This window comes from Cryobacterium sp. (assembly GCF_026786305.1).
Classification (GTDB): domain Bacteria; phylum Actinomycetota; class Actinomycetes; order Actinomycetales; family Microbacteriaceae; genus Cryobacterium.
The window spans coordinates 1-42,269 of the sequence record NZ_JAJAYI010000015.1 but is presented as its reverse complement, the minus strand read 5'-3'; the positions used below and the strand labels follow the sequence as shown (position 1 = coordinate 42,269).

Below are 42,269 nucleotides of genomic sequence, written 5' to 3'. Positions count from 1 at the left end.
CTGCTCTGCTGGTACCACCACCACACCATCAACAGCAACGGCTGGAAAATCCGCATAACCAACGGCCGACCCCAACTCCTCGGCCCCCTCCTCTGGGACCCCACCCAAACCTGGCGCCCCGCCCACAGCCACCGCGCGAATACGCCCAGCCCAAAACCCCACTGGCGCACCTAGACCTTGATGCCGTGGTGACCAGCTGGCTCGGCCGAGCGAATGAAAATCCGCTTGGCTGGGAGAGCTGAAAAGAAACTACTCGGCGCGCGCGGGCTCGAGCAGCTGGGCCACGTTGGAGTTGGCCTGGTTCGCCTGAGCCGACACGGCGATGCCGGGCTCGGCCAGAATCTTGGTGCTGGTCTGCTCGACCATCTTGGCGGCCAGGTCGCTGTCGCGCAGCGTCGAGGCGGCCGCAACGCGGTTCTCGGTGGCGACGGCTGCAGCCCTACCGTTGGACTCGACCGTGTCGAGCAGGGCGGTCGGCTCCGGTGTACTGCTGCGAGTGCCGCTGGAGCGTGCAACCGTCGGCTGAGCCGGGCCGCCTTGAACTGCGGCCAGCTTGCGCAGCGCGTCGGAGGCTCCGGTGCTGGAGGTATTGATTTGCATGCCCATTATGGTTTCTTCCATGAGGTGGTGCGGGTGCCCTGGTCCTTCCCTGGGCCGAAGATGTGACTGATTGTGGCGCCGTTGCAGTGAGAAGACCGGGAACGATTGAGAGACTCCCTCAGAGGCGTCAGGAGGCGACGAGTTCTTCTGCGAGGAGCGGAACCCGCGCAGCGTGAGACATGCCCACGGTTGCGAGGTCGGCCAGGCGGGCGAGGTAGGCGCTGCGGCGGGCCGGCGCAATGCGCGACTCCGGCTCGTGTGCGGCCTCGGCGTCATCGGAGTAGTGAGTGCTGAGCCCGTCACGCAACAAGCGGATGGCTTCTGCCCGGGTCTGCGACACGGCCGAGTGCGTAATGCCGAGGTCGGCCGCGATCTCTTTGACCGGGCGATCGTCGAAGTAGATCTGTTCGACGATCTCGCGCATCTTCTCGGGCAGCGCCGCAATTGCGGCGTGCAGGTAGGTGAGACGCTCGGCCGAGAGTAGCGACTCTTCGGGCATTGCGGTGTCAGCGATGAGAAACTCAGCCGTGGTGTCATCGAGCGTCGACAGCGTGCGTTGGGCGTCTGACATGCCAGCGGATGCGCTCTCGCGGTCAACACCGAGCGCCGCCGCGATCTCGTCGACGTTGGGGGTGCGCCCCAGTGCCGCCGACAACGTCTCCTGCACGGCCATGGTCTCTTTGATACGACGGCGTGCGGTGCGCGTTGCCCAGTCGTTGGAGCGCATTTCATCGGCGAAGGCACCGATTATTCGACGACGGGCGAAGGCGCCGAAGGGAACGCCGAGGTCGGGTTTGAAGGCATCCGCTGAAGTAATCAGAGCCACGGCGCCGGCTGAGGCCAGATCATCACGCGAGAGGTGGCGGGCCTTGGCCCAGACCTCGGAGACGAGGTAGCCGACGAGTGGGAGATTTTCAACCACGAGGGCATTGCGGTCACTGCGATTCACAAGCCGTCCCCCAAGAGAAATAAATCACGATTGTTCGTGAAACAGGAGGACCCTTACGCCCCCGTAGGAGCCCTCAATGCCTGTTTTTTTTAAAAAGTACCGCACTCAGGGGTAAGTGGGTAGAGCGTTTGTGTCTATATTAGAGAATGGGAACCCCCCTTTATGGGGCTTATCGTGCTGCGAGGCACCCGTTTTGGGGCCTTCTCGGGCTTCTCTTATGGGCCAGGCCTCCAATAAATTGAACAGATATTCAGTCGGGGCCACTTACCTTGCTCGCATTCGGACCGATAGTGACTGATAACGAGACACTGCACACGCGACGGCCTGTGCTCCACGATACGAAAAAGTGATTGGAGGACTCATGGGCGCCAATGAACTTTCTGCTCTGCTCTGGCGCGAACGTGAGCTTCTTGAGCTACTCGTCTTCAAGCTCGAAGAAGAACAGCTGTTACTGCAGGGCGGCAAATCACGCTGGTTGCAGCACGCCACCCGCGAGGTCGAACAGGTGCTCAACCTCGTGCGTGAAGCCGGACTCGGCCGCTCGGTCGAGGTTGCGGCCCTGGCCACCCAGTGGGGCACCGCGGAGGATGCCACGCTGCGCGAGCTCGTTGCCAACGCCCCGGAGGGCCCGTGGAGCGAGATCTTCTCTGCTCACCTCACGGCGATGGGCGACCTGACCGCGCAGATCAAAGAGCTGCGCGACACCAACGAGCGATTCATTCGCGCTGCGGCTCGCTCCCTGCAGGAAACCATGGCCATGGCCACCTCCCACCCGAAGACCTACGATGCCAGCGGATTCACCGGCGCCACGATCGCCGACGCCCGGATCTTCGACCGGAACCTGTAGCCGTGAGCACCTTCAGCGGATTGAACACCGCGTATACCGGTCTGGTCGCGGCCCGCCAAGGCCTCGACGTGGTCGGGCAGAACATCGCCAACGCCAACACGGTCGGCTACACCCGGCAGCGCGTCACGACGTCAGCCATCGGCGGTGTCGCCTCGACCGGCATTCTCTCGAACGGTCAGCGCATCGGCCAGGGCGTCTCGGTGGACGGCATCGCACGCCTCGGCAGCGCCCAGCTCGACGCTCAGGTTCGCGGGGCTGCCGCCGCCGCCGGCTACACCGCCGTTCGCGCCAATTCACTCAGCTCTATAGAGACGTCGCTACACGAGCCGGGCGAAGACGGCATTTCAGCCAAACTGGATGCCTTTTGGGCCAGCTGGCAGGGCCTCGCCAACAGTTCAGACACGACAACTCCCGCCGCCCTCGTGCTCTCCACCGCCGGCGAGCTCGTGACGCAGATCGCCCAGGGCTATCAGGCCGTTACCGATGAATGGGCGTCGGTGCGCAGCGACCTCGGACACATGGTCACCGAGCTCAATGGCGCCGCCCAGCAGGTCGCCGATCTCAACGTGCAGATTCGCCAGACCGTGGCCGGTGGCGGTAACGCCAACGAACTTCTCGACCAGCGCAGTGTTTTGACGACGACGATTTCGGCGTTGACCGGGGCATCCGTTGTGGCGAAGAGTGACGGCACGGTTGACGTGTTGGTCAGCGGCAATGCGCTGGTAACGGGTGGGACCGCGAACGCAATGGCGGTTTCGGTCGGTGCGGCGGGCGGTGCAGCAGTCGGCGCGACGGTGACCCTGAAGTGGACGGATACCACGAAGTCCGCTGTCTCGATTGAGGGCGGCGAGATGGCGGGGGCGTTGTCGCTGCTGGGTAGCGACGGCGAACTCAACAAAGCGGCCAAGGCATACGACTCCTTTGCGATAGATCTCGCCGACAAGGTCAACGCGATCTATGCGACGGGCACGAATGTGGTCGGTGGCCAATCCGGGCCGTTCTTCTCGTTTGTTCTTGGAAACGCCGCGCAGACACTCGGAGTGGTGCCGACAGCAGGCTCCGACGTTGTTGCCGGCAACAGTGGATTGGGCGCGTTCGACGGCTCGATCGCCGATCGCCTCGCCCAGCTCGGTGCCGGCAAGGCAACGAATACGGCCGGCGCGATCGCAACCCCCAACACCGTTTGGTCGGACTTCGTTTCGACCATTGCCGTGGCTACGCAGTCACACCTGCAGCAGGCGAACCTGGCCAGCTCGACGGCCACGTTTGCGGTGAGCCAGCAGCTGGCGAACGCATCCGTCGACCTGGATGAAGAGAACGTCAACCTGCTCATGTTTCAAACCGCGTATCAGGGCGCGGCTCGCGTGATGACGGCCGTCGATGAGATGCTCGACACCCTCATCAACCGCACCGGCCTGGTAGGAAGGTAAGTCATGATCTCCCGAGTGACCGGCCAGACCCAGATGCGCACGGCCCAGCGCAACCTTCAAGAGAATATGGCGCAGCTGTCGAAGCTGCAGGAGCAGGCGAGCACGCTCAAGGGGCTCAACCGTCCGTCGGACGACCCGACCGCCACTACCGCCGCCATGTCGGTGCGGGCCGAGCAGGCCGCCACCGCGCAGTACGCCCGCAATGCCGACGACGGTAACAATTGGCTGACCACACTGGATTCGGCGATGTCGGCCACGAGTGACATCATGAACCGGGTGCGCTACCTCACCGTGCAGGGCTCCAACGGCACGGTCAGCCCGACCGCCAAAGAAGCCATCGCCGTCGAGCTCGAGGGGCTCAAGGCCGAACTGCTCGGCCAGGCCAACACGAAGTATCTCGGCCGCAGTGTGTTCGCGGGTAACTCTGATGCGGCGGCTGCGTACACGATGGATGGTTCAGGCGCCTATGTTTACAACGCCAGCGCGGGCTCGGTTGAGCGGCGGATCAGCGCGGATGCGACGGTTCGGGTTGATGCCGACGGGGCCGCCGTGTTCGGTGGTAGCACTGCGAAACCGCAGACCGTCTTCGCGGAGCTCGACGGCCTCATCGCGAGCCTGCGCGACACCAGCGGAACGGCGCCCGCGGTTTCTTCTCACCTCAGCGCGATTGATACGAGGATGAACGCCATGACGAACCAGTGGGCGACGATCGGTTCGCGCCAGGTGCAGGTCGAACGTGCCCAAGACAATCTGCTCTCCAAGACCGGGGCGCTCGAGAACCAGCGCGCCGGACTCGAAGATCTCAACCTCACCGAGGTCGTTCTGCAGCTCAAGCTGCAGGAGATCTCGTACCAGTCCGCCCTCGCCGTAACCGCCAAGGTGTTACAGCCCACACTGATGGATTTCCTTAGATGAGCCCGTTGTCCAGCCCGACTCTGACCTTTGTCACTCCCCCACCCGGGTTGGCGCCGCTGACGGTTTTCACGCTCAACACGATCGACGGAGCCGACGGGCTGTACTCGCTTCAGGCCGACGAGACGTCGAAAACCCGCCTGTTCGTACTCGACGCCGGGGTTCACCTGCCCGACTATAAGCCGGTCCTCTCGAATGACCAATCCGCCGCGATCGAGATCACCACGCCCGTCGACGCCCTCGTTCTCGTGGTCGTCAACCCCGGCGAAACCACGACGACGGTCAACCTCATGGCTCCCATCGTGGTCAACGCCGGCACGGGCGCCTGCGCTCAGTTCATTCTGGACGACCAGGACTGGCCGCTGCACGCCGAACTCGGCACCGGCGGCAGATAGTTCCCTCCGCCGCTGGGGTTCAGAGGCTGCGGGCAACTAGTGCGATTCGGCCTCGATCAGGGCTACCTCGAAGGCGACCCAGGACAGCATGGCGCACTTGACCCGAGCGGGGTAGCGCGAGACCCCCCCGAAGGCGGCGGCGTCGCCAAGAATCTCTTCGTCGGGTTCAATTCTTCCGCGGGAACGCAGCATCTCGCGAAAGTTGTCGAGCAGGGCGCGTGCCTCGGTCGTGCTGAGGCCGCGCAGGGTGTCGGTGAGAATCGAAGCGGATGCCTGCGAGATCGAGCAGCCCACGCCGGTCCAGACCAGGTCGGTCACGGCGGCATCCGCTCTTTCACGGGCGCTGAGCGAGACGCGCAGGGTGACCTCGTCGCCGCAGGTGGTGTTGATCTGATGCGATTCAGCCACCCGCAGACCGCTCGCGGCGCCAAGCGTTGCGGCCTCGGCCAGCGGGGTGAGGGCGACTGCTCCGTGCCGGGCTTTCGAGTGCTCCAGAATGATCGTCTGGTACAGGCTCTGCAGGTCGCTCATCGACGCACTCCGAAGAAGGGGGCGATCTCGGCCAGGGTGGCCAGAAACAGGTCGACCTCGTCGGTGGTGTTGTAGAGGTAGGTGCTCGCCCGAGTGGAGGCGGTCACGCCGAGCCGGCGGTGCAGCGGCTGGGCACAGTGATGTCCCACCCGCACGGCGATGCCGGCGTCGTCGAGAAACTGGCCAACGTCGTGCGCGTGCACACCAGCGACATCAACGGCGGCGAGGCCGAGCCGTTCCACCCCGAGGCCGGGGCCGAGGAGCCGCACGCCGGGAATTTCGGCGAGCCCCGCGACCAGACGCTGGCCGAGCTGGGCCTCCCAGGCTGCTACCCGATCCATGCCGGTTTCGCGCAGGTAGTCGACGGCTGCGGCCAGCGCGATGGCCTGCGAGATGCGTTGGGTGCCGGCTTCGAAGCGCTGCGGCGGCGCCAAGAACTCAGCTTTCTCCATGTCAACGGTCGTAATCATCGACCCACCGGTGAGAAATGGCGGCATGTCGGCGAGCAGTTCGGCCCGGCCGTAGAGCGCGCCGATACCCGTCGGGCCGAGCATCTTGTGGCCGGAGAAGACGGCAAAGTCCACATCGAGCGCCGCGACGTCGACCGGCAGGTGCGGCACGGTCTGGCACGCGTCCAGCACTGTGAGGGCATCGACTCTGCGAGCGAGGGCCACGAGTTCGGCGACCGGAGCAATGGTTCCGGTGACGTTCGAACCGTGCGTGAAGGCGAGCAGTCTCGTGTGCTGGCCGACAACATCCGCTGCCGCGTCGAGGTCGAGGGTGCCGTCATCGAGTACGGGAATGAAGCGCAGGGTGGCGCCGGTGCGCAGCGCGAGCTGCTGCCACGGAATGAGGTTGGCGTGGTGTTCCATCTCGGTGACCACGATCTCGTCGCCGGTGCCGAGGCTGAACCGGCGTGCGGCCGGGCCGCCGAGGCCGAGCGAGGCGTTGGAGAAGCTGTAGGCGAGAAGGTTGATGGCCTCGGTGGCGTTGGAGGTCCAGACGATCTCGTCGGTCTGGGCGCCGACGAACGCTGCGACTTTCTCGCGGGCGGCTTCGAACACCTCGGTCGCTTCGACGGCGAGCGTGTGTGCGCCGCGGTGCACGGCAGCGTTGCGCTGCTCGTAGTATTCCTGCTCGGCTTCCATCACGCTGATCGGGTTCTGCGAGGTCGCGCCCGAGTCGAGATAGGTGAGCGGATGCCCGTTCACCAGCTGGTGCAGCACAGGAAAGTCGTTGCGAATGCGTTCAACGTCGATGTTGGTCAGCGGGGCCGACTCAGTGCGCTGGGAACCGCGTGCGATGGTTCGAGATGGGGTAACGGCGGACGATGATGCAAAAGACGTCATACTCAAGGATATTCCCTCCCCCCGAACGCGAGCACCGAACGGGGAAGTCTGCGCGGGGAAGTCTGAGAGGGCGGTGGAAAACCCGGCGGCAGCGTGTGAGGCTTGAGGGGTGACCAAGACTGCCGAACACACCGAGCTCCGCGAGGAGGTGTCACTCGACCGACCGTGGGTGACGCTGGTCTGGGACGACCCGGTCAATCTCATGTCCTACGTCGCCTACGTTTTTCGCAGCTACTTCGGGGTCACCCCGAAGCAAGCCGAACGGCTGATGCTGCAGGTGCACAACAACGGCCGGGCCGTCGTGGCCACCGGTAATCGCGAATCGATGGAACGCCACGTCGAAGCCATGCACGGCTACGGTCTCTGGGCAACCCTCGCCAAGGCCGACGAGTGAGCGGCCTGCGACGGTTCACGCTGCACGAGTCCGGTGCCCTGCTCGGCCGGTTCGAACCGATCGAGGTTGACCTACTGCGCCTGGCCACCAGCCAGCTCGTGGACATGCTCGACGCCGGCGCCGCCGACCCGCAGCTCGCCGCGAGCGACGGCGTCTTCGGCCGCCTGCTGCCCGTCGCCTACCCTGACGACGCCGCCGCGGCGGCGGATTTTCGTCGCTTCACGGCGACCGACCTGCTCAAACGCAAGGCGCAGAACGCCCAGATCGTGCTGGGCTCTCTGGGAACGGACCCTGCCAGCGCAGCAGACGCAGCCAGCGAGGGGGATACGGCCGGCCTCGACACCGAGGATCGCCAGCCGGTCACCATCAGTCTCGACGCCGACGCCGTGCAAGCCTGGCTGCGCAGCCTCACCGACCTGCGGCTGACGCTCGCCGACCGGTTGCAGATCTCTCCCGACGGAGTCGTGCACCTCGTCGGTGACGACGCGCGTTTTCTGGGCGAACTCTACGACTGGCTCGGCATGCTGCAGGAGGAACTCGTCTACACGATCGACGTGTGACCGCGGCGACGAGCTGACCCATCGGCGTACTCGGCCAGCAGACCTCGGGCAGCAACACCGATCACGGCGCTGTAGGTGGGGTAGGCGAAGCGCACGTTGGCCAGCGTGGCCACGTCGATGCCGGCGGCCATCGCCGTAGTGACCGACTGAATGACCTCCACGGCGTTCTCACCGACCGCGTGGGCTCCGAGAATGAGCTCACGCCGGCGATCGGTGATGAGTTTGAAAAATCCTCGTTGGCGATCGTCGATCACCGCACGATCCAGCCGCGAGAACGGCACCACCTCCACCACGCAGAGCTCGTCGCGACGCCGGGCCTCAACCTCGGTCAGGCCAACGCCGGCGTAGTCGGGATCCGTGAAGCCACCCGCCGGAAGCAAGTGGTGCGGGGTTCGCCGGTTGGCATCCAGAACGGCGTTCTCGGCTGCGGCCTCTCCCTCGAACTGTGCCGCTTGCACCAGCATGTCCCGGCCGTTGGCATCACCGACGGCGAAGATGTGCGGCACCGAACTGCGAAAATACGCATCGACAGGAATAGAGGAACGACTCGTGACCACGCCGGCTGAGTCGAGACCGAGGTCGTCGACGTCCGCTGGCCAGCCGGTTGCCATGATCACGGCGTCGAAGCTGCCTGACACGTCCTGCCCGTCCTCGCGCCAGGTCAGGGTGATCGAGCCGTCGGTGGCACGGTCTAGTCCGGCGACACCCTGAATACCGAGGCGGAGGGCGACGCCCTGTTCGACGAAGGCCTCGGCGACGGCGTGCGAGACGGACTCATCGGATGTGGCGAGCACCCGGTCGGCCACGTCGAGCAGGGTCACGGCTGAACCGAAAGAATTGAACACGGTGACCAGTTGCGCGCCGGTGTTCCCGCCGCCGATAACAGCCAGCCGCCCGGGAACCCGAGGCAGGTCGAGCACGTGTTCGGGCACCACCGCCAGCTCAGCTCCCGGCACCGGCAGGCGGCGGGAATGACCGCCCACGCAGACCAGGATTGCGCCGGCCGAAATCGTGCGCCCCGTCTCGAGCATGAGTGTGAAGGCATCCACAAAGCGGGCGCGCCCCTCAAGGATGAGGTGAACGCCGGCATCGGCAAATCGGGTGGCCTCGTTTTTCATGGAACGCACCCGGTCCACGGTCTCCCGAACCCGGGCAACAGTGGCAGGCCAGTCGATGGGGCGCTCCGTCACCGAGATGCCATACGTGTCGGCCGTTCGAATCTCTCGCATGAGTCTCGCTGTTTTGGCCAGCACGCGGGTGGGCACGCATCCGGTGTTCACGCACGTGCCGCCAAGGCGATCAGCCTCGCAGACGGCGACGGATGCGCCGAGTTCGGCGGCGCGCAGGGCTGCAGCGGCTCCAGCCGGGCCGGCACCGATCACGACCACGTCGAAATGGTCGCGAACGAGACCGCTCGAATCGTGTGCCGAATTGGCGGCTGGCATCGCGTGCGCGACGATTGGGGCAGTGGTCATCTCGGTCTCCCACCGTCGACAGGTACCCAGATCCTGACAGCGTCGGCTGTGAATATGCCGGTGCCCGAGTGGCTGCAGATCTCCCCGTTGGCCTCAGGCCAGAGATGACGACACTCCGTTTCTACGCGAACTCTCGCCGTCACCGGTGCGAAAACTTCTCATCATCGTGCTGTCAGTTTGGTGGGCAGCGTGTGCGGTACCCTACTCTGTGGAACCACAACCACCGTGTGCTCAAGGTCGCACGCACGGCTCGACTTGGCCCGCGATGGAGACCCATGGACCTCAGCACTGTGACACACGTCACCGCCGCTCGACAGCGGAGCGACCTCGCCGCGCTCGGGCCGACCGTGGTACCGCTGGCCGGAGGATCCGAGCTGTTCGCGTACCCGCGGGCCCACCTCACCGGTCTTGTCGATCTGCACAGCTTTGGCTGGCCCGCCCTGACCGTAACCGGGGACGGCCTCTCAATTGCCGCGACCTGCACCATCGCTGAACTATCCCGGCTGCCGATGCGGGCGGGCTGGGCGGCGCATCCGCTGTTCTATCACTGCTGCACGGCCCTGTTTGGCTCGTTCAAGGTGTGGAACGTCGCGACCGTCGGTGGCAACCTCGCCACCTCGCTGCCGGCCGGTCCCATGATCACCCTCGCCGTCGCACTCGACGCCGAGCTGCTGGTCTGGCGCGGCGACGGCAGCGACGAGGTCGTACCGGCCCGCGAGTTCGTCACGGGAGACATGACCAACGTGCTCGCGCCGAATGATGTGCTGCGCTCCATCCACGTGCCGCTGGCCTCGCTGCAGGCGCGCACGGCGTATCGCAAGATTGCCCTGTCGCCGCTCGGGCGCTCGGGCGCGGTACTCGCCGGGCTGCTTTTGATCGATGGCACCTTCGTGCTCACGGTGACGGCGGCGACGCTGCACCCGGTGCAGTTGCGCTACCCGGCACTACCCGCCGCCGAGGTTCTCGCCCGCGATATCAGCGCGATCGACTGCTGGTTCACGGATGCCCATGGCGCGGCCGACTGGCGACGCGCAATGGGCCTGCTCCTGGGCGAAGAGATTCGCGCCGAACTCGCCGGCACCGCGACCGAGGCCGGAAGGCACTCGTGACGATCGAGCAGATGCGGGTGACCACGGAAACCATGAACTTCGACATCAACGGATGCCCGGTCGAGGCGACGCCGGCACCCGGCCAGTGCCTGCGCACCCTGCTGCGTGAGCACGAGCACTTCGACGTCAAAAAGGGCTGCGATACCGGCGATTGCGGCGCCTGCACGGTGCAGGTCGATGGCACGCCCGTGCACTCCTGCATCTATCCGGCGTTTCGCGCCGCCGGAAAGCAGATCACAACGGCGGCCGGCCTCGGTCAGCCGGGCAACCTCGCCCCGGTGCAGCAGCGCTTCGTCGACGCCGCAGGCTTTCAGTGCGGTTTCTGCACACCCGGAATGGTCGTCACCGCCGCAGCGATTACCTCAGCTGACAGTGCGTCGGATGCCGCCACCAATCTCGATGATTTACCGCGACTGCTCACGGGAAACCTGTGCCGCTGTACCGGCTACCGCTCGATCAGCGACGCGATTCACGGCCAGCACACTCCGCCGGAAGGCTCCTGCCACAGCGCGCCGGAGCTCGAACGCTCAACAGCATCGCGTCTCGGACCGGTGCGGGCGACCGGTCGGCCTGTGACCGGGCCCCCCGCCGGGCCGGTCGGCACCTCCCCCGGCGCCATCGCGGGCGAACGGGTCGTGAGCGGGATGGAACCCTACACCCTCGACGTGACCATCCCCGGGTTGCTGCACCTCGCCGTGCTGGGGAGTCCGCACGCGCACGCACGCATCCGCTCTCTCAATGCGGCACGAGCGGCCGCGTTGCCCGGCGTGCACCGCGTGCTCACCCACGCCGATTCCCCCACGACCCTGTTTTCGACGGCGCGGCACGAGAGCCGGTTCGACGACCCCGACGACACCCTGGTCTTCGACGAGACCCTGCGCTTTCGCGGGCAGCGCGTCGCGGCGGTCGTGGCCGACTCCGTGGCGATCGCCGAGGCGGCCTGCCGACTCATCCATGTCGAGTACGACCTGCTCGACGCCGTGTTCGACCCGCAGCTGTCGGGGCAGCCCGGCGCTCCACTCGTGCACGGCGATAAGGACCCGGTCGTCTCGCGCCTGGCCGACCCTGGGCGCAACCTCGTCGCCGAGCTGCACGGCGAATTCGGCTCCGTCGAGGCCGGCCTCGCGCAGGCGACCACCATCGTTTCCGGTCGCTGGCAGACCCAGCGTATCTCCCATACCCACATCGAAACCCACGCCACGATCGGCTGGCGTGACAAAGACCGGCTGGTGCTCCGCACGAGCTCGCAGGTTCCATTCTTGGTGCAGAAAGAGATCTGCCGTCTGTTCGACCTCGACCCGGCCGACGTGCGGGTCTTCACCAAACGCGTCGGCGGCGGTTTCGGCGGCAAGCAGGAGCTGCTCACCGAAGACCTCGTCACCCTCGCCGTGCTCGAAACCGGGCGCCCGGTGCAGTACGAATTCACCCGCACCGACGAGCTCACCATCGCCCCGGTACGTCACCCGATGACGATCGACGTCACCCTCGGCGCGCACGGCGACGGCCGCCTCACCGCGCTGAAACTCGGCGTGCTCGCCGACACCGGCGCCTACGGCAACCACGCTCCCGGCGTGATGTTCCATGGCACGAGTGAATCCGTCGCGCTTTACAACGTGCCCAACAAGAGAGTGGATGCCCAGAGCGTTTACACCAATAATCCTCCGTCGGGCGCTTTTCGCGGTTACGGCCTCGGCCAGATCATCTTCGCGATTGAGTGCGCGCTCGACGAGCTGGCCCGCGAACTCGGCGTGGATCCGTTTGAACTGCGCCGGCTGAACTCGGTGCAGCCCGGCGACCCGCTCGTCGTCACGCACGAGGAGGGCCCCGACCTCGTGTTCGGCAGCTACGGCCTCGACCAGTGCCTCGACCTCGCCGAGGCGGCGCTGAAACGGGGCAATCGGTCCGTCGTTCCGACCGGGGCCGAGTGGCGGGTCGGCACCGGCATGGCATCGTCGATGATCGCGACCACGCCGCCGCGCGGGCACCGCTCGGAGGCATCCGTTGCGCTCACGACGGGCGGCCGGTATCTGGTGCGGGTGGGCACGACCGAGTTCGGCAACGGCACCACGACCGTGCACGCGCAGATCGCCGCGACGGCGCTGCAGACGACCGTGGACCGCATCGATCTGGTGCACTCCGACACGGACGCGGCCGGTTACGATTCCGGCGCGTTCGGCTCGTCCGGTGTCGTTGTGGCGGGCAAGGCGGTACTCGCCGCGGCGACCGCGCTGGCCGAGACCCTCGTCGAAGCGGCGGTGTCGTGCAGCGGGTCGGCTGCCGACGCCGACGCGACCTGGCAGTTGGAGCGCGACGGGCTGCGCACGGCAGGAATGGTCGTATCGCTCGCCTCCCTGGCGCGCTGGGCCGCAGCCAATGACGTCGATCTGACCGCTACGCGCAAAGAAGACGGGGCGCTCCGCTCACTCGCCTTCAACGTGCACGCGTTTCGGGTCGCCGTGAACACCGCCACCGGTGAGGTGCGCATTTTGCAGTCCATTCAGGCTGCGGATGCCGGCTTCGTCATGAATCCCGAACAGTGCCGCGGACAGATCGAGGGCGGCGTCGCGCAGGCGCTCGGCACCGCCCTGTTCGAGGAGGTCGTGCTCGACGGCGCCGGGGCCGTGACGACGCGGGTGCTGCGTAACTACCACGTGCCCCAGCTCGTGGATCTGCCGGTCACCGAGGTCTATTTTGCACGGAGCCACGACGTGCTCGGGCCCTACGGCGCAAAGTCGATGAGTGAGTCGACCTACAACCCGGTCGCACCGGCGCTGGCCAATGCGGTGCGCGACGCGATCGGTATCCGTCCGACGGAGTTGCCGATGTCGCGCGACCGAATCTGGCGTCTGCTGCACGGTTGAGCGGGTGTGCGAACCCCCGGCGCAGGTCTGGTGGCCGTTCGGTACCCAGCTGCGCAGATTCTCGGCCAGACGGAGCCGCAATGCCGAGTGTGAGGCGAGGAGCCGGTAATCTGCGTTGATGTGAACAGGACCGTTTTTCACGAAGTCTTTCGCGGCCATATTTTTCACGTTGCCGGCGCTCCGACTGTCGCCGCGGCCCGCGAACACCTCGTGTCGGTGCCCGACGGCGCCCTCGTCACCGCCGCCGACGGCACGATTGTCTGGGTCGGCCCGTTCGCCGACCTCCCGGCGGCGTTCGCGGGGCTGCCGGTGACCCGAACCGGGTTCATCGTGCCGGGGTTTGTCGACACCCACCTGCATTTTCCCCAGACCTACACGACGGATGCCTACGGCGGCGGCCAGCTACTCGAATGGCTCGACGAGTGTGTCTTTCCGGCTGAGTCCAGGCTGGTGGACCCGGGGTTTGCACGGCAGATCGCGCGTGATTTCACCCGAAGACGGGCATCCGTCGGCACGACCAGCGCGATCGTGTTCGGGTCGGCGTTTGCGCCCGCGCAGGACGCCCTGTTCGAAGAAACGCAAGCGTCCGGCCTGCGGTTGGTGAGCGGACGCGGCATTCAGACCGTCGGCACCGACTCAGCCCGGGCACTGCTCACGAGCGAGCAGGCGGCGATCGAGCTCACGGCCGCCGAGATCGACCGCTGGCACGCCGTCGACACCGGCGACGCCCGGACCGCGCTGCTGCAGGTCGCTATCGTGCCGCGGTTCAGCCTCTCGGTGACGCCGACGACCCTGGCCGGGCTCGGCGAGCTCTACGACGCGGTGCGCGACCGCGGCGTGTACTTTCACAGCCACCTCAACGAGAATGACCGGCCGGGAACCGGCGAGATCGACGTGGTGCGTTCGGTATTCGGTACCAAGACCTACCTTGATACCTATGATGGATGCTTTCTGCCTGGCTCGGTTCAAGGTGGCTCGAGCCTGCTCGGCCCCCGCAGCATCCTCGCCCACGCCGTGCACTGCCAGGACAGCGAGCTGGCCCGCCTCGCCGACACCGGCACGTCGATCGCGCACTGCCCGACGTCGCAGGCGTTTCTCGGCTCGGGTACCATGCCGTGGCGGCGCACGACCGCGTTCGGCGTGAACGTCGCGATCGGAACGGATATCGGCGGCGGCGACGAATGGCTCGTCGCACGGGTGCTCAACGACTGCTACAAGGGGCACCTGTCGGAACCCGGCGACGCCGGCGTGGCACTCGATCCGGCCGCTCTGCTGTTCACCGGAACGCTCGCCGGAGCCCGCGCCCTCGATATGGAGGACCGATTCGGAAACTTTGACCTCGGCAAGGACGCGGATTTTCTGCTCATCGACCCCGACCGCTGGGAGCCGCTCGCACTCGTGTTGGAGAACGCCGTGCATGCCGACGACGCCGCGCTGGCCGCCGAACAGACCCTCTTCGCGCTGCTGCTCGCCCTGCGGGAGCCCGCGATCACCGGCGTCTACGTGCGCGGCCGTCGAGTCAGGGTGGAATAGGCTCAGCTGCCGCGTGAGGTGGAGTAGGCGAACGGGGCGAGCGGCAGCGGCACGTCGTGGTGCTCGGCACAGTCGGTGCCCGGCACAGTCGGTGGTCAGCACAGTCGGTGGTCAGCACAGTCGGTGGTCAGCACGGCCGGCGGGCAGCACGGCCGACGGGTGCCGAATTCTGGTCGGCAGTCACCAGGGAGCCTCGAGTTCCTCGAGATCTTCATACACGCTCCTGATGGCATAGCCGTCAAAGGCGGAGGCGCTGTCGATCGGGCATTCCAGCCAGACGGCCGCACCGTCGGCGTGCCTTCGGGCCGAGGAGTCGGCGATCCGCGCGAGCGGAATCCCCCGCCGCGCGAGCGGGTACAGCTCGAAAACCATACGATGGCAGGCATGCAGATGCCGCCGCCACCCAGCCGTACCGCCGGGCTCGTGCTCGCCGCCGGGGCCGGTTCGCGCTACGGCCGGCCGAAAGCGCTCGTGTACGACGCTGCCGGGCACTCCTGGCTGCAGCACGCCGTCGAGGTACTGACAGCCGGCGGGTGCTCCCCCGTGATCGTGGTGCTCGGCGCCCGCGGGGCCGAGGCCGCGGCCCTGCTCGAACCGACGGCATCCGTTCTCGTCGTGGAGGCTGCCGACTGGGCCGACGGGCTCTCGGCCTCCCTGCGTGCCGGACTGCGCTGCGCTGCCGCCCTTCCCGCGGTTACGGCCGTCGCGGTCATTCCGGTGGACGTGCCCGATCTGAACGCGGAAACGGTCGCGCGGGTCATCGGCACGAGAATAAGCGGCACGAGAATAAGCGGTGCGAACAACGACAGTGACGGCACACTGCGCCAGGCCCGGTTTGCCGGCCAACCGGGCCATCCCGTCGTGATCGGCCGCGCGCACTGGACGCCCCTGATCGCCACTGCGGCCGGTGACACCGGTGCCGGTCCGTACCTGCGCGCGCACGAGGTCGAGGCGATCGAATGCGGCGATCTGGGCACGGGTATCGACATCGACCGGCCCAACTGACTCCCACCGGCCCCACTGGCTGGGCAAACGAACTGGGCAAGCTGGCTGGACAAGCTGGCTGGGCACACTACCCCCGCGCCGGCACCCGGGTGAGCGCCTCATGGGCGCGCGACGCTCCTGACTGCAGGGTCAGCGACAGCGCGAGCGCGTCGAGGCGGGCGCGCGGGTCACCGGCCAGGCGCAGCATCCGCTCGCAAGCGCCCCGCAGGTCAAGAATGGTGGCAGTGTTGGGCGGCAATGAGGTGCCGAAGCCCGCCGCGTCGAGTGCGGCCGCGCCGGCGAACTGGTCGGTCGAGAACGGCAGCACGACGAGCGGCACGCCCGCGGTCATCGCCTCGGTGACCGAATTGTTGCCACCGTGGGTCACGGCGAGGGCGGCATCTCGCAGCAGGCGCACCTGGGGGAGGAATCCGCGCACCAGCCAGGAGTCCGGTATGGGCCCGAGCGCCGTGGGGTCGGTCGTCCCGACAGCGATGGCGACCCGCACCGGCAGGCCCCTCAGGGCCGCGGCGACGCGCGTGAGCACGTCACCGCGCACCGAGAGAAAGCTTCCGAAACTGACGTAGACCACGGGAAGTGAACTTCGCGCCAACCAGGCTTCGACCCCGGGATCGACGGCCTCGGAGCGCACGGCCGAGCCGAGAAACACGTGCGGCGGCAGCGCACTCGTGCGTGCCGGGGCGTGCAGTTCCTCCGGGTAGTTCAGCAGCAGCACGTCGCCGCACTCCTGGAAGGCGTCCCGGCTCGGCTCCAAGGCCGGGTCGAGCTCCCGCAGGGCGTCGTTCCACTGGTCGGTGAACGCATCGCGCACGGCCTTGCACTGCAGTTCGAGCAGGGCTAATTCGTTGGGTTCCGGCGAGAACACGGCCGGCCAGTCGGGCGGGTAGCCGTAGACCTCCGCGCCCACGGGCAGCGCCGACGGGTGTCCGAGCACAATATCGGCGTGCGCGACGCCCGCGCTGAGCAGTCCGAGCCGGGCGCTGAAGGCGAGGTGGTCGACGATCACGTGGTCTGGTCGTACCCGGGCGACAATCCGTTGCACCTCGTGGGCGATCGACACGGGGTTGTAGAGCAGGTCGCTGCTGCGCGCCTGGGCTTGAAAGCGCAGGGTCGGGACCATACCACGGCGGGTGGCGTCGAAGAAGCCGCGGAGGGCGTCGTCCTCACCCGCGGGCTGTTGGTCGACTCGGATGGTGCCCGGATTGGAGCCGCGACCCAGTTGCAGATTCTCCCGTTCGAAGCCGAAGGCGGCCACGATGTCGGCCGTTGCCGGTCCGCTCGCCACCACGACGCGTTCGCCGGCCTGCGCCCAGGCGGTGCCGAGAGTTGCCAGCGGGTAGAGGTGCGAGGCGTAGTCCGGGCTGATGATCAGCAGGGTCACGAGACGCTCAATTCCCAGGCGACCGGATCGATCGCTACGGCGACGTCGCGGTACACCTCGGCAAGGGTGGTCGCCATGGCCTCAATCGTGAACTTGTCCGCGACCATGCTGCGGGCCCGCGCCGCGTTGGCCCCTCCCCGCACTCCGGCCGCCAACGCGAGGGCGTCGGCGATGGAGCGAGTCAGCGCGGCACCGTCACCCGTATCGACGAGAAAACCGGTCACACCGTGCTCGACATAGGTGGCCGGTCCGCCGCCGTTCGGGGCGACGACGGTGAGCCCGGAGGCCATCGCCTCGAGCAGCGCGATGCCGAACTCCTCCTTCATGCTCGCGCACACATACACACCGAACGGTGCCGCGAGGCCCGGCCGGCCGTAGTGGGCAGCGGCCAGCCAGCGGGCAACGGTGTCGTTGGCACGATGACCGGCCAGCAACAGGCCCTGGGCCGCAGCGTCGCCCAGGTTACCGCCGGCGAGGGCCCCGGCAATACGCTGCAGCTCACGGCCCTCATCACCTGACGGATGCTTCAGGTCACCGCCCACAATGAGCAGATTACAACGAGCCCGCAGGGTCGTGTTGTTGTTCCACGCCTCGACCAGGGCCGCCATACCCTTGACGCGGTGCAGACGGCCAACGCTGATCAGAAGCGGCAGGCCGCGCCGCTCGGGCGGAAGCGTTCCGAGCAGGGCGTCGAGCTGGTCGAACGCCAGAGCGGCGGGTTCGGTCGCTGCCCGGGCGTGGGCGCCTGTGGGGACCAGCAGGCTCCCGCCGGTCAGGCCGAGCGATGCGAGCGCATCGGTGCGGGAGCGTTCGATCACCGCGAGGTCAATGCCCTCGGGAATGACGGAGTGCCGTTCCGGGTGCGCGTCGATGTCGATGCCGATCAGCCGTTCGATGTCCTGCTGCAGTTGCGGGCGCGGAAACAGAACGGTGTGGGCGGCATCGGCGGCGAGCCGCTGCACGAGACGGGCTCGAAACCAAAAGTGTTCGACCGCATCCACGGTGCCGAAGTTCGCCCGTGTGAGGGCGCCGCTCGATTCGAGCGAGTCGATGACGCCGTGCGGGTCGGGCGCCACGGTGAACACCACCGGAATGTCGAGGTCGCGGGCGACGGTCGCCGTGGCGAGGCTACCGACGTCGGCCATGCGCAGGTGAATTGCGTCAACCACGCCAGCCGAGCGCAGAATGCGTCGGATACCGCGCTGCGCGGCGACCCGACGCGGCCAGGCGTCGATCGACGGCACCGAACCGCCGACGAAAGGCACGGCTGCGAATGAGTGCCCCGGCAGGGTGGATCCGAGATCGGCGAGGGCATCGAGGGCGCACTCGTGGGTGCCACGCGAGATTGTGACGACACGGTTTATCCCGGCTTGTCCAGCCGGGCCGGCCACGAGGGCGTCGCCGAGGCGCACGAGCAGGGTGGCGATGCCGCCGTTGTCTCCGGCGCCCACCTGGGAGAGCTCGCCATCGATGTCGGCGTGCAAAAACAACTGGGCGATCGTGGTGCCCTGCTGAGGGCCCTGCTGCCACGGCGCGCGGGGGGCGGTCGTCGCCGTGAGGTCGAACAGGGCCAGTCGGGCGACCGCAGCGAGTTCACGGGTGTCGTCGCTGGAAACGTCACCGGCGGAGTCGCTCGGCCCGACGGCGTCAGCTTGGGAGAGAACGCTCAGGAGCGCGATCACGGCCGTGCTCGGGGCACGGTCGCCCAATGCCGCGATCGCGGCGACGCGAGCGTGCAGATTCTCGGCGCGGTCGGTGGCCACGCGGCGCAGCAGGCGCTCGGGAACGCGGCCGGGAATGAGGCCGATGGTCTCGACGAGACGGGCGCGGGCATCCGCTTCGCTGATGCCCAACAGGGAGCCTTCGAGGAACAGGCCCACCGGATCGGCAGCCGAGGAGCCCCACTGCTGCAGGGTGCGTTGGGCGAGCATGCCGGTGAAACCGCCCTCCCGCACGAGCGTGACCAGCCCCGCTATCGCGTCGTGGCGAGGCAGCCGGGTGCCGAGCGCCCACGCCGCATGCTCGCGCAGGAACGCCGAGTCGTGGTGCAGCAGGGCAACGAGGACCTCATCGGCGGAATCGTCGAAGACCTGGGCGAGCGCGTGCACCGCCGCGATGGCGGTGAGTTGGTCACTCGGGTCCGTCGCCGCTTGGGCCAGTAGCCGCACCGCCCGGACGCCCCCGTCGCGGGCGGCCGCGACCGTGAGGTCATCGGCCCGGTGAATGCCGCCCAGAATGGTGGCGGAAGCGCGCTGCGCGTCCAGGGCGGTGTGGGTGGCCACGGGCGTCTCCTCCCCGCGAAAGTCTCCGCGGATCGACCGCAGCGATTTGGGCTCGACGCGGGTGAATCTAGGTTGATATCGGCCGGTCTACGCCGAGAGAGTGTGCGAGGCACCGAACACGGGTGTGTCTGGATCGAACTTAGCTAGCTGAGCTAGCCACTTCCCCAGTCGTCATCATTGCACGAATAATAGAGGTCAGGCTGGGAGACCTCCGCTATTGCTGCCACCGGCCCGATAGACAAATAGAGTCACACCCCAGTGACTGGGGTGTGACTCTATATTTGTTTTGCAGCTGCCCTGTGGGCCTAACTGAACAGGGCCGTCACTTTCGTAAGCGTTTGATAGATGCCAAACAAGAGCGGAATCCCCACCAGCGCCCAACCAACACTGAGTTGTAAAGCCTTCATGCGCGCACCTCCCCCGCTGTTGATCCGACGAGCGGTTTCTCTGGTTCGTGGTAATCGGAGTGAACCGGTCGCACGAACAGGTTCGCCACGAAGCCGACGATGAGCAGCCCGACCATGGTGAGCAGGGCCGGCTGATAGGCAGCAGCGGTCAACTCACCCGGAGCGCCCTGGGCGTCCAGGAACGAGTTCACGATGAGCGGCCCCGCGATGCCGGCAGCCGACCAGGCGGTCAGGAGCCGACCGTGGATGGCGCCGACCTGGAAGGTTCCGAACAGGTCGCGCAGGTAGGCCGGTACCGTGGCGAAACCGCCGCCGTAGAACGAGATGATGATGAAGGCCAGAACGACGTAGAGTGCCGTCGTACTCGAGCCGACGAGCGCCAGCAGCAGGTACAACACCGTGCCGACGCCGAGGTACACCATGTAGATGTTTTTGCGCCCAGTCTTGTCCGAAGTGGCCGACCAGATGAAACGTCCGCCCATGTTCGCGAGCGACAATAGGCCGACAAAGCCGCCGGCCACAGCGGCCGAGACCAGTGAGTTACCGTCGTTCTGCCGAAAAAAGTCCTGAATCATCGGTGCTGCCTGCTCGAGAATGCCGATACCGGCCGTGACGTTGCAGAACAGCACAATCCAGAGGAGCCAGAACTGGCGGGTTCGGATGGCATTTCTGGCCGAGACGTGGTTGCTCGAGACGAGGGCCTGGGCCCGTACCCGGGACGGATCGTATCCGGCCGGCACCCACCCGGGGGCCGGAACCTTGATCGTGAAGGCGCCGAACATCATGTAGGCGAAATAGATCACGGCCAGGGTGAGAAAGAGTTTGCCGACGGAATCGCCGCTGGCGACCCAGTTCGCTGCGCCGGAGTTCGGGTCGTAGAGGCCGAGCAACGCCGTCGATACCGGGCTGGCGATGAGCGCGCCCCCGCCAAAGCCCATGATCGCCATGCCGGTTGCGAGGCCCGGGCGGTCCGGGAACCATTTGATGAGTGTGGAGACCGGGGAAATGTAGCCGATCCCCAGCCCGATCCCGCCGATGAAGCCGTACCCGACATAGACCAGCCAGAGCTGATTGCTGAAGATTCCAAGTGAACCGATGAGGAATCCCCCGGTCCAGAACAGGGCCGCGACGAACATGGCCTTGCGCGGCCCGCTGGTATCGACCCAGGTGCCCATGATGGCCGCAGACAGGCCGAGCATCACGATGGCAATCGAGAAGATCACCCCGATCTGAACCAGGCTGGCGTCGAAGTGCGCCACGAGCGCCGTCTTGTACACGCTCGTGGCATAGGCCTGGCCGATACAGAGGTGCACGGCGAGTGCGGCCGGCGGGATAAGCCAGCGATTGAATCCCGGTGGGGCGATGGTGCGGTCTCGATCGAGCCAACTCATAGGTATGTTTCCTTGCTGCCTGAACGGCGCCGTAGCCACATTGCTGCCGGTTCGAGATGACGAGACCGTGTCTTTCAAGACTATATGAACGTATCCACTGGGATTTTTCTTCTCTGGCTGGGCGGGGCAAATCCTCGTTTTTAATCATGACAGGATGTGAGTATGAAACGTGGAGCACCGGTCGAAGACATCAACGAAGACGATCTGGTCGTCAAAAAGCCCAAGACGCATGCCGCCGGACTGACCGCCGTCGTCGTCGCACTGGACCGGGGCATCGCTCAGGCCGGCCTCTCCCGCACGGTGCGTTCGCTGCTGCGACTGAACCAGCGCGACGGGACTGACTGCCCCGGCTGCGCGTGGCCCGAGTCGCAGGGTCACCGCAAGACTGCCGAGTTCTGTGAGAACGGCGCCAAGGCCGTCGCCGAGGAGAGCACCCTGCGCACGGTGACGCCGGAGTTCTGGGCTGAACATTCGATTGCAGAATTGGCCACCAAGACCGAGTACTGGCTTGGCAACCAGGGGCGCATTACGCATCCGGTCGTCATTCGCCCCGGGGACACTCACTACTCGCAGATCAGCTGGGACGACGCTTTCGAGCTGATCGGTGAGCAGATCCGCGCCACCGTCGCGGACCGCACCGTGTTCTACACCTCGGGCCGCACCGCCAACGAGTCCGCCTTTCTCTACCAGCTGTTCGCCCGTTCCATCGGCACCAACAACCTGCCGGACTGCTCCAATATGTGCCACGAGTCCTCCGGCTCCGCGCTGAACCCCACCATCGGTATTGGCAAGGGCACGGTCTCCCTGGAGGACATCCACCAGGCGGAGCTCATCCTGGTCGTCGGCCAGAACCCCGGCACGAACCATCCGCGGATGCTGTCGGCCCTGGCCGACTGTAAGTCCAACGGCGGCAAGATCGTCGCCGTCAATCCCCTGCCCGAGGCCGGACTGTTCAACTTCAAGGACCCGCAGACCCCCACCGGGCTGATTGGCCACGGGGTGAACCTGGCCGACGAGTACCTGCAGATCAAGGTCGGTGGCGACCTCGCCCTGTTCCAGGCGCTCGGCCACCTGCTGCTCGCCGAGGAGGCACGCGTTCCCGGTTCCGTCGTCGACCAGGAGTTCGTGGCTGCGAACACGCACGGCATCGATGCCTACCGTGCCGCCCGCAGCGAGATCGACTGGGATGAGACGAGGCGGGCCACCGGCCTCGACCGGGCCGGCATCGAGACGGTCGCGCAGATGCTGGTGAAGAGCAAGGCCACCATCATCTGCTGGGCGCTCGGACTGACCCAGCAGCCGCACTCGGTGAACACGCTCAAGGAGATCATCAACCTGCTGCTGCTCCAGGGCAACTTCGGCAAGCCCGGTGCCGGCGCGTGCCCGGTGCGCGGACATTCCAACGTGCAGGGCGACCGCACGATGGGCGTCTGGGAGAAGCCGAAGGAGGCCATGCTGGCCGCCCTCGACGCCGAGTTCTCCATCGTGTCGCCGCGTGAGCACGGCCTCGACTCCGTTGACACCGTGGATGCCTTCGTGCACGATCGCGTCGACGTGTTCGTGTCGATGGGCGGCAACTTCGCCCTCGCCTGCTCGGACACCACCCTGCTCGAGAGTGCAATGCAACGTGTCGGCCTCACGGTACACGTGTCGACCAAGCCCAACCGTTCGCACATCATGCACGGGCAGACCTCGCTGATCCTGCCCACGCTTGGCCGTACCGACACCGACGACAAGCATCCCGGCGGCCGCCAGGTGCTCTCGGTCGAGGACTCCATGTCGGTGGTGCGCACCACGCAGGGCCGCCTGGAACCCGTGAGCGAGCATCTGCTCGCGGAGCCCGTGATCATTGCCCGCATGGCCCGTGCCACGCTCGGCGCCGACCATGCAATTGACTGGAAGGCGATGGCCGAGGACTACGACGTCATCCGAGACCGCATCTCCCGCGTCATCCCCGGCTTCGACGATTTCAATGCCCGGCTCAAGACCAAGAACGGTTTCGTGCTGCCCAACCCGCCGCGTGATACCCGCACCTTTGCCACCGACATTGGCTTGGCCAGGTTCTCCGTCAGCCCGCTCGAGTACCTGGAGGCACCGGAGGGTCATCTGATTCTGCAGACGATGCGCAGCCACGACCAGTACAACACCACGTTCTACGGGCTCGATGACCGCTATCGCGGCATCTCCGGCGGCCGACGCGTGATCCTGATCAACGAAGAAGACGTCGTGGAACTCGGCTTCCAGGACCAAGACATGGTCGACGTCATCAGCACCTTCCAGGGTGTCGAGAAGCGGGCGAACACTTTCCGGCTCGTGATATACCCCACGCCCAAGGGCTGCGCGGCCGCATACTTCCCCGAGGCAAACGCGCTCATGCACCGCGAGCTCGTGGCGCGGGAGTCGAACACCCCCGGTTACAAGGCCATGACGGTGCGCTTTGTCGCCCACGTCGAGGAGGTCGCCCACGTCGAGGAGGCCGCCCTGGTGTAGCAGCTGGCGGCCGCCCGTCGGCTGCGTGGGAGACGCTCCACTTCCCCGGGGGTGCCCGCCCCCGAGACTGGACTCAGACGCTGACCAGGGTGTTGACTATACGCTCTGCGCCGGAGTAGATCACCATGGAGCGTCCGCGCAGGAAGCCGATCAGGGTCATGCCGACCTCGGACGCAAATTCGGCGGCGAGGGATGACGGGGCGGACACCGCGGCCAGCACCGGGATGCCGGCCATCATCGCCTTCTGCGCCAGTTCGAAGCTGCCCCGGCTGGAGACCATCAGAACGGTGCCGGATAACGGCAGAAGGTTCTCCTTCACGGCCCAACCAATGACCTTGTCGACCGCGTTGTGGCGGCCCACGTCTTCCCGGGCCACGAGCAGCTCACCGGTGGCGCCGTCGAACAGGGCAGCGGCGTGCAGGCCGCCGGTCTTCTCGAACACCGCCTGGTGCTCACGCAGCCGGTCGGGCAGACTGGCCAGCAGTTCGGCGTCGACCCGCAGTTCGTCGGCCGCGACGTTGAACCGGCTCTTGGTGCGCACCGCATCGATGCTCGCCTTGCCGCACAGCCCGCAGGAGCTCGTGGTGAGGAAGTTGCGTTCCAGGCTCGGGTCAGGCGCCGCGACGCCCTGCGCCAGGGTGACGTCGAGCACGTTGTAGGTGTTCGCGCCGTCGACAGTGGCTCCGGCACAGTAGCGCGCAGCGCTGAAATGTGCGCCCTCGGCGATGATGCCCTCCGAGACCAGAAAGCCGGCCGCGAGGTCGAAGTCGTGCCCCGGGGTGCGCATCGTCACGGCGAGGGACCGCCCGTTCACTCGAATCTCGAGGGGTTCCTCCACCGCGAGCATGTCCTCACGTGTGATCGGGCGTTCACCCACGGTCAGACGCACGACCTTACGTCGCGCTGCGATTCTGCTCATAGCACTCACCCACCAATGTAGGACATCTCGATTTTCTTCCGGCCGGATGCCCGCAGTTCGCGGGTCTTGGAGCTGCGCAGCTCCGAGTAGCGGTCCGTGCGCTCACGCCAGATGTGTGCCATCACGGTGGAGAGCTGCTCGTCGGTACACCCGCCGCGCATGAGCGCCCGCAGGTCGTGGCCATCGGTCGCGAACAGGCAGGTGAACAGTTTGCCGTCGGTGGACACCCGGGCCCGGGAACAGGAGTGGCAGAACGACTGGGTGACACTGGAGATCACGCCGATCTCGCCCTCGCCGTCCCGGTAGCGCCAGCGGCGGCTGGTCTCGCCGCTGTAATTGGGAGCGACCTCCTCGAGCGGAAGTTCCTCGTTGATGCGGCGTACCACCTCGGCCGAGGGGATCACGGCGCCCATCTCCCAGCCATTGCTGGAGCCTACGTCCATGAACTCGATGAACCTCAGAATGTGCGGGGTTCCCTTGAAATGACGCGCCATGGCTACGATGTCCTGATCGTTCTTACCCCGCTGCATGACCATGTTGATCTTCACCGGTCCCAGGCCCACCGCGTGGGCCACGTCGATGGCGTGCAGCACCTTCGAGACCGGGAACTTCACATCGTTCATCTCCTGGAAGGTGGCGTCGTCGAGCGAGTCGAGCGACACCGTGACCCGCTTCAGGCCGGCATCCTTGAGGGCCTGCGCCTTGAGCGCCAGTACGGAGCCGTTGGTGGTCAGGGCGATGTCGATTTCGCGCCCGTCCGGGGTGCGCAGCGCGGCGAGCATTGCGATGAGCTCCTCGAGGCCCTTGCGCAGCAGCGGCTCGCCGCCGGTAAGGCGAATCTTCTCCACGCCGTGGGCGACGCAGATGCGCGCCAAGCGGGTGATTTCCTCGAAGGTCATCATCTCGTCGCGTTCCATGAACGCAAAGTCCTTGCCGAAGATCTCCTTCGGCATGCAGTACACGCAGCGGAAATTGCACCGGTCTGTCACCGAGATGCGCAGATCCTGCAGGGGCCGGTTACGATGATCGGTCACCGAGCCAGTGGGTTGCTCTGTTTCGGTAGGAATGTCTGCCAGCGCGCGGAAGAACCGCTGGGCTGGTTCGATATTATTGCCGCCGGTCATCGTTCCAGCCTAAACCTCGCTTGCTTTCGCCGGTACCATACCGGCCCCGGCGCGAAAAAATTCAGCAGACGGATGCCCGGGGCCAGTTTTCACCGACCCCGGGCATCCGTCAACCGACCCCTACGCCTACGCCTTGACGTAGCCGTTCGGGTTGAGCACGTACTTCGTTGCCGCACCGGCGTCGAATTCGGCGTAGCCGCGTGGGGCGTCCTCGAGGCTGATGGCCTTGGCGTTGACGGCCTTGGCGATCTGTACCCTGTCGTGCAGGATAGCCATCATCAGCTGGCGATTGTACTTCATCACCGGGGTCTGCCCGGTCGTGAAGGACAGCGACTTCGCCCAGCCGAGGCCGAGCCGGATCGACAGCGAACCGACCTGCGCGGACTTTTCCTTGGCGCCCGGGTCGCCCGTGACGTACAGGCCGGGGATGCCCAGGGCACCACCGGCTGCGGTCACGGTCATCAGCGAGTTCAGCACGGTGGCCGGAGCCTCGTGATCGGCGTCCTTACCGTGGCCGCGCGCTTCAAACCCGACGGCGTCGACACCGGCGTCGACCTCGGGAACGCCCAGGATCTGCTCGATCTGCTCCCCCGGCTCGCCCTTGCTGAGGTCGATGGTCTCGCAGCCGAAGCTGCGGGCCTGCGCGAGACGCTCCGCGTTCATGTCGCCGACGATGACGACGGCGGCACCGAGCAGCTGCGCCGAGACAGCGGCCGCGAGGCCGACCGGGCCGGCTCCGGCCACATACACGGTCGATCCGACGCCGGCACCGGCCATGTAGGCCCCGTGGAAACCGGTCGGAAAGATGTCGGAGAGCATGGTGAGGTCCATGATCTTCTCCAGTGCCTGGTCCCGGTCGGGGAACTTCAGCAGGTTCCAGTCGGCGTAGGGAACGAGCACGTACTCAGCCTGTCCGCCGACCCAACCGCCCATATCGACGTAGCCGTAGGCGCTACCCGGACGGTCCGGGTTGACGTTGAGGCAAATGCCGGTCTTGCGTTCCTTACAGTTGCGACAGCGACCGCAACTGATGTTGAACGGCACCGACACGATGTCGCCGACCTTGATGAATTCGACGTCGGGGCCAGCTTCGACCACTTCGCCGGTGATTTCGTGACCCAGCACCAGGTTGCTCGGGGCGGTCGTGCGACCACGCACCATGTGCTGGTCCGAGCCGCAGATGTTGGTGGTCACGGTCTTGAGAATGACGCCGTGAGGCACCTTGCGGCCGACGTTGGCCGGGTTGACGCCCGGTCCGTCTTTCAGTTCAAAGCCCGGGTAATCGATATCGATGACCTCAACGACACCCGGGCTCTTGTAGGCAACTGCTCTGTTCCCCGTCATGAACTACCCTCCTCATTTTCTTCGCGGGCACGATCGAAACCGACCTGACCCGCAGTGGATGAACGCTGCGTAGTACGACTGCAGCCCTTTCACTCCACCACGGATCCCAGAAATTACAATCAGTCAATTCCCAGCCATCAATACGATTCAGCCCGTTACTGGATTTTCCAGACCTGCACGACGGATGGCCGCGGTCCGGCCCACGCGCCAGCCGGGGCGGCGACGCCCAGCGGAACATAGTCCGGGAACCGGCTCGCCTGGGCCGACCAGCTCCCGTTCTCCCCCGGGTGCTGCACGGCAACGTAGACCATCGATTGCTCGGAGCGGATGACCGGCCCGCAGGTCTCCGCCTGCCGCGGCACGGAGAGGAACTGCTGAACCCGCCCGCGCTCGGGGCCGGTGAGCGGAACCTTGAACAGTCCGTCGCAGAAGCCGATCGTGCTCGGTGCGCCGTCGGTGGAGATCCACAGGTTTCCCTCGGCGTCGAAGGCCAGGTTGTCGGGGCAGGAGATGGGCGACACCTTCTCGCTCGGAAAGCCGGCAAAATAGGTGGACGTATTCGTCTTGGGGTCACCACAGACCAGCAGCAGGTTCCAGTCGAACGTCACTGCGGTCGCATCGGAGCCGGTTTCGGTGATCTCCACGATGTGGCCGTCGCGGTTGGCCACCCGGGGGTTGGGCTCGGTGGCACCCTGCTTGCCGGGCAGGCCACGATCGGTGTTGTTGGTGCAGGCGACATAGATCTTGCCGGTCACCGAACTCGGCTGGACGTCTTCGCAGCGATCCATCTTGGTGGCGCCGACAGCATCCGCTACCAGTCGGGTGTTCACGAGCGCATCATCGGTGCTGAAGCCGGGCACTTGGCAGACACCGTCGATGACGAGCGCCACCCACTGGCCGGTGCCGTCGAAGAGACCGTCGGCGGGTAGCTGGCCGGTGCCGGTGATCTCGCCGGCCGGCGAGTTGCCGGTGAAGCGGGCCACGTAGAGCGAGCCCCGGGTGAGCAGGGTCTTGTTGTGGCTGCGAGCCTTCGAGCCCTTCTTCGTGTTGAAACGGTCATAGGAGACGAACTTGTAGAGGTAGTCGAAGCGCTCGTCGTCGCCCATGTAGGCGGCCACATGGCCGGTCTTGCCGACGATCACGTTGGCGCCCTCGTGTTTGAACCGGCCGAGGGCTGTGTGCTTGACCGGCGGCTCGTTCGGTGTCTCCGGGTCGATCTCCACGATCCAGCCGAACCGGTTCGGCTCGTTCTCATTACCGGCCACGGTGGCGTCGAACCGGTCGTCGACCTGCTCCCAGAGGCGGCCGGTCGGGCGGTTGGCGAGGCCGTAGCGGGCATCCGCTGCGCTGGTGCCTGTCGTGCGGAAGTACCCGTTGAAGTTCTCCTCACCGGAGAGCACCGTGCCCCAGGGAGTGGTGCCGCCGGCGCAGTTGCCGAGGGTACCGAGCACGGTCCGGCCGGTAGGGTCGGCCTTGGTCTTCAGCAGGGCGCTACCGGCGGCCGGTCCGGTGACGGTGAACGGGGTGCTCGCGGTGATGCGGCGGTTGAGCCGGTCGCCCACCCGGTAGGTCCAGGGTTGGCCGGCGCCGGTCCGTTCGAGGGCAACCACGGACATGCCGTGGGCCATCATGGCGACGCGACGCTGCTCATCCGCTTCGGCCGGTGTCGTGGCCGGCGCAAACATGATGCCCTCGTTGGTGTACTCGTGGTTGCTGACGAGGATGCCCTCGCGACCCTTGCGGCCCGAGCCCTCGAGAATGTCGAGGTAGTCGTTGTTGTAGCCGAACTGAAGGGCCTGCGACGCGGCCGTCTGGTGCTCGGGATCGAACGTGTCGGTTGCGGCGAATAGCGGGTCACCCCAGCGGATGATGGGATTCCACGAGTATCCGGTCGGCACCACCAACTCGTCGCCGGCGGCCGGAACCGGGGCGATCGGTGTGAAAGCGAGGCCGCCGGCCGGGCCATTCGGTGCGGCCAGCGCGGGAGCGCTCTGGCCGGACCCGAGAACGATTGCTGCAGCGCCAACGCCCACCCCCATGAGCAGGGAGCGGCGGCTCAGCGCCGCGCCGACGATGTCACGAAAGTAGTCGTTCGCACTCTCGTTGGGCACCGGGTGAAAGCAGGCATCCGCACATTTGAGGTGGCAGGTGACGGCGCTGCGCTTGCCGAGGGTGTGTCCCTCCATGGGCAGCAACGGCAGTAACGGCCGGCCCTGAGTGGGGGCGTGCTGGCGGGGGCCGGTGTATTCGTTGCGCAGCATGCGAGCGCTCCTCGTGGTCGATGTGTGCCCCGAACTGGGGATGGACCCACCCTCCCGCCGTTTTCTCTCCGGTTCAAGTCCACCCGGTGTCTCGTGGGTGAACCGAACATGAACGCTCGGTGCGGCCGGGCGAGCAACCTAGCGGGAGCGGAGAAAGAGGGCGACGGCGTGCGCGGTGGTCTCACGCACGCGTTCGGCGGCGTGTTTCTGCAGGTCGTCGAGGGTCGCCGGACCCCCGGCGATTGAGAAGGCGGCGGTGACACCGGATGCCGCGGTGTCGGCCGGCGACAAGGCCACACGCCCGGCGATAACGACGACCGGGCATCCTGCCGGGGCCAGACGTGCGACGGCCACGACCACCTTGCCGCCGAGGGATTGGGAGTCGAAGCTGCCTTCACCGGTGAGCACGAGAGCAGCGGAGGCCATTCTGTGGGCGAGGCCCACGGCATCCGCTACCAGGGTGGAGCCGGGAACCAGCTCGGCGTGCAGCAACGGCACAAGAGTGGCCGGCATACCGCCGGCCGCTCCGGCACCGGGTCGGTCGCGCATGTTCTCGCCGGTTTCACCGAGCACGATCGCGGCCAGGTGGGCCAGGCCGGCGTCGAGCTGGGCGACATCGGTCGGCTGCGCGCCCTTTTGCGGTCCGAACACGGCTGCGGCACCGGTGGGCCCGCAGAGCGGGTTGTTCACGTCGACCGCGACCCGCCAGCGTACCGCGCGGGCGCGCGGGTGCAGCCCCGTCAGGTCGATGGACGCGAGGTGGGCCAGGCCGGCCCCGCCGGGAGCAATCTTCACCCCGGCAGAGTCAAGAAAACGCACGCCGAGCCCGGCGAGCAGGCCGGTTCCGCCGTCGGTGCTGGCGGAGCCACCGACACAGAGCAAAATTTCGTCGACGTGCTGGTCAAGCAGCTCCCGGGCCAGTAGGCCGACCCCAAAGCTGTCGGCACGCTGGGGCTGGGGCGGAACATCGGCGACGAGGGGAAGTCCGTTGGATTCGGCCGCTTCGATGAGCCCGGTGCGACCGTCGGCAGAGCTGGCGTAGCGAGCCTGGCGGCTGCGCCCGAGCGCGTCGACGGTGAGCATGGTGCGGGGTTCGACGCCCCAGACGGCGGCGATGGCAGCAAGCGTTCCCTCCCCGCCGTCGGCCATTGGGCACAGCGTGAGGTGGGCGTCGGGCCGGCCGAGCGCGAGGCTGGCGTCGCGGGCTCCATGAGCCATGGCGGCGGTAGCTTCAGCGGCGCTGAGGCTTCCCTTGAACGAATCCGGCGCGATGACTATTGTCAGCGGCTTCAGCGCCGTTTGTGCGTTCATTGCGCCCGGCCGGGTGATCTGCGCGGTGCTGGCAGTGCTGTATCGGGCAGTGCTGTATCGGGCAGTGCTGTATCGGTGCGTGCACTCATTTGTCCATCGTAGGTCGCAGGCCTCCAGCCGGGTCTGGGGCATTCACCCATGGCGTATGTCGGTGGCTTGACATACACTTTTCATATAGAAGATGTATTCTATAAATTTCGACCTACAAAATATTATGTTCGAACTTTTTAGGTGAGTTCTTTCTTCTTCGTTCATCAGCATTTTCATCAGCATCATCAACAACCAACTCGTGTTCGCCGCACGACCCGCCCTTCTCGCCACCAGGGAGCCCGCCTTGCCCCACATCATTGACGCACCGGTTGACGTTGAGCTCTCTGCCGACGGCGACCCGCGCGCGTTCATCTGGAACCGGTTCGAACACACCGTGATCGGGCAACCGCAGGCCGTGTTCAAACGCACCCGCTGGTGGGAAGACGAGGGAACCCCCACCCGCATCGACACCGAGCTGTGGCGACTCGACGCCAGCCGCGGCGGCGAAGAACAGCACCGTTACGACCTGCGCCGCGGCGCGGACGGGTCCTGGGTGTTAGCACTGGACTGGGGATGACCAGTGCACCGGGGATGGACTTCGCGCACCTGCACGTCGCGAGCGCCTACTCGACCCACTATGGGGTGACGCTCCCCGAAGCCCTGGCCGAGCAGGCGGCCGCGCAGGGCGCGAGCTTTCTGGCCGTCACCGACCGTGACGGACTCTACGGCGCCGTCAAGCACGTGCGCGCCTGCGCCGCCGCGGGCATCCGCCCCGGGCTCGGCGCCGAACTTGCCGTGCATGACCAGGAGCATCGTCCGCTCGGCCGGGTGGTCGTGCTCGCCCACGGCAACACCACCGGTCGCGGCTACGCCGCGCTCTGCCGCGCGGTCAGTGCCGCCCACGACGGTGGCAGCGGTCTGCTGCGCGAGGCGAGGGCATCCGCTGCCGGCCACAGCACGAGCGCCGGGCCGAGCATTTCGCGCGCCCGGCTGGCCGACCTGGCTGGGCTCTCCTCGCTCACCGTGCTGCTCGGCCCTGACTCCGACGTCGGTCTCGCGATCGGCAGGCGTGACAATACGGATGCCGCGGCACGGCTCACCCACTGGCAACGCGCCCTGCCCGCCGACGCCGTCGTACTCGAAATCGTCTGTCACCTCGCCGAAAGCGGCACCGTCGGCAGTGTGACCCCGGCCACGCGCATGCTCGCCCTCGCCGAAAACGCCGGGCTGCCCGCAGTGCTCAGCAATGCCGTACGGTACGGCACCCCCGAAGAGGCCGTCACGGCCGACCTCGCCGACGCTGCACGCTATCTGCTGCCGCTCGCCGAAATCGAGACCCCCCAAACCAACGGCCAGGCCTGGCTCAAACCGGCCGGAGCGATGCGCCAGGTGGCCCGCATGGTCGTCGACGCCGGCCTGCACGACGCGGGTGCCCTCGAACGGCTGCTGCGTGACACCGAGCAACTCGCCGACCGCTGCGCTCTCGACCCGATCCTCGATATTGGGCTGGGCCGCCCCCGCATGCCGGAGGCACGCATCATTGGGGTCACCGGCGACCCGGTCACCGAACTGTGGCGGCGCGCTCGCAGCGGCATCGCCGATCTGTACTCCGCGAGCGGCTCGCGCGCGGTCGAAGCCGCCCACGCCCAGCTCGCCCACGAGATGAAAACGGTCGAACACCTCGGCTTTGCCAGCTACTTTCTCACGGTGTCCCGCGTGGCCGACATTATTCGCGGCATGGGAATTCGCATTCAGGCGCGCGGTTCGGGGGTCGGCTCGGTGCTCAACTATGCGCTGCGCACCTCCTCGGTCGAACCCATCGCGAACGGGCTGCTCTGGGAACGCTTTCTCTCCCCCGAACGCCAGACGCTGCCCGATATCGACATCGACGTGGAGTCGGCCAGGCGGCACGACATCTACCGCGAGGTCTTTCGTGCCTTCGGCAGCGACCGGGTCTCGCTCATGTCGATGACCAACGCCTACCGGGGCCGCGGTGCCGTGCGCGACGCCGGCCTCGCCCTCGGTCTGCCCGACGCCCAGATCAACGTGATCGCCAAGCAGATGTGGCGGTTCAACGCCCGCGACTTTCGTCGCGCCCTCGAGGAGAAGCCCGAACTCGAGGCCCTCGCTACCGAGGTGCGCGAGTCGCAGCAGCTCGATCTGCTGGTCGACCTCACCGCCAGGCTCGACCGGCTCCCCCGGCACATCTCGGTGCACCCCTGCGGCGTTATTCTCTCCGACGCGAGCCTGCTCGACCGCACGCCGGTGCAGGCGAGCGGCATGGGCCTGCCGATGTCGCAGTACGACAAGCACGACATGGACCCGATGGGACTCATCAAACTCGACATTCTCGGCGTGCGCATGCAGTCGGCGATGGCCCACGCCGTTGAAGAGCACCACCGGCTCACCGGCGAGAGCATCGACCTCGACCAGGTGCCACTCGATGACCCGAAAACGTTCGAGCTCATTCGCTCCACCCGCACCCTGGGCATCTTTCAGATCGAATCACCCGGCCAGATGGAGCTCGTCGGCAAGCTGCAACCGGAGGTCTTCAACGACCTCACGGTCGAGATCTCACTGTTTCGACCCGGCCCGATGAAAAACAACATGCCGCTCAAATATTTGCAGGCTCGGCACGGCGAGGTCGCCCCCGACTACATTCACCCCCGGTTCGAACCGATCCTGCGCGAAACCAACGGCGTCGTCATTTTTCACGAACAGGTCATGCGACTGTTCGACGAACTCACCGGCTGCGGCCTCGGAAAAGCGGATGTCTTTCGCCGGCACCTGGGTAAGCCAGAGCAACTCCCCCAGATCGAGGAGTACCTGCGCGAACGGGCGCTCGCCCGCGGCTTCAGCGTGAAGGTCATCGACCAGATCTGGACGGTGTTGGCGGGCTTTGGCAGCTTCGGCTTCGCCAAGGCGCACGGCGCCGCCTTCGCGCTGCCCACCTACCAGTCCGCCTGGCTGAAAACCCACCATCCGGCCGCCTTTCTGGCCGGACTGCTCACCCACGACCCGGGCATGTGGCCGAAAGACCTCATCGTCGCCGAAGCCCGGGTGCTCGGGGTGCCGGTACTCCCCCTCGACGTGCAGTCCAGCGCGCTGGATTATCGGGTGGAAGACCTCGCCGACGGGAGCCAGGGCATCCGTTTGGCGCTGCCCGAACTGGTTGGCAGCACGGAGACGGAGCGGGCGCGCATTGCCCGGCACCAGCCGTTTGGGTCGCTGCAGGACTTTCGTGACCGGGTGCACCCCCGAAGGCGCACCTTCGAGGCGCTCGCCCGAGTGGGCGCCCTCGACACGTTCATCGGCTACGACCGCACCCGGCGGCACGAACTGCTCGCGCACATTCAGTCGCTGCGCGGCACGGCCGTGGTGATTCGCGCCGACCAACTCGCGTTCGAGGTGGAGCTTCCGGTGCCGCGGTATTCCGGTGATCGCGCGGGCGCCATCACCTCACTCGAGCTACGCGGCCGCACCCAGACCGATCTGGAATTACTCGATCTGAACCTCGCCGTCGGGACCCACCAGATGACGCGCTTTCACGCCCTGTTCAAGGAGTTGGGGGTGACCCCGGCGAGCGAGCTCGGCAACCTGCCCGGTGGAACCGAGGTGCTGCTCGCCGGGGTGCGACGGGCCACGAACACGCCGCCGATGCGCGGCGGCCGGCGGGTGGTGTTCATCAGCCTCGACGACGGCACCGGCCCGGTCGCGAACGTCGTGTTCTTTCACGACGCGCAGGAGCGCGTGGGCGGGCAGGTGTTTCAGACCAACTACATGCTCGTGCGCGGTCGCACCCGGCGCTCGGGTGCCCGGGGCGTTTCGGTGACCGGGGAGAACCTGTGGAACCTGTTCGATGTGGCCCGCCAGGTGAAGGAGCGGCACGCCGTTGAACGCGCCGCCGCGGAGGAAGCAGAAAGCGCGGCCGCCTACGCGGCCGAACTCGCCGCGCATTCGTCGGTGCAGCGATCATCATCGCGCGCCGGTGGCGCCCTGCACCACCTCAATGCGGCGCAGAGCGCGTGAGCCGGCACTACTGGCCCGGCGGTGCCGGCTCCGCGTCGGGCGGCGCGGGAGCGTCCGGTGGAGTCACCGGCGGTGCGTCCGGTGGAGTCACCGGCGGTGCGTCCGGTGGAATCACCGGCGGTGCGTCCGGTGGAGTCACCGGCGGTGCGACCGGCGGTGCGACCGGCGGGGTCACCCGCGGGGCGACGACCACCGGCGGCGGAATGTACTTGGGGGCAAGTTCATCGAAGGCGTCACCGCCGTACTTGGCATTGACGACCGACATCACAACCGGCCACATGCGGTGACGTGCCGTCGCAATCTGGTCCCTCCCAAAGAACTGCCGCCGCTGGCTGAGCACTCCGGTCAGGCTCACCACAGCGACCACCGTGGCCACCTTGGTGCTCGCGCCACTCATCCAGGTGTCTTTGGCACCATCCGTGGTTCCGGTTTTGCCGATCATCGGCACCGACGGCACCGTATTCACGTTGGACTGCCGACCGGTTCCGCTCGTCATCACCCGGCGCATGGCGTAAGCCATACCGGCAGCCACCGTCGAATCGACCGACTGCGTGCAGACTGACGGCGGCACCGGAATCTCCACCCCGCTCGGGCCGACGATGCGGTCGATGGCGATCGGCGAGCAGGTTACCCCCTTGTTCGCGATGCCAGCGAAGGCGACCGCCATGGTGAGCGGCGCGATCTCATTGGTTCCGATCACGGATGCCGCGGTCTGCGAGAGCGGGTTACCGTTGGCCCGGTGCACGCCGAACGCTTCCGCCGTTCTGCGAATACCGCAGAGGTCGAGCCGCTTGGCCATTCCGATGAAGCCGGTGTTGATCGAGCCGACGGTGGATTGCAGCGCGGTGTAGTTGGCACCGGACTCGTTGGCATCGTTGCGCGGGTTCCAGCTCTGCTTGTCGTAGTTCTGGGGGCCGAGGCAGCTGTCCTGAAAGGCGCCCCAGTTGGCTTTGCGCCGGGAGTCAACGCGGTCATTGAGCGAGTGGCCTTCCTTGAGCCACTCGGCCAGGGTGAAGACCTTGTAGGTCGATCCGGGTTGAAACCCACTCGACCCACCCTCGGCATAGTCGGTGGCGTAGTTGATTCCGGTGTAGTTGGCCCCGGTTGCCTGCACCGTCGGGTCTTGGCTGTAGTCCTTGTTCTGCGTCATGGCGAGCACCCGACCGGTGCCGACCTGCACGCTCGTGATGACCGCGCCCACGTCGCCGCCGGCGTAGACCTTGGGAACCTGCTGGTTGATGGTGGTCACGGCTGCGTTCTGCACGTCGAGGTCGAGGGTCGTGTACACGTCGTAGCCGCCGCGACGAAAGTTGAGCATGCGGGTGGCGGCGTCGGCGCCGAAGGTGGCATCGGTCTGCAGAATCTTGGTCACATAGTCGCAGAAGAACGCGTTGGCCATCGCGGTCTGGCAGCCGGTGCTCGGTTCGGTGATGACGGGTTCGACCGGTGCCGCCACCGCGGCGTCGTAGTCGGCCTGCGTGATCTTTTTGTAGCGCAGCATTTCGCGCAGAATGTAGTCGCGGCGTTGCTTGTTGGCGGCATAGCCGTTGGCGGCCCCGTTGGTCTCGCTCGCGGGCCTGTCGAGCTGAAACTTGACCGGGTTGTTCACGATCGCGACGAGGCTCGCCGCCTGCGGCAGGGTGAGATTGGCGGCGGTGGTGTTGAAGTAATAGTTGGCGGCGGCTTCGATACCGTAGACGGTGCCGCCGAAGCCCGTGATATTGAAGTATTGCTGCAAAATGTCGCGCTTGCCGTACTTCTTCTCGACCCCGATGGCGAGCCGCATTTCCTTGAGTTTGCGGTCGGGCGTGGTTTCGGTCGCCGCGTTGTAGCAGGCGTCGTGCGCGCTCGTGTCGGTGAGCAGCTCGCACTTCTGCACGAGCACGTTCTTCACGTATTGCTGTGTGATGGATGACCCACCCTGGGTGTTTCCGCCGGCCACGGTCGTCGCCGTGGCCCGCAGAGTGCCCTGCAAATCGATCCCGCCGTGCTCGTAGAACCGCGGATCTTCTCCCGACACCGCCGCATCCTTCGCGAACGGGCTGATCGCATCCCAGCCCACCTCGATGCGGTTTTGATCGTAGAACGAGGCGAGCAATTCGAAGGTTCCGTCACTGCGAGTGGCGAAGATATCGCTCTTCTGCGACAGAGGCTCGATATTGACGTAGCCCGGCAGATTCTCGAACACCGAGATCGTGTTGGTGGTGGCTATGCCCGAGAGCGCCACAACCGGGGTCACCGACACGGTCACGAGAACGCCGGCCACCGCGCTCATGGTGACAAAACCGAGCAGCCCGCCGAGAGCGCCGTGAAAGGTGCGCCGCACTGATTGGGCCGCGCCGGTTGGAACCTCGGTTACCTGCACCACGTTTACCCCCAACTGAGTCCATCAGTGCCAGCGCCCACGCCTGCACATCGGTTCGTAATGAGTGTCATGTTAGTCATGTGCGGGCGCTCATGTAATCGGCTGACCGTAACGAAAATGTATCGGCTTGATACCGGTTTCTAAGTACTATCCGCTAAGGGCTGGAGGTTATGAATGTGAATGTTCGGCATTGAAGAGGAATTCATCTTTCTCAAGCCGGCGACGCCATCGACGAGGTCGGAAACCGCCACCACATCGTTGCGCTGCGGGCCCGGGCCGGTCAACTCGACACGACTGACGGAGCACGACTCATAGGCGTCAGATCTTCAGGGATGGGTGCAGCTTGGCGATCGACCAGATTTTCATGGAGCGACTGGCGAAAACCGAGACCGTGAACGCGCCGATTCCGAAGGCAAGCAGGGCAAGAACGTCAACCACGATGGCGCTCGTCCACCCCTCAGCGACGAGCCGCCGTACGCCATCGACCGCGTAGGTCATCGGCAGGGCCGGGCTGATCCACTGGAAGAAGCCCGGCGACGTCTGAACCGGGTAGGTGCCTCCGGCCGAGGCCAGCTGCACAATGAGCAGCAGCAGGGCCACCAGGCGACCGCGACCGCCGAGCAGGGCGATCAGGCTGTGGTGAATGGCGGTGAAGACGAGCGCGACGATGACCGTGAAGGCCGCGAGGGCCGCAAAGTTGGCCGCTTCGAGCCCCACCAGAAAGTGCAGCACCGCGAGCAGCAGCCCGGCCTGCAACAGGCCGAACAGCAGTCCGGGGGCGAGGCCGGTCAGGGCCACGCGCACCGGCCGGGCAGTGGATGCGACAGCCTGCGGTGACAGCGGGCGGAACAGAAAGTACATGCCGATTCCACCGACCCAGAGGGCGAGCGGAATGAAGTAGGCCGCGATGCCCTCCCCGTAGAACCCGACGGCGTGCTCCCGTACGTGCTCGGCCGCAACGGGTTCGGCGGTGACCGCGGCGAGGTCGCTCGCCTGGGCAGCGGTGTAGCGCGGCACCTTTGTGACGCCCGACTGCAGGGAAGTGCTCAGCGTCTCGGCACCGGTGGCAAGTTGGCCGAGACCATCGGCGAGGGTGCGCGCGCCGGTGCTGGCCGTCGTGGCGCCGAACGCCAGGGTTGTGGCACCGGCGGCCGCGCTGTCGGCCCCGGTTGCGAGCGAGGCGGCGCCGGACGCGAGCGTCGCAGCACCCGCCGAGACGGATTGAGCTCCGGACGAGACGCTCGACGCCCCCGTGGCGAGGGTGGCCGCACCGTCGGCGAGCGCGCCGATGCCGGTGACGAGCGGCGTCGCGCTCTGGTTGAGGGTGTTCGCTCCGGCCGCGACTCTCGCGGCGCCATCCGCGAGGGCCGCGATCGATTCGCCGCCGGTGGCGAGGGCCATGTTCAGCTGCGTCACAGTCCAGTCGGGGTGCGCCACCATGAGGGCGGCGATCGTCGTGAGGGTACTGGAGACGGTGCGGGTTCCCTCGGCGAGCTGGGCGGTCGCCGTCGGCAGGGTGGTCACGCTCGCGTCGACGGTGGCCGCACCGCTCGCGAGACTCGCGGAACCGGCCTGGACCCGGGCGGCACCGCTCGCGACACTCGACGAACCGGTGGCGAGCGTGCTCGCGCCGGTGGCGAGAGTGTGGCTGCCGGCATCCACTTGGGAAACCCCGCTCGCAAGAGTGGCGGCGCCGGTGGAGAGGGTGCCGAGCCCGATGACGAGTTCTGCCGACCCGTCGCTCGCGCTGCTGGCGCCGTCGCTCAGCGTTACCGCGCCGTCGGCGGCCTGCTTGAGATTGTCGTGCAGGCTCGTGAAGCCCAGGTACACGTTGTCGAGGTAGGTCTCGGAGATGGAGGTCGTGAGCTCGGCGCGAATCGCGGCGGTAACCGATTTCGTGACCTGGCCGACGATGAAATTCGAGGCGTCGTCGGTGTAGACGTGCAGTCGAGCCTGTTTTGGGGCGAAAACGGATGCTGCGATGGCGCTCGCGGAGGCGGCGTCCGGGTTCGTGGCCGTCGAGGCCAGGGCGCTCGAGAAGTCGGCGGGAACGACGAGCACGGCGAAGTTCTCGTTGTCGACGAGCGAGCTGCGGGAATCCGTTTCGTCCGTGGCGCTGCTCCAGGTGAATCCGGCGCTGTCGCTGCCCACGAGAGAGTCGACGAGTGCGGCGCCGGCGTCGATGGTCTGCGCGGTGCCGTCCGTGCCGGTCACGACCTGGGCCACGTCGTTGTTGACGATGACGGCGTGGAGTTTGCCGATATTGCCGCTCGTGTTCCAGTTGGCCGAGAGGTAGACGCCGCCGTAGATGGCGGGGACGGCGGCAATCATGATGAGCGCCAGAATGGCCAATCGGGACGACCGAAACCGGGACAACTCGATGCTGGGCAGCGAGAACAAACGGGGTCGAGCAAATTTCTGGACCACGGTCTAGGCCTTCCGGGTGAGAGCGGTGAGGGTTCGTTCGGCAGAATCCAGGTCGAGCAGGCAGACCGGGCGGGCCGGCGCCGGCTGCACGTCGTCGATCCGTTCGAGAATCTCGAACAGCTCCTTCGGATCCTGCCCGCTCGCCGCGATCGTGAGATCGTGCCAGCCGGCTATACGCAGGGTGAGCAGAGCGGCCCAGGCGCGAGTGCGGTCATCCGTGTCGCGCAGGGTGTCTACGTCGTCGACGATCAGCAGGCGAGGCCGACCAATCAGGGCCACGACCACCCCGAGCACCGCCCGATCGAGCGGTTGCAGGCAGACGATGCGATCGGTGCCGATCAATCGCGGCAGTCCGGCGGCGCGCTTACCCAGCAGGTCACCGGCACGAGCGTCGACCTCGCGAAGCAGCGCATTCACCCGCACGAGGCAAAGTGCCACCGCTTTGTGGGTGACCAGCGGTTTCCACCACGGCTGGCGCAGCACGAGGGCGGCCGCGATCTGGCGCTCGACGGTGAGGTCGTCGTCCAGACGGTTCACGATCGGTGTTTCGGCGAGAGCCGACACGTGCCGCACCTGCCCGCCCCCACTGCGAAGCGAATGCCCGAACACGGTCGCCGTTCCGGAGAAGCCACGCAGGCGCCCGGCCAGCGCGAGGAGGAGCGCCGTCTTGCCCGAGGCGAACCGACCCGATACGACGAAGAGCGCACCAACCGGAATATCGAGGGACAGGGCACCAATCACGGTTTGGCGACCCTTGCGGATACTGAAGTTGCGTGTCTGGATGGCGGGGTCGCTGGAGTCTTGCGTCGAGTTGACAGTGGGGACCAAGGCGGAGTCGAGGGTCATGCAGATTTCCATCCAACGCTGGGTTGTGCGGGGCACGATGCCGCCGTAGTATTTTCAGTACCGAGAGTATCCAATACCCAAAGTATTCACTTGTCAACTGCAATCGGAGGCACTCATGGTTGAGAAGCCCAACACCACGCTGCCCACCCCCCGTAAGCGTCCCCTGCGCACCGACGTGCGAGCTGACATTCTCCGGGCGGCGACCGACCAGTTCTTCGAATCGGGCTACCTCGGTACCAAACTCGACGACGTGGCAACCCGGGCCGGGTACACCAAGGGCGCGGTGTACTCCAACTTCGGGTCGAAGCAAGACCTATTCGGGTCCATTCTGAATGAGCGACTGGCAACCCTGCTCAGCGGGCGGCTCGCGACCATTCTCGGCGACGAAGTGCGACTCGACGACGCCGCACTCGCCCGCATCGCCCGCCGCCTGGCCGAGACCCTGATCGACGACGGCCCCTGGCATCTGCTGCTCATGGAGTTGGCCGTGCACGCCGCCCGCAACCCCCAGGCCGCTGATCTCTATCGGGAGAGCCGGCAGAGCGTGCGGCTCGCTCTCGGTGCGGTGTTCCTGGAACGCGCCGACCAATTCGGCATCGACCCGGTCGCCCATCGCGTGGACGTACTCGCCCCCCTCATCATGTCGGCGACCAACATCATGGCACTCGAGGGCCTCCTCGACCCGGACTACTTCACGAGCACGGTACAGGCCCATATGATCGAGGCAATCCTCGTTGGCACGCTGCGATAGGGCGGGTTCCTACCGTGATTTGAGCCTCGACGCCAGCCTGTGGAAAACTTAAACAGGATTGGAGCAATCCGGTCTACTGTGACCCCATGCGAAACCTGTCGCGTCGCCGCCCCGTGCACACCGTTGTGCTCAGCGCTCTCGGACTGTCCATCGCGATCGGCACCCTCAGCGGATGCATGGCCACCCCCGCCCCGAGCACCACGTCGGCGCCAGTCGCGAGGGCGAGCATCGCGCCCACCCAGGCTCCCCCGGTCTTCGCGTCGAACGACGAGGCCCTGGCTGCCGCCACGGCGGCATTCGGGGCATACCAGTCTATGTCGAACAAAATCGCCCATGAAGGGGGCGTCGACCCGCAGCGAATTTCAGATTTTGCAGTAGGGAAAGTTCGAGAATCGGAACTCGGAGTCTACGAAACGTTGTCGACAGGTGGGCTCCACCTCGTGGGCGACCTCGCATTCGACTCACTTACTATCCAAAGCGCAGACTTGGAATCGGGTGCCGTTGTCGCCTACGTCTGTCTGGATGTCTCCGACACAGATGTGGTTGACGGAACCGGTCGGACAGTCGTGCCGCCCGGCCGCCCTGATCGCTACCCACTTCAAGTGTCCTTGATCCGCGGTTCCACCTCCGACCGACTCCTCGTAGAGAAATCAGACTCATGGTCCGGTTCGAACTTCTGCTGATCGTGGCGCTCTTAGCGGCCCTACCTTTTCCAACGCAAAGCGCCACTGCTGGCATCGAAGCAGAATCGTGTGTCGGATTGGAAGGTGCACTTTTCGTTTGCCCACCACGGGCTGATGTTATTGGCCCGGGCGTCGACCTATCGGCCGGTTATAACAGGAGCTCTGGTGGCGGATCGGGCGAGTCCGGTAGGGCTGGCGGCCGGGCTGGAACGGGCGCGTCATTGGCAGAGATCTGCGCCCACCCCAATGGCAGTCTGACCTCGGAGCAGGAGTGGACG

Annotated in this window: 32 protein-coding genes; 14 read left to right on the top strand and 18 right to left on the bottom strand. The window is 66.4% G+C overall.

The genetic code is table 11. The features are described 5' to 3' along the window. Nucleotides 1-249: 249 nt before the first annotated feature. Together LH475_RS01650 and LH475_RS01645 are read right to left on the bottom strand one after the other, a co-directional pair. Complete coding sequence (locus LH475_RS01650) at nt 250-600, bottom strand: flagellin (protein WP_297412708.1); 351 nt, start codon at nt 598-600, stop codon at nt 250-252. A gap of 127 nt (nt 601-727) precedes the next feature. Next, the gene (locus LH475_RS01645) at nt 728-1,549 is read right to left on the bottom strand and encodes a sigma-70 family RNA polymerase sigma factor (RefSeq protein ID WP_196844021.1); all 822 of its coding nucleotides are present in this window, start codon (nt 1,547-1,549) and stop codon (nt 728-730) included. A gap of 361 nt (nt 1,550-1,910) precedes the next feature. On the opposite strand from LH475_RS01645, the gene LH475_RS01640 reads away from it, so the two are divergent. From LH475_RS01640 to LH475_RS01625, 4 genes are read left to right on the top strand one after another with little or no spacing between them, the layout of a single operon-like run. Beyond that, a complete protein-coding gene (locus LH475_RS01640) occupies nt 1,911-2,396 on the top strand; it encodes a flagellar protein FlgN (protein ID WP_196844022.1) in 486 nt (161 codons plus the stop codon). Between the two features lie 2 nt (nt 2,397-2,398). Then, nucleotides 2,399-3,826: a flagellar hook-associated protein FlgK gene (gene flgK / locus LH475_RS01635; protein WP_297412707.1), complete on the top strand. Its 1,428-nt coding sequence runs from the start codon at nt 2,399-2,401 to the stop codon at nt 3,824-3,826. A 3-nt stretch (nt 3,827-3,829) separates the two neighbouring features. Further along, entirely contained in the window at nt 3,830-4,741 is a 912-nt protein-coding gene (gene flgL, locus LH475_RS01630) for a flagellar hook-associated protein FlgL (protein ID WP_297412706.1), read from the top strand. After that, nucleotides 4,738-5,133, top strand: coding sequence for a flagellar assembly protein FliW (locus tag LH475_RS01625; RefSeq protein ID WP_196844025.1), 396 nt, complete (start codon nt 4,738-4,740; stop codon nt 5,131-5,133). Before flgL ends, LH475_RS01625 begins: the two co-directional genes overlap by 4 nt. Nucleotides 5,134-5,169: 36 nt before the next feature. Here LH475_RS01625 and sufU read toward each other — a convergent pair whose 3' ends face one another. Both sufU and LH475_RS01615 read right to left on the bottom strand, forming a co-directional pair. Further along, nucleotides 5,170-5,664: a Fe-S cluster assembly sulfur transfer protein SufU gene (gene sufU, locus LH475_RS01620; protein WP_196844026.1), complete on the bottom strand. Its 495-nt coding sequence runs from the start codon at nt 5,662-5,664 to the stop codon at nt 5,170-5,172. Continuing rightward, nucleotides 5,661-7,013, bottom strand: coding sequence for a cysteine desulfurase (locus LH475_RS01615; RefSeq protein WP_196844027.1), 1,353 nt, complete (start codon nt 7,011-7,013; stop codon nt 5,661-5,663). Before LH475_RS01615 ends, sufU begins: the two co-directional genes overlap by 4 nt. 109 nt (nt 7,014-7,122) lie before the next feature. Here LH475_RS01615 and clpS point away from each other — a divergent pair, with 109 nt between their 5' ends. Further along, complete coding sequence (gene clpS / locus LH475_RS01610) at nt 7,123-7,407, top strand: ATP-dependent Clp protease adapter ClpS (RefSeq protein ID WP_297412704.1); 285 nt, start codon at nt 7,123-7,125, stop codon at nt 7,405-7,407. Beyond that, on the top strand, nt 7,404-7,967 hold the full coding sequence (locus LH475_RS01605) for a DUF2017 family protein (RefSeq protein ID WP_297412703.1): 564 nt from the start codon (nt 7,404-7,406) through the stop codon (nt 7,965-7,967). Before clpS ends, LH475_RS01605 begins: the two co-directional genes overlap by 4 nt. On the opposite strand, the gene LH475_RS01600 is transcribed toward LH475_RS01605, so the two are convergent. Further along, nucleotides 7,949-9,442, bottom strand: a complete 1,494-nt coding sequence (locus tag LH475_RS01600; RefSeq protein ID WP_297412702.1) for an NAD(P)/FAD-dependent oxidoreductase — start codon at nt 9,440-9,442, stop codon at nt 7,949-7,951. The two genes, LH475_RS01605 and LH475_RS01600, sit on opposite strands and share 19 nt — an antisense overlap. A gap of 275 nt (nt 9,443-9,717) precedes the next feature. Between LH475_RS01600 and LH475_RS01595 the strand changes: the two genes are divergently transcribed. From LH475_RS01595 to LH475_RS01585, 3 genes are all read left to right on the top strand, one after another. Further along, a complete protein-coding gene (locus LH475_RS01595) occupies nt 9,718-10,551 on the top strand; it encodes an FAD binding domain-containing protein (RefSeq protein WP_196844028.1) in 834 nt (277 codons plus the stop codon). Between the two features lie 32 nt (nt 10,552-10,583). Then, nucleotides 10,584-13,412 (top strand): molybdopterin cofactor-binding domain-containing protein, encoded by a 2,829-nt coding sequence (locus LH475_RS01590; RefSeq protein WP_196844123.1) that lies wholly within the window; start codon nt 10,584-10,586, stop codon nt 13,410-13,412. 120 nt (nt 13,413-13,532) lie between these two features. Next, a complete protein-coding gene (locus LH475_RS01585) occupies nt 13,533-14,945 on the top strand; it encodes an amidohydrolase family protein (RefSeq protein WP_297412701.1) in 1,413 nt (470 codons plus the stop codon). A gap of 180 nt (nt 14,946-15,125) precedes the next feature. Here LH475_RS01585 and LH475_RS01580 read toward each other — a convergent pair whose 3' ends face one another. Beyond that, nucleotides 15,126-15,317, bottom strand: coding sequence for a hypothetical protein (locus tag LH475_RS01580; protein WP_196844029.1), 192 nt, complete (start codon nt 15,315-15,317; stop codon nt 15,126-15,128). A 3-nt stretch (nt 15,318-15,320) separates the two neighbouring features. Here LH475_RS01580 and LH475_RS01575 point away from each other — a divergent pair, with 3 nt between their 5' ends. Then, the gene (locus tag LH475_RS01575; RefSeq protein ID WP_297412700.1) at nt 15,321-15,950 is read left to right on the top strand and encodes a nucleotidyltransferase family protein; all 630 of its coding nucleotides are present in this window, start codon (nt 15,321-15,323) and stop codon (nt 15,948-15,950) included. Between the two features lie 67 nt (nt 15,951-16,017). On the opposite strand, the gene LH475_RS01570 is transcribed toward LH475_RS01575, so the two are convergent. From LH475_RS01570 to LH475_RS01560, 3 genes are all read right to left on the bottom strand, one after another. Continuing rightward, on the bottom strand, nt 16,018-17,331 hold the full coding sequence (locus tag LH475_RS01570; protein ID WP_196844030.1) for a glycosyltransferase: 1,314 nt from the start codon (nt 17,329-17,331) through the stop codon (nt 16,018-16,020). Continuing rightward, a complete protein-coding gene (locus tag LH475_RS01565; protein ID WP_297412699.1) occupies nt 17,328-19,613 on the bottom strand; it encodes a glycosyltransferase in 2,286 nt (761 codons plus the stop codon). Before LH475_RS01565 ends, LH475_RS01570 begins: the two co-directional genes overlap by 4 nt. A 403-nt stretch (nt 19,614-20,016) precedes the next feature. Continuing rightward, nucleotides 20,017-21,411, bottom strand: a complete 1,395-nt coding sequence (locus LH475_RS01560; RefSeq protein WP_297412698.1) for an OFA family MFS transporter — start codon at nt 21,409-21,411, stop codon at nt 20,017-20,019. A 162-nt stretch (nt 21,412-21,573) separates the two neighbouring features. Here LH475_RS01560 and LH475_RS01555 point away from each other — a divergent pair, with 162 nt between their 5' ends. Continuing rightward, complete coding sequence (locus LH475_RS01555; RefSeq protein WP_196844033.1) at nt 21,574-23,901, top strand: FdhF/YdeP family oxidoreductase; 2,328 nt, start codon at nt 21,574-21,576, stop codon at nt 23,899-23,901. A 73-nt stretch (nt 23,902-23,974) separates the two neighbouring features. Here LH475_RS01555 and fdhD read toward each other — a convergent pair whose 3' ends face one another. The 5 genes from fdhD to LH475_RS01530 all read right to left on the bottom strand — a co-directional run bounded on the left by fdhD (nt 23,975) and on the right by LH475_RS01530 (nt 30,860). Then, nucleotides 23,975-24,820 (bottom strand): formate dehydrogenase accessory sulfurtransferase FdhD, encoded by an 846-nt coding sequence (gene fdhD, locus LH475_RS01550; RefSeq protein WP_297412697.1) that lies wholly within the window; start codon nt 24,818-24,820, stop codon nt 23,975-23,977. Nucleotides 24,821-24,825: 5 nt separating this feature from the next. Next, on the bottom strand, nt 24,826-25,854 hold the full coding sequence (gene moaA, locus LH475_RS01545; RefSeq protein WP_297412696.1) for a GTP 3',8-cyclase MoaA: 1,029 nt from the start codon (nt 25,852-25,854) through the stop codon (nt 24,826-24,828). Between the two features lie 216 nt (nt 25,855-26,070). After that, nucleotides 26,071-27,288 (bottom strand): formaldehyde dehydrogenase, glutathione-independent, encoded by a 1,218-nt coding sequence (gene fdhA, locus LH475_RS01540; protein ID WP_196844036.1) that lies wholly within the window; start codon nt 27,286-27,288, stop codon nt 26,071-26,073. Nucleotides 27,289-27,443: 155 nt separating this feature from the next. After that, complete coding sequence (locus LH475_RS01535; protein ID WP_297412709.1) at nt 27,444-29,474, bottom strand: PhoX family phosphatase; 2,031 nt, start codon at nt 29,472-29,474, stop codon at nt 27,444-27,446. Nucleotides 29,475-29,687: 213 nt separating this feature from the next. Beyond that, a complete protein-coding gene (locus LH475_RS01530; protein WP_196844038.1) occupies nt 29,688-30,860 on the bottom strand; it encodes a glycerate kinase in 1,173 nt (390 codons plus the stop codon). Between the two features lie 334 nt (nt 30,861-31,194). Between LH475_RS01530 and LH475_RS01525 the strand changes: the two genes are divergently transcribed. Beyond that, nucleotides 31,195-31,467 carry a hypothetical protein gene (locus LH475_RS01525; protein ID WP_196844039.1) on the top strand — a complete coding sequence of 91 codons (273 nt, stop codon included), beginning with the start codon at nt 31,195-31,197 and terminating at the stop codon, nt 31,465-31,467. Next, a complete protein-coding gene (gene dnaE, locus LH475_RS01520) occupies nt 31,464-34,919 on the top strand; it encodes a DNA polymerase III subunit alpha (RefSeq protein ID WP_297412695.1) in 3,456 nt (1,151 codons plus the stop codon). Before LH475_RS01525 ends, dnaE begins: the two co-directional genes overlap by 4 nt. 7 nt (nt 34,920-34,926) lie before the next feature. On the opposite strand, the gene LH475_RS01515 is transcribed toward dnaE, so the two are convergent. The 3 genes from LH475_RS01515 to LH475_RS01505 all read right to left on the bottom strand — a co-directional run bounded on the left by LH475_RS01515 (nt 34,927) and on the right by LH475_RS01505 (nt 40,557). After that, the gene (locus LH475_RS01515) at nt 34,927-37,287 is read right to left on the bottom strand and encodes a transglycosylase domain-containing protein (RefSeq protein WP_297412694.1); all 2,361 of its coding nucleotides are present in this window, start codon (nt 37,285-37,287) and stop codon (nt 34,927-34,929) included. A gap of 315 nt (nt 37,288-37,602) precedes the next feature. Beyond that, nucleotides 37,603-39,711 (bottom strand): YhgE/Pip domain-containing protein, encoded by a 2,109-nt coding sequence (locus tag LH475_RS01510; RefSeq protein ID WP_297412693.1) that lies wholly within the window; start codon nt 39,709-39,711, stop codon nt 37,603-37,605. Between the two features lie 3 nt (nt 39,712-39,714). Continuing rightward, nucleotides 39,715-40,557: a hypothetical protein gene (locus tag LH475_RS01505; protein ID WP_297412692.1), complete on the bottom strand. Its 843-nt coding sequence runs from the start codon at nt 40,555-40,557 to the stop codon at nt 39,715-39,717. A gap of 115 nt (nt 40,558-40,672) precedes the next feature. On the opposite strand from LH475_RS01505, the gene LH475_RS01500 reads away from it, so the two are divergent. Then, nucleotides 40,673-41,308 (top strand): TetR/AcrR family transcriptional regulator, encoded by a 636-nt coding sequence (locus LH475_RS01500; RefSeq protein ID WP_196844043.1) that lies wholly within the window; start codon nt 40,673-40,675, stop codon nt 41,306-41,308. Between the two features lie 73 nt (nt 41,309-41,381). Here the strand turns inward: LH475_RS01500 and LH475_RS01495 are convergent, their stop codons facing one another. Further along, entirely contained in the window at nt 41,382-41,597 is a 216-nt protein-coding gene (locus LH475_RS01495; RefSeq protein WP_196844044.1) for a hypothetical protein, read from the bottom strand. Nucleotides 41,598-42,269: the final 672 nt, after the last annotated feature.

Coding starts and splice junctions, on each gene's coding strand:
- LH475_RS01650 (WP_297412708.1), bottom strand. CDS start 600: ATGCAAATCAATACCTCCAGCACCGGAGCCTCCGACGCGCTGCGCAAG.
- LH475_RS01640 (WP_196844022.1), top strand. CDS start 1,911: ATGGGCGCCAATGAACTTTCTGCTCTGCTCTGGCGCGAACGTGAGCTT.
- flgL (WP_297412706.1), top strand. CDS start 3,830: ATGATCTCCCGAGTGACCGGCCAGACCCAGATGCGCACGGCCCAGCGC.
- LH475_RS01625 (WP_196844025.1), top strand. CDS start 4,738: ATGAGCCCGTTGTCCAGCCCGACTCTGACCTTTGTCACTCCCCCACCC.
- sufU (WP_196844026.1), bottom strand. CDS start 5,664: ATGAGCGACCTGCAGAGCCTGTACCAGACGATCATTCTGGAGCACTCG.
- LH475_RS01615 (WP_196844027.1), bottom strand. CDS start 7,013: ATGACGTCTTTTGCATCATCGTCCGCCGTTACCCCATCTCGAACCATC.
- LH475_RS01600 (WP_297412702.1), bottom strand. CDS start 9,442: ATGACCACTGCCCCAATCGTCGCGCACGCGATGCCAGCCGCCAATTCG.
- LH475_RS01595 (WP_196844028.1), top strand. CDS start 9,718: ATGGACCTCAGCACTGTGACACACGTCACCGCCGCTCGACAGCGGAGC.
- LH475_RS01590 (WP_196844123.1), top strand. CDS start 10,584: ATGAACTTCGACATCAACGGATGCCCGGTCGAGGCGACGCCGGCACCC.
- LH475_RS01580 (WP_196844029.1), bottom strand. CDS start 15,317: ATGGTTTTCGAGCTGTACCCGCTCGCGCGGCGGGGGATTCCGCTCGCG.
- LH475_RS01575 (WP_297412700.1), top strand. CDS start 15,321: ATGGCAGGCATGCAGATGCCGCCGCCACCCAGCCGTACCGCCGGGCTC.
- LH475_RS01560 (WP_297412698.1), bottom strand. CDS start 21,411: ATGAGTTGGCTCGATCGAGACCGCACCATCGCCCCACCGGGATTCAAT.
- LH475_RS01555 (WP_196844033.1), top strand. CDS start 21,574: ATGAAACGTGGAGCACCGGTCGAAGACATCAACGAAGACGATCTGGTC.
- fdhD (WP_297412697.1), bottom strand. CDS start 24,820: ATGAGCAGAATCGCAGCGCGACGTAAGGTCGTGCGTCTGACCGTGGGT.
- fdhA (WP_196844036.1), bottom strand. CDS start 27,288: ATGACGGGGAACAGAGCAGTTGCCTACAAGAGCCCGGGTGTCGTTGAG.
- LH475_RS01535 (WP_297412709.1), bottom strand. CDS start 29,474: ATGGAGGGACACACCCTCGGCAAGCGCAGCGCCGTCACCTGCCACCTC.
- LH475_RS01530 (WP_196844038.1), bottom strand. CDS start 30,860: ATGAACGCACAAACGGCGCTGAAGCCGCTGACAATAGTCATCGCGCCG.
- dnaE (WP_297412695.1), top strand. CDS start 31,464: ATGACCAGTGCACCGGGGATGGACTTCGCGCACCTGCACGTCGCGAGC.
- LH475_RS01505 (WP_297412692.1), bottom strand. CDS start 40,557: ATGACCCTCGACTCCGCCTTGGTCCCCACTGTCAACTCGACGCAAGAC.
- LH475_RS01500 (WP_196844043.1), top strand. CDS start 40,673: ATGGTTGAGAAGCCCAACACCACGCTGCCCACCCCCCGTAAGCGTCCC.